The organism is Hydrogenophaga sp. FW305-3-2-15-A-LB1 (assembly GCF_058787875.1).
The window spans coordinates 1-54,693 of record NZ_JBYTAE010000019.1; the positions used below are offsets into that span (position 1 = coordinate 1).

The following is a 54,693-nucleotide window of genomic DNA, read 5'->3' on the forward strand; positions in this document are numbered from 1 at the left end:
GTTCTCCTCCTTTACTTCGCTGCGCCGGCCACCCCGATCGCCGAGGACCTCGTGGTACTCGGTCCGTGGGCGCGCCAGCATTGCTTCGGCTCAGGAGTGCCGGGCGTTCTGCGCAGCGGGGTAAAGGAGGAGGCGGCACCAGCCGCCGGGGGACACCCGCGGAGCAGAGCGCCCGGCGCTCCTGAGCCCGCGAGGTGTCTCACAACCAATCCCCACCCAAAAAGCTCAACCAAAAAAACCGTTTGACGCCCCAATTTGGTACCGGTACCATTCGCATCACCTCCATTTGGTACCGGTACCAAATCGGAGTCCCTTGCCGCAAGATTCCCAACGACAGGAGACAAGACACCATGAAGAAACTGCTGTGCGCGCTCGGCGCGTCCATGACCCTCACCGCGGCCATGGCCTGGCCGGAAAAACCCGTCACCATCATCGTGCCCTTCCCCCCCGGCGGCTCCACCGACCTCATCGCCCGCACCCTGCAACCCAAACTGCAGGAAAAATTCGGCGGCACCTTCGTGGTCGACAACAAGGCCGGCGCCACCGGCACCATCGGCGCCGCGCAGGTCGTGCGCTCCGCACCCGACGGCCACACCCTGCTCGTCGCCTCCCTCGGCCCCTACGTCATCGCGCCCCACCTCACCAAAGTCCCCTACGACGCCACCAAGGAGATGGACTACATCACCGTCGCCGTGCAGGCGCCCAACGTGCTCGTCGTGCCCGCCGCCTCGCCGCACAAGAGCATGGCCGACGTGCTCGCGTTCCAGAAAGCCAACCCCGGCAAGATGACCTTCGCCTCCTCTGGCAACGGCAGCAGCGACCACCTCACCGCCGAGCTCTACTGGCAGCAGACCAACACCACCGGCGTGCACGTGCCCTACAAGGGCGGCGGCCCCGTGATGACCGACCTGCTGGGCAACCAAGTGGACTCGTCCTTCATGAACATCAACACCGCCATGCCGCAGATCAAGGCCGGCAAGCTGCGCGCGCTCTCCATCACCAGCGCCCAGCGCTCGCCCCTGCTGCCCGACGTGCCCACGCTGCAGGAACTCGGCATCAAGGACGCCAACGTGTATTCCTGGCAGGCCGTCTCTGGCCCCAAAGGCATGCCGGCCGACCTGAAGAACAAGCTGCAGGCCGCCATCAAGGACGCGCTCAACGACCCCGCCATCAAGCCCAAGCTGCTCGAGCTGGGCTTCGAGATCGTGGCCAACACGCCCGAGCAGTTCACCGCCTTCCAGGCCAGCGAGTTCGCGCGCTGGAAAAAACTGATCGAAGCCCGCAATATCAAGGCAGATTGACCCGCTCATGCTGAACCCCGCCACCGTGTCCTCCACCCCCCGCGTCACCGAGCTGCGCGTCGTTCCCGTCGCGGGCCGCGACGGCATGCTGCTCAACCTGAGCGGCGCGCACGCGCCGTTCTTCACGCGCAACATCCTCATCCTCACCGACAGCGCCGGGCGCACCGGCGTGGGCGAGGTGCCCGGTGGCGAGAAGATCCGCCAGACGCTGGAGGACGCGCGCGAGCTGGTGGTGGGCCAGCCCCTGGGGGCGCACCAGAAGGTGCTGCAGCAGCTGCAGACCCGATTCGCCGACCGCGACGCGGGCGGGCGCGGGCTGCAGACCTTCGACCTGCGCACCACCATTCACGCCGTGACGGCGGTGGAATCGGCCCTGCTGGACCTGCTCGGCCAGCACCTGGAGGTGCCCGTGGCCGCGCTGCTCGGCGAAGGCCAGCAGCGCGACGCGGTGGAGATGCTGGGCTACCTGTTCTTCGTCGGCGACCGGAAAAAAACCAGCCTGCCATATGCCAGCGAGCCCGACGCCGACAACCCCTGGAGCCGCCTGCGGCACGAGACCGCGATGACGCCCGAGGCCGTGGTGCGCCTGGCCGAGGCCGCGCGCGAGCGCTACGGCTTCAACGACTTCAAGCTCAAGGGCGGTGTGCTGCGCGGCGAGCAGGAAGTGGAAGCCGTCACCGCGCTGCACGAGCGCTTTCCGCAGGCGCGCGTCACGCTCGACCCCAACGGCGGCTGGCTGCTCAAGGACGCGATCCGCCTCATGCGCGACATGCGCGGCGTGGTCGCCTACGCCGAAGACCCCTGCGGCGCGGAAGAGGGCTTCTCGGGCCGCGAGGTGATGGCCGAGTTCCGCCGCGCCACCGGCCTGCCCACGGCCACCAACATGATCGCCACCGACTGGCGCCAGCTCAGCCACGCGCTGGCGCTGCAGAGCGTGGACATCCCGCTGGCCGACCCACACTTCTGGACCATGGCCGGCAGCGTGCGCGTGGCGCAGACCTGCCGCGACTGGGGCCTGACCTGGGGCTCGCACTCCAACAACCATTTCGACGTCTCGCTCGCGATGTTCACCCACGTGGGCGCGGCCGCGCCCGGCAAGGTCACCGCGATCGACACGCACTGGATCTGGCAGGATGGCCAGCGCCTGACGAAGGAACCGCTGAAGATCGTGGACGGTCATGTGCAGGTGCCGAAGAAGCCCGGCCTGGGCGTCGAACTCGACATGGCCGAGGTGGAGAAGGCGCACCGGCTCTACATGGAACATGGCCTGGGCGCGCGCGACGACGCGATCGCCATGCAGTTCCTGATCCCGAACTGGACCTTCAACCCCAAGCGCCCGGCGCTGGACCGCTGACCATCCCCCGACCCACCTGCAAAGAAGAAGGAACCTGATGAGACCCAACCGTCTGCGTGAAATCTGGGCCCGTGGCGGCGCCGTGGCCAACGGCTGGCTGGCCATTCCCAACAGCTTTTCCGCCGAGACCATGGCGCACCAGGGCTGGGACTCGCTGACCATCGACCTGCAGCACGGCGTGGTGGACTACCAGGCCATGGTGGGCATGCTGCAAGCCATCTCCACCACCGACACCGTGCCCGTGGTGCGCGTGCCCTGGCTGGAGCCCGGCATCCTCATGAAGACCCTGGATGCGGGCGCCTACGCGGTGATCTGCCCGATGGTGAACAGCCGCGCGGACGCCGCGAAGCTGGTGGCGTACACACACTACGCGCCGCGCGGCACGCGCAGCTTCGGCCCGGTGCGCGCGCTGCTCTACGGCGGTGCCGATTACCCCAAGCACGCGAACGACACCATCGTCACCTTCGCCATGATCGAGACCGCGCAGGCGCTGGACAACCTGGAAGAGATTCTTTCCACGCCCGGGCTGGACGCGATCTACATCGGCCCGTCCGACCTCTCGCTCGCGCTCGGCTGCAACCCGACCTTCGACGACCTCGACCCCAAGGCCGCCGCCGCCGTGGAGCACATCCTGGCGCGCGCCAAGGCGCACGGCCTGGTGGCCGGCATCCACAACGGGTCGCCCGAAGCGGCCGCGCGCCGCATCGCCATGGGCTTCCAGTTCGTCACCATCAGTTCGGACGCGCGCCTCATGGCCGCCGGCTCGCAGCAGGTGCTGTCCACGCTGCGCGCCTCGCAACCCAAGGCCACGCCCGACGGTTACTGAGCGCCTCCCCCACCCCTCTTTTCAAGGAAGTTTCATGAAGATCGGATTCATCGGCCTGGGCATCATGGGCACGCCCATGGCCCTGCACCTCGTCAACGCCGGCCACTCGCTGTACGTGCACACGCGCAGCCAGGTGCCCGAAACCATCCAGGCCGCCGGTGGCGTGCGCTGCGAGAACGCCGCCGCCGTGGCGAAAGAGGCCGAGGTGATCTTCACCATGGTGCCCGACACGCCCGATGTGGAGGCCGTGCTGTTCGGCGAGAACGGCGTGGTGCAGGGCCTCAGCAAGGGCAAGGTGGTGGTCGACATGAGCTCGATCTCGCCCATGGCCACCAAGGAATTCGCGAAGAAGATCAACGCGCTGGGCTGCGACTACGTCGATGCGCCAGTGTCGGGCGGCGAGGTCGGCGCCAAGGCCGGCTCGCTCACCATCATGTGCGGTGGCGACGAGGCCGTGTTCGAGCGCGTGCGCCCCCTGCTGGAACTGATGGGCAAGAACATCACGCTGGTGGGCGGCAACGGCGACGGCCAGACCACCAAGGTGGCCAACCAGATCATCGTGGCGCTCAACATCGCGGCGGTGAGCGAGGCCCTGGTGTTCGCCAGCAAGGCCGGTGCCGACCCGGCCAAGGTGCGCCAGGCGCTGATGGGCGGTTTCGCGGCCAGCCGCATTCTCGAGGTGCACGGCGAGCGCATGATCAAGCGCACCTTCAACCCGGGCTTTCGCATCAAGCTGCACCAGAAGGACCTGAACCTCGCGCTGCAGGGCGCGAAGGAACTCGGCGTGGGCCTGCCGCAGACCGCCAGCGCCGCCCAGCTCATGGGCGCCTGCGCCGCGAACGGCCTGGCCGACCTGGATCACTCGGCGCTGGTGAAGGCGCTGGAGCTGATGGCCAACCACGAGGTGGCCAAGGGCTGACGCCGCCCCTGGTGGCTACGCCGACGTGAAGGCGTAGCCGTTGCCCTCGGCCTGGATGCGGCCGAACGCCGGGAAGGGGAAGTGGTACCCGCCCACGATGCCCTGGTCCGCTGCTGCGCGCGCCAATGCCGCGCGGCGCGAGGCGCGGGCCAGTTCAGGGTCCATGTCGAACTGCACCTGCCAGTCCGGGTTGCGGGTGAACAGCGCGGGGTAGTGCGCCGCGTCGGCCAGGTAGGTGAAGTTCGCGCTCGAGCCGCGCAGCGAGAACAGCGTGTGCCCCGGTGAATGGCCGTAGGCGGCGATGCTGTCCACCGCACCGAGCAACCGGTCTCCGGGTGTGAAGCGCTGCAGCTTGTCGGCCGGGTAGCCGTCCAGCACGCGGCGCGCGTTCACGAAGCCCGGCTTGGCGCCCGGCGCCGCCGCTTCCAGGCGCTTCGGGTCCATCCAGAAGTCGAACTCCGGCGTGGGCACCAGCACCGTGGCGTTCGGGAACACCAGGCCGCCGTCCTTGCGGCGCAGGCCGCTTACGTGGTCGCCGTGCAGGTGGCTCAGCAACACCGTGTCGATGTCCGCCGGGCCCAGGCCGGCGCCGCGCAGGTTCTCCAGCAGGCGCCCGGTGTTGGGCGGCCCGTTGTCGGCGAAACCCGTGTCGATGAGGCAGCGCTTGCCGTCCACGATCAGCAGGAAGGCGTTGTAGGGCACGTCGATGTACTCGGTGGGCAGTTGCTGCGAGGCCAGCACGGCTTTCACCTGCTCCAGCGGCGCGTTGCGCACGAACTCTTCGCCCAGCGGGCGGCGCACCACGCCGTCGTTGAGCGCGAGCACCTCGGCCGAACCGAGCGAGAACCGCCGCCAGCCCTGGGTGGGCAGGGGCGCCGTGCCCAGGTTGCCGCTGCCCTGCGACCAGGCCGAGCCGAAAGCGAGCGCGGTGGCACTCGCCGCACCCCAAAGAAGGAAATCTCGCCGGGTGGAGGTGGTCATGGTCAGTCGGCCTTCACGTTGCCGCGCTGGATCACCTTGGCCCAGCGGGGAATCTCGCGCGCGATCAGCTGCGCGAAAGCCTGCGGCGTGGTGGGCGTGGGCACGGCGCCTTCGATCGCCAGCGCGCGCGCCACCTCGGGCGAGGTCAGGGCCTTGTTGATCTCGCTGTTGTAGAGCGCGATCAGCGGCGCGGGCAGGCCGGCCGGGGCCACGATGCCGTACCACTGGTCGGCGTCGAAGCCGGGGTAGCCGCTCTCGGCGACCGTGGGCACGTCGGGCAGGGCCGGCATGCGCTGCGGGCTGGAGACCGCCAGCGGCCGCAGGCGCCCGCTGCGAATGTGGGCGATCAGGGCCGGCGAGCCGGTGAAGATCGCCTCCACCTGGCCGCCCAGCACATCGCTCACGGCCGGCGCCGCGCCCCGGTAGGGGATGTGCGGCATGAAGATGCCGGCTTCCTGCTTGAGGTACTCGAAAGTGATGTGGGCCGCGCTGCCATTGCCGCCCGACGAGTAGTTGAGCCGGCCCGGCTCGGCCTTGGCCTTGGCGATGAAGGCCTTGAAGTCGGTGGCGGGAAACTTCTCGTTGACCACCAGCACGTTGGGCACGCGGGCCACCAGCGCCAGCGGGGCGAAGCTCTTGACCGGGTCGTAGGGCAGCTTGGGGTAGATCGAGGGGTTGATCGCCAGCGTGCCGATGTGGCCCATCATGATCGTGGCGCCGTCCGGTGCCATGCGGGCCACCTCGCCCGCGCCCACCGAGCCGGCCGCGCCGCCCTTGTTCTCGATCACCACCGTGATGCCCAGTTGCGTGGCCAGCCGCGCGCCGATCGCGCGCCCCAGGATGTCGGTGGAGCCGCCGGGGGGGAAGGGCACCACCAGCTTGATGGTCTTGGGCAAGGAGGCCTGAGCCTGCGCGCGGCCGACGGCCAGGCCGGCGGCGGTGGCCAGCACCAGTTGGCGCCGGGTGATCCGGGGGACTGAAAAGGTCATGAGATTCTGTTTATAGGAGAACGGGTTGAAACGCCACCCAGTGTCGCGGCTGGCCGCCGGCGCCACAACTGCAATATGCTTGGCCCGAATTGCAATCTGCTTATGACAGCATGGACCCACACGACGACCCGCTGACCCGGTTGCGCGCGCTGCGCACCGTGGAAGCCACGCACGAAGGTGGCAGCGCGGCCGTGGCCGCGCAGACCCTGCACTGCTCCACCTCCACCGTCTCGCGCACCATCCAGCAGACCGAGCAGGCCTTGCGGGTGGCCCTGTTCGAGCGCGGCACCCGGGGCATGGTGTGCACGACCGCCGGGCTGGCGGTGGTGCGCGGCTGCGCGGCCATGCGCGCCGAGCTGGTGCTGAGCGCCTCGGAAAGCACCCCGCAGGATCCTCGGCCGGAGCCCCTGCGGCGCCAGGTGGAGAGCCTGTTCCGCGTGCTCACGGTGCCCATGCTGCGCTGCTTCGTGGCCTGCACCGAGCTGGCCAACGAAACGCTGGCCGCGCGCTCGCTCGGCCTGTCGCAGCCGGCGGTCAGCCAGCAGCTGCGGTCCCTGCACCAGGCCTATGGCCGCGCCTTGATGCAGCGCACCCAGCGGGGCCTGCGCCTGACACGCGACGGCGAGCGGGTGTTGGCGCCGCTCAAGCGCGTGCTCAACATCCTGCGCGTGCTCCAGGAACAGATGTCCGCCTACCGGGGCGAGGCCATGGGGCGCCTGCACCTGGGCGTGCTGCCCATGGCCAGCACCTCGCTGGCGCCGCGCGCCCTGGCCGGGCTGCTGCAGCGCATGCCCAAGGTGGTGGTGACCGTGAGCGACGGCACCTACGACGCCATGGCCCGGCAGCTCAAGACCGGTGACCTCGACATGATTCTTGGTCCCCTGCGCGGCGAGCTCGTGGCGCCCGAGCTGGAAGAGCGCGAGCTGTTCCGGGAATCGCTGATCGCGGTGGTGCGCCAGGGCCATGCGCTGGCCTCGGCGGGGCGGCTGCGCTCCCTGCGCCAGTTGCGCCACCAGGCCTGGATCGCGCCGCTGGAAAACACGCCGGCCCATGCCGCGTTCGAGCGTGCGTTCCGCGCCGCCGGCGCGCCCTTGCCCCAGGCCTCGTTCCACGCCAACAGCCCGCCGCTGGTGCGCGCGCTGCTGATGAAGAGCGACCACATCGCGCTGATGTCGCCATTGCAGGTGCAGGAAGATCTGGCAAGTGGCGCGCTGGTGCGGGTGCCGGTGACGTTGCACGAAGTGGACCGCCGCATCGGCATCACCGTGCGGCGGGCCTTCGCCTGGCCACCGTCCTGCGTCTACCTGTGGGAGCAGCTCAACGCGCTGACGCCGTTCGAGCGAACCCAGGTGGGCGACGCAGGCACTTAGGTCTGCGCTGTCTTTCGCGAGAGCTGGCCCAGCGCGGCGAGCGTTTCGGACAACTTGTCGGACGGCACGAACAGATGGTCGTGATAAAAGCCGGAGACCACGTTGCAGGGGATCGATGCCGCCGCCAGCACGCTGCAGACTCGCGCGAGAAAGCCCACGGCTGCCAGCGAGGAGTGCACGGACAAGGTGATCAAAACGGACTCGAATTGAAAGGCGATGCCCAGCGCCTGGGCCTGCTCCTTGGGCACGATGGCCGTCAGGCCTTCCGCTTCCTGCATGGTGCAAACCGGTTCGAGTCCGTCGAGTAGCGAGGCATCGCGGAGGGTGCACCGGTGCGAGACCGTTGACTGTACAGGCGAGGAGAGAGGTTGATGCTGAACAGAGAGCAATTGGAGACGTTTGCGTCGGTCGTCGAGCATGGGAGCTTTGATCGTGCTGCCGCGGTGCTCAACGTGACCAAGGGTGCAGTGTCACAGCGCATCAAGGCGCTGGAGGACTCGCTTTCTAACGTGCTCCTGGTGCGCGCCAAGCCCGTGGTTCCCACGTCGTCCGGGGAGACACTGATGCGCCGCGTCAAGATGCTTCGACTGATTGAGGAAGCCGTGTTGACCGATCTGGTGCCCACGAGCTGCGAGAAGAAGGCGGTCCCGGTCGCGATCGCCGTCAATGCCGATTCTTTGGCGACGTGGTTCTCTCAAGCGCTTTGGCGGATTCTTGAGACGAAACGCATCGCGCTGGAGTTGGTGATCGATGACCAGGATCACACCATGGAACGGCTCATCAAGGGGGAGGTGATCGGCTGCATCTCCACCAAGTCGGATGCCATGCCCGGGTTCGTTGCCGAGCCGCTGGGACACATGGAGTACCGGTGCTACGCCACGCCGCAGTTCTCGGCCCGACACTTTCCGAATGGGCTTGGCCTTCAGGCCGTGCTGGATGCACCCGCCGTCCTCTTCAACAGGAAGGACTCGCTGCACGACGACTTTCTGGAGAAGGTGTTCGGCTTTCAGGTTGCACGGTATGTGAAGCACTATCTTCCGGCTCCGAACACTTTGCGCGAAGCGATCCTGAGGGGGGTGGGCTATGGCCTCCTGCCGGCGGAGCAGGCGAAGGGTGATGTCGTGACGTCCACGTTGATCGAGCTGACCCCGGGTCAAGTCATGAAGGTCGTTCTCTATTGGCATCGATGGGAAGTCGAGCCGCCTGTCTTTCAGGAGATGACGCGCGTTGTTGTCAACGCCGCGCGTGCCACGCTGACGCAGGGGCCGTCGAAATAGAGGCGCTCAGGATGGCAGTTTCCTGAGCTTCCCCGCGATGGCGACAATGCAAAAAACGGAGGCGGATGCAACCAATCCAGCCAGCAGCGAAGCGAGATCCCCGTCCGTGAAACGAGCCCCCGCCCACGCCAACAGGTAGACACCAGCAGAAGCCACGAAGCCAGTCCCCATGATGAGGGAGGCTTGTGATGCGGTCAGCTTCCAGTTCGCAAGCAGAGCGACGAACACGATTGCGATGCTGCCGATGTAGATCACGTTCACTGAAACCATCGTTGCGACGATCCCTTGCCCGCGTGCGGCCAGCGCTGTTGCCATTCCCAGTGCGACAAGACTCGCCCGGATGCCGCTGACGAACTCGATGCCTTGAGTTGCCGAGTCCAACGCTTCGGTCATGGCTCGCGTGATGGCGGCCCCCGATCCCAGTGCGGCGGCAGACAAACCCAACAACAGCGTGCTGCCGATGGCCGCACCGAGATGGCCGACCTCTTGAGCCAAGATGAACGGGATGATCTGTTTCGCATCGGAGAGGTTCGTGAGATGGCCGCCTTCCTTGAACCCGAGCACGACCGACGCGGGAAGAAAGCTCACGGCGATCAGACACCCCGCAGCAATGAGGCAACCCCACACGGCGCCAGAGGCTCGCCTGGCCGCCAGAAGGAACTGGTGGTAGTCGGCGCCCGTGCACACCAGCGCGGCAACCGCGACCGAGATGGACACCATGGCGCCAACGCCCAACAAGGGCGCGTCAGCGATGAACCTCTGTGGGCTTTTCAGGTAGATGGCGCCACCGTTGCCATTGATCAATGCGAGGACGAGAACCACGCCACTTGCCAACAAGAAGACAGAGAGCACGGCAGAGGCGGTCCTCAAATTCAGCCGGGATGCAATCAGGATGCAAAGCAACACGAGCGCGTAGGCTGCGATCGCGCTCAATCCCAGCAGGTTGAGGATGGCAACGCCACCATGGATTTGTGCCGCCAGCACCCCGGCCATCCAGATCACCGACAAGAGGGCCACAGCCTGTCTGGAGCGCTCCCCAAAGGCTGCCCCAAAGAAGTCCCAGATGGACATGCCGGATCGCCACAACCGGGCCGCGAAAAAAGTGAGCAAGAGCATGCCGAAGGCGGTGGCCAGGCCGTAGATGCTGCCGCCCATGCCATAGGTCATCGCCATTTCGCCTGAGCCCAACAGGAATCCGATGCCGTAGCTCGCCGACACGAGCAATGCAGCGACTTGCAAAGCGCTCAATGTCCGGCGCACGCTGCAGCCTTGAAAAACCGATCCGCTCCTGCTTCGATGCAGACCCGATTTCGTGGGCCAATGCCAGGGTGGATGCCCCTCCTCATGCGCACGAGGGCCGGTACAGAGCTGTGCTCCGTTGCAGTTCTTCCAGAATGGCGCTTCTCTGAATCATGGGCTTCTCCGAGAGATCCCTTGGCCCTGGATGGGCCTTTCGGGGTGCGCGCATTCTCTTGGTGCCGGTGGTCTACGAGGCCTTTTTTCTCATCGGTTTAGAAAATTTGAGAAAGAGGCAAAAGAATTGAACACGCCTGCCTTCTCACGTTCAACCAAGGAAAGTGAGTCTCTTCCTAGGCCATCAACCCAGCCGCGCGCAGGAACGCATCGTTCTCTTCCACCGTGCCCACGGTCACGCGGAAGCAGCCCTGCAGGCCGTGCAGGCGGTCCTGCCGGCGCACCAGCACGCCGCCGGCGAGCAGTTGCGCATGCGCCTGGGCCGCGTCGGGTGTGCGCACGAGCAGGAAGTTGGCGTGCGAGGGCAGGGGCCGCCAGCTCGGGTGGCCTTGCAAGGCGGTGAACAGGCGCTCGCGTTCGCGCAGGGTTTGCGCCACGCGCTCTTTCACGTAGCCGGGGTGCTCCAGCGCCACTTGCGCGCACACCGTCTGCAGCACCGACACGCCAAACGGCGGCACCAGCTTGCGCAGCTGGCGCGCCACGCCGTCGGAGGCCAGCGCGTAGCCCATGCGCAGGCCGGCCAGGCCCCAGGCCTTGGAGAGCGTGCGCAGCAGCACCACGTGCGGGTGGCGGCGCGCGAGTTCGCGCGCATCGTGTTCGGTGAAATGGTGGTAGGCCTCGTCGATGACGAGCAGCCAGCCGTGGCCGCTGGCCTGCGCGAGCCGCTCCAGTTCGTCGAGTTCGCACAGCGAGCCGGTGGGCGCGTGCGGGCGGGGCAGGTAGATCACGCCCTGCGGCGCGGGGCCCGGTGAGGTGCCCAGGGCGGCGATCACGGCATCGATGTCGATCGAGGTGTCGTCGCGCAGCGGCACTTCGGTGAGGGTGGCGCCGAGCAGTTCCGCGTCCAGGCCGTAGAGCGCGAAGTTGGGTTTGACGGTGACGACGCGCCCGCCGCCCAGCGCGCTGAGCTGGATCAGCAGGGCGATCAGCACGTTGCTGCCGGTGGTGACCACGGTGCCTTCGGGCGACCAGCCTTCGTGCCGCGCCATCGCTTCGCACAGGGCTTCGGCGTTGAGGTCGGTGTAGCGGTGCCAGGGCAGCTGGCGCAGGCGCTCGAGCGCGAGGTCTTTCAGTTCGTCGGGGAAGTCGGCGAAGGATTCGTTCTGGTCGAGCTTGATGGGCGCCGTGATCGGGGAGAAGGGGTAGTCGGGGCTGGCGAGGACGGCGGGGCGGACAGGAGGCAGCGGGTTCATTCGGCGGTGGCGGGTTCGGTCAGGGTGAGCAGGATGTCGGCGTACCAGGCGCAGTTCAGGCCCAGCGACTCGTCGAGCACGAGGTCGCGGTTGCCCATGTCCATGCGCGAGGAGTGCACGCCCAGCAGCTTCCAGGGCAGGGCGGCGGTGGCGGATGTGGGTTGGGTGTCGCGCATGACCACGGCCGCGCCGCTGGTGCCCCGGTGGGTGCGCGCGTCGGTCAGGAAGAAGCCCTGGGCCTGAAAGCGGATGCCGAAGGGCGAGGCGATGGCCGCGTGGCGCAGCACCGGCAGGTGGTGCACCACGTCGTGGAAGCCGAGCGGAAAACCCACCACCATCAGCGAGGTGTCGGCGGGCACGGCGTCGAAGGCGGTCTGCAGGTGGGCCGGTGTGAAGGCGCGCACCACGGCCTCGGCGGGGAAGGCGCCGCGGTCGAGTTCGATCACCGCCACGTCGATCTCACCACCGCTGTCCTCGCCCTGGTGCCAGACGGCGAGGCCGTCCACGTACAAGGGCACCGAGAAGCCGGTGGAGACCGTGAGGTTGACCGCGTCCATGTGCAGGCCGATCTCGATGCGGTCGGGCCGGTGGTCGGTGGCCTCGTCGATCAGCACGTGGCGGCTGGTGACGAGGTACAGGCGCGCGTCGCGCTCGAAGAAGAAGCCGCTGGCGTTGGTCAGCGGCTGGGTGCCCACGAAGGTGGAGACCTGGGGCGCGGCCAGGAACAGCGGGTCCACCAGCACGGGGGCGGTGGCGGGGGCCGGGGCCTTGGCGACGGCCTTGGGCGCGTGGCGGGTGTGTTTGCTCATCGGTCCAGTGTGGCAGGTTTCGTGGGCGTTTCCGTGCCGGGCATCCGGCGGAACTGGCGCGAGACGAAGGCCCAGGCCATGCGCGAGGCATCGGGCCCCCGGGCGTCGCTGTAGGGCTGGCTGGCCGTGCCGCCGCTCCACGCATGGCCCAGCCGGGGCACCTCCACCAGGCTGACCAGGGCGCGGCCGCGCTGCTTGAAATCGGTCACCGTCATGGGGTGGCGCTGGCCACGCCGCAGTTCGCGGGGCGCGCCGGCGGTGGCGCCGAGTTGCCCGGCCCACAGCCGCGCCACGGCCGCGCCGTTGCTGGGCGAGACCACGGCGTCGCTGCCGCCCTGGATGACCAGCAGTGGTGGCCAGCGCTCGGCCGCGGGGGCGGCGGGCGCTTCGCCTGGCGGCGCTGGCAGGCGGCGCCCGCGCATGGCGGCGAGCGCGGTGGCGGTGGATTCGGCCACCCCGGGCGCCACGCCCGAGTGCATCACCACGGCCTGGAAGCGCGCGGGCTCGCGCGTGGCCAGCAGCGCCGCCATGCCAGCGCCGGCCGAGAGGCCGGCCAGCGCGATGCGCGCGGGGTCCACCGGGTAGAGCAGGGTGGCCTGGTCGATCATCGCGAGGATGAGCGAGGCCTCGGCCTGGGCGCGGCCGCTGCGCGTGTCGTACCAGTTCCAGCAGCGCTGGGGGTGGGCCAGGCGGTCCTGCTCGGGGTAGAGCACCAGAAAACCTTCGCGGCGCGCCAGGGCGTTCATGCGCGTGCTGGCCGCGAAGCCCGCACTGTCCTGGCCGCAGCCGTGCAGCATCACCAGCAGCGGCACCTTCCCTTGGGCAGGCAGGTCGGGCGGGCGGTAGAGCCGGTAGCGCCGCGCGCCGCCGGGGCCCAGGGCCAGGCCGGGCAGCCAGTCGCCCGGGCCGGTGGCCACGCCGCGCGTCGCCTTGGCCCGCGCCACCCGGGGGGCGCGCGGCAGTTGTCGGGCCGCGCGCGCCATCGCGCGCAGGTTGCGGTTGAAGGCCTTGACCCAGGTGGACGTGGCGCGCCGGCGTGCCACGGCGTCAGCCCCTGCGGCGCGGCAGCGGCGCCGGGCTCAGGCGCATCTGGGCGCCCAGGCAACGGACAGGTTCACCGGGCGCAGCACGTCGATGCGCGCGGGCCCCAGGAGGTCGTGCAGGGACAGGCCGTGGAGGTCGATCATGCGCAGTGGGGGTGGCAAAGCGGGCAAAAGTTCAGTTTTACGGCCTGTCGTGGCCAAGGGATGGTCCGAAACCGCCCTTGATGGTGACAGAATGTTTTGATGGCAGATGGGATGCGGGGCAATTCGGGACTCGAAGGGAGGCTCGCTGGACAGGGTGCTGTCCTCGGGTGGTGGCTGCGCGCCCGCGCGGCCTTGGGCTGGCTGACCTGTGTGGGCGCGCTGGCGGGTCTGATGGCCTGCAGCGAGCCGCCCCAGCCACCGCTGGTGGTCGGTCTCAACACCTGGGTCGGCTACGACCCGCTGGTGCTCGCGCGCGACCGGGGCCTGGCCGATGCGAAGCAGGTGAAGGTGGTGGAGCTCATCTCCAGCGCGGAGGCCCTGCGCCATCTGCGCAACGGTTTGCTGGACGCGGCGGGCCTCACCATGGACGAGGCCCTGCGCCTGGTCGACGGCGGCTTCGACGTGCGCATCGTCGCGCTGCTCGACACCTCGGCCGGTGCCGACGTGGTGGTGGCCGCGCCGCGCATCACGAGTCTGCAGAAACTGCGCGGTGAACACATCGCGGTGGAAGACGCCACCGTGGGCACGCTGATGCTCGAACGCCTGCTGCGCAAGGCGAACCTGCGGCGCGAGGACGTGACCGTGTTGCGCATGGACGCCACGCAGCACAAGACGGCGCTGCTGAGCGACCGCGTGGCCGCGGCGGTGAGCTACGCGCCGATCGACGGGCCGATCCAGGCCCTGGGCTACCGCGCCATCTTCGACAGCCGCCAGATGCCGGGCGAGATCGTCGACGTGCTGGTGGTGCGGGGCGAGGTGTTGCGCCAGCGCCCCGAGGCGGTGGACGCGCTGATGGCGGCCTGGGCCGCCGGCCTCAACGTGATGCGGCTGGACCCGGGTGGCGCGGCCACCTCGCTGGCGCCCGGCGCCGACCTGACACCCGCGCAATACCAGGCGGTGCAGCGGGGGCTGCGCTTCTATTCACCCGAAGAATCGCTGGCCATGCTCACCGGCAACCCACCCCCGCTGGCGCAGCAGGGCGAGGGCGTGGCCCGCCTGCTGGTGGAACTCGGGGTGCTGCGCTCGGCCCCCAACTGGGCAGCGCTGATCGACACCACGCCGGCGCTGCGCGCGCCGACCGCGGGGCCCTTGCCATGAAGCCGGTGACCCGCCTGCTCTCCCTTCCCGCGCGCTGGCTCGCGCCTTTTCTGCTGGCCGCCTTCGCCCTCACGACCACGGGCGTCAACCTGGCGATGCAGTGGCGCGAGGTCGATCAGCAGGTGACCGACAGCGAGACCCGGCGCCTGCGCGAACGCCTGGGCGTGGAGCAGAGCCGGCTGAGCGCCGAGACCGGCAACGCCAACACGCTGCTGGTGCGCCGGCTCGTGGGCGGGCTGGGCCTGTACAGCGGCATGCAGCACGCCTACCTGATCGATGCGCGCGGCGTGGTGCTGGCGTCGCTGATGCGCACCGACATCGGCCTGCCGTTCGCCGATCTGCAGGGTCTCTACCCCGAGCTCGAGGGCGTGAAACCCCTGTTGGCCGAGCCCATGGCCGGCGCCACCCTGCAGGTGGGGCGCGCGGCGGGTTCATCCCTCCTGTTTGGCCGGGCGGCGCTGGAGCCGGGACACGAGTTGCTCACCGTCGTCGACCTGAGCCAGCCCATGGCCGTGCGCTTCGTGGGCATGCGCTCGCAGGTGCTGCGCGAGAGCCTGGTGCTGCTCGTGCTGGTGGCCTTGCTCGCGCTGCTCCTGCACTGGGTCTGGTTCCGGCGCGCCGAGCAGCTGGCCCGTGCCCTGACCTCCATGGGCGAAGGCCAGTTGCAGGCGCGCACCGGGCTGCAGGGGCGCGACGAACTCGCGCTGATCGGCGCCGCCGCCGACCGCATGGCCGAGCGCCTGCAGGCCAGCCACGCGCAGCTGCAGCGCATGAACGACGTGGTGGACCGCTCGCCGCTGGTGGTGATCGAGTGGGACAACGTGATCGGCTGCCCGATCCGCTACGTGAGTCCCTCGATCGCCCAGTGGGGCTACGCGCCCGAGCCGCTGCTGCAGGGCCGCATGACCTACGACGACCTGATCCACCCCGACGACGTGGGCCAGGTCAACGCCGAGATCGACGGCTACCTGAAGCGCGGGCCGGACACCTACCGCCAGGAATACCGCCTGCGCTGCGCCGATGGCCGCTGGATCTGGATCGACGACCGCAGCGCGCTCACCCGCAACGCCGAAGGCCAGGTCACGGCCATCAGTGGCGTGCTGCTGGACATCACGGTGCAGAAGGAAGCGCAGATCGCGCAGCGCGAGCAGGCCGAGTTCCAGCGCCTGTTCTACGAGCTGCCCCTGATCGGCATGGCGATTTCCTCGCCCCACAGCACCAGCTGGCTGCAGGTCAACGACCGGCTGTGCCAGATCCTGGGCTATCCGCGCGAGGAGCTGCTGCAGCGGACCTGGTCCGAGATGACCCCGGCGCCCGATCTGGAGCGCAACCTCGCGCTGCTCGACCGCATGAAGGCCGGCCTGACCGACAGCTACCAGATGCACAAGCGCTTCGTGCGCCGGGACGGCAGCTTCGTGCACACCGAGATCCATGTGCGCGCGGTGCGCGAGCCCGACGGCGCGCTCAAGCACCTGTTCTCCATCGTGCAGGACATCACCGAGCGGCTGCAGACCAGCCAGGCCCTGAGCGACCAGAAAGGCCTGCTGGAGCAGGCCGAGGCCATGGCCGGCCTGGGCAGCTGGCTGTACGACTCGCACACCAAACACATCTGGTGGTCGCGCCAGATGTACCGCAACATCGGCCGCGACATCGCGCAGGGCCCGCCGCCCACCCTCAAGGACTACCTCGACTGCCTGCACCCGGACGACCGCGAGCGCGTGGCGCGTTTCATGCGCGCCCTGCCGAGCAACCGGGGCCGCCTGCACGCCGAGTTCCGCCGCCACCCCTCGCTCGGGCCCGAGCGCTGGTTCCGGGGCGGCGTCGAATGCCGCGCGCTGGCGGAAAACGCCGGCCACCACTACAGCGGCACCCTGCTCGACATCACGCAGATCAAGCAGGCGCAGATGAACCTGGAGCGCATCAACGCCCGGCTGGAGCAGCGCGTGGCCGAGCGCACCGAGCAGCTCAGCGCGGCCAACCGCGAACTCGAAGCCTTCTCGTACACCGTCTCGCACGACCTCAAGGCGCCGCTGCGTGGCATCGACGGCTACAGCCAGCTGCTGCAGGAAGAGCACAGCGAGCGGCTGGACGACGAAGGCCGGCAGTTCATTGGCCGCATCCGGCGCGGCGTGCAGCAGATGGGCGCCCTGATCTCGGACCTGCTGGACTACTCTCGCATGGAGCGCCGCACCATGGAACACCAGGCGGTGGAATTGCGCCCGCTGCTGGACCTCGTGCTCGAAGGCCACGCGGCCGACATCGCGGCCGCCCGCACCGAGCTGCGCCTGCAGCTCGAGCCCATGACCCTGCAGCTGGACCGCGAGGGGCTCGCGGTGGTGCTGCGCAACCTGGTCGGCAACGCCATCAAGTTCAGCCAGGGGCGCCAGCCGCCCCGGGTGGAGATCGGCTCGCGCAGCGAAGCGGGGCGGCGCATCCTCTGGGTGCGCGACAACGGCGTGGGCTTCGACATGAAGTACCACGACCGCATCTTCGGCATCTTCCAGCGCCTGCAGCGCGCCGAGGACTACGCCGGCACCGGCGTGGGCCTGGCGCTGGTGGCCAAGGCGGTGCAGCGCATGGGCGGCCGCGTGTGGGCCGAGAGCGCACCGGACCAGGGCGCCACGTTCTATCTGGAGTTCCCGTCATGAGCGCCGCCAAACCGCTGCCGTCCATCCTGCTGGTGGAGGACAACCCGATGGACATGGACCTCACCCTGCGGGCTTTCAACAAGAAGAAGTTCTCCAACACCATCCATGTCGCGCGCGACGGCGAGGAGGCGCTGGCCTGGTTGCCCCGCTGGGAAGCCGGCGAGGCCCTGCCCGCCGTGATCCTGCTCGACCTCAACCTGCCGCGCGTCAACGGCCTGGAGGTGTTGCAGCAGCTCAAGGCCCATCCGCGCTTTCGCAGCATCCCCGTGGTGATATTGACATCGTCGCGGGAGGACAGCGACCTCAAGTCCGCCTACGATCTGGGGGTGAGCTCTTACATCGAGAAACCGGTGAGCTTCAGCAAGTTCATCGAGGTGGCCGAGCGCATCGAGCTGTACTGGTGCGTGCTCAACGAGCGGCCCTACTGACCCACAAGACAAGGAATGGAAAGACCATGCTGAAAATCCTCATCCCCGTCGATGGTTCCTCGCACGCCCTGCTGGCCGTGCACCACGCGCTGCGGCTCGTGGGCGCCGGTCTGAAGGCGCGCTTCGTGGTGGCCAACGTGCAGGAGTCGGCCAACCTCTACGAGCTCGTGGTGGCGCACGACCCGGCGGTCCTGCAGCAGGTGAGCGAGGCCGCCGGGCGCGACCTCGTGCGCCCGGCCGTCGCCTTGCTCAGCGCCGCGGGCCTGCAGGTCGAGTCGGCCGTGGCCAGCGGCGACCCGGCCCACCGGCTGGCCGAGATCCTGGAAGGCCATGCCTGCGACGCCGTCATCATGAGCACGCGCGGCGGCGGCCTGCGCTCGGCCGTGCTGGGCTCGGTGTCGCAGGACATGGTGCAGCGCTCGCCCGTGCCCGTGACCCTGGTGAAGGTGCCCGAAGACGCGGCACCCGACTGACGCCGGCGGCACCGCCGCACCGAGGAGCCGGCCCAGGCCGGCTCTTCGCTCGTTCACCGATCCCCCTTCGGCTTTACTTCCCATTCCACACCCCTGCCCGTGACCCTGCTCTTTGCCGCCCCCGATGCCTCCGGCGCGCTTCGCTTCATCGGCGAAGTCGAGCGCGGGGCCGACTGCGGCTGCCGGTGCCCGGTGTGTGGCAGCGCCCTGGTGGCGCGCCAGGGGGCCGCCAACGAATGGCATTTCGCGCACGAGGCCTCGCAGGAGCGGCCCGAATGCGCGGCGGCGGCGGCCAGCATGCTGCGCCGCTTCATGCTCGAACACCTGCAGGCCCGGGGCGAGGCCGGCGCGCTCTCGCTTCCGCCGTACCAGCAGCGGGTGGCGATCGTGCGCGCCCTGATCAACGTGCACGAAGACGTGCAATGGGGCGCCCAGGCGATGGGCGCGCTGCAATGGCTGTCCGAGGCGGCGCTGCACGAACCGGTGGCGCGCGCGCGGCTCGACACCGGCGCGGACCTGCACCTGTTCGTGACGGTCGGCGAGGCCGAACCGCCACCCCCCGACACGGGCTGCGCGCAGCTGGTGTTTCGCTGCCGCCTGCCGCCGGCCTCGGTGCTGCGCGATCGCCACGCCGCCGAGCAACACCTGGCGCAGCACGGGGAACTGGCCTGGGTCCACCACCCGGACACGCTGGGCCTGGTCGCGGCCGCGCAGGCGCGGCTGGAAGCGCGCGGCCGCCAGATCTATGCAAACTGGCTGGCCATGGCCGACGCCGCCGGTGGCCCGGCCACCGTCGTCGACACCCGCCCGCCGCCGCTGTTCTATGGGCCCAGCACACGCACCGAACCCAAGGAGGCGCCGCGGTACGCCTGCGCGCCCGCGCACGCGCCGAACGTGAGCTTCACGCTCTACCGCTTGTCGCCCACCGAAGCCTGGTTGCTCTACCTGCTCGAACGCGTGGGCCCGCTCGACTGGCGCACCGCCACGGAGAAGTTCTACGCGCTGGCGCCGTACCCGGGCCCTTTCGAAGGCTGGGCCCAGGCCTTGCCGCTCAGCGTGGGCGTGGCCGACCTGGATGTGGGCATCGTGCGCTGCACGGGTTTTCTGGACGCGGTCACCTACCTCTCGCGCCGCTCGCAACTCACGCGCAGCGGCCGCGACCCGATGGCTTTCCAGGGCGTGTGAGGCCCATCAGGCCGCGCGGCCGGCCGCCTGCTCCAGCCGGGGCAGCAGTTCGCGCTGCCCCTTGGGCGTGAGGTCCAGCACCCGACCGCCGCCGCGCCGCAGCCAGCCTTGGGTGGTGAGGTGCTGGAGGATGTCGTCGGCCAGCTGGCCGGCCAGGTGGTCGCGCCGTTCCGACCAATCCAGACAGGGGTAGGCAAAGCGCCGGCTGGCGCGGGGTGGCGCGGGCTGCAGGTCCAGGTGGTCGGACAGCCACGTGTGCCCGGCCTCGGTGAGGGCGTAGCCGCCGGCCTGGGCCGCCAGCGCGCCCCGGGTCTGCAGGGCGTCGTGCAGCAGGATGCCCAGGCGCCCCGCCATGTGGCCGTAGCAGCAGCGGGCGTAGCGCAGGCGTTGGCGCTCGAGATGGGCCCAGGCCTGGTCGTGCACGTCGCGTTCGGCCACCAGGGCCAGCGCTTCGAGCGCGTGCGCCACGTCGGCGTCGGCCAGCCGGTAGTAGCGGTGCCGCCCGCGTGGCTCGCAGACCACGAAACGTGCGTCCAGCAGCTGGGCGAGGTGGCCGCTGGCGGTGGCGGGGGTCACCGAGGCCGCCTTGGCCAGCTCGCCCGCGCTGGCGAACTCGCCGCTCATGAGGTAGGACAGCATGCGCGAGCGCGCCGGGTCGGCCACCATGGCGGCCACGCGGGCGAGGCGGGGTTCGTGAGCGGCTTTCATGGGGTCAGCGTAACGCAGTCAGGGCGCCATGTGACACGCCTTGTTTCGGTGGGGGCCAAAGCGTTGCACCGGTCATCGGCGCCCAGGGGGAGCGGCTCCGCGAATGTCCCCCGACCCGGCTTCGCCGGGTCTCCTCCTTCACTTCGCTGCGCCGCTCCCCCTGGGCACCGACGACCTCATTGGCACACGGCGAATGGGCGATCCAGCATCCCTTCTGGCGCATGGGCCTTTGGCGTTCTGCGCAGCGGGGTAAAGGAGGAGGCGGCACCAGCCGCCGGGGGACACCCGCGGAGCAGAGCGCCAAAGGCCCATGCGCCCGCGATGCAGTCGAATGAAGCGGCTAGGAAGTCACAGACGACGAGGCCGGCGGTTGCCAGCGAAAGAACATCGGATACACCCGCTCCACCACCGGTCCATTGAAATCCCAGCCCACGCACTGGCCCAGGTGCGCGGGTGGGCGGCCATCGCCCTTGGGCGCGAACGCACCCGCGCCCGCGCAGGTCTGGAAGGCCGCCGTGGCGAGGTTGAACAACAACTCCCGCAAGTGGGTGCAGCCCTGCACGTCGCCCAGGTGGCGCTGGATGGTCTGGCGCCAGCCGCGCCCCAACACCTCGCCCACCATGCGCTGCAGGTTGGGCATGGCCTCGGGACACGGACCGTGCGGAAAAGCGTCCATCGCGACCTCGACCGCGCGGATCACCATGCCCTCGTCGAAGGTGACGCGCAGGCGCATGTGGTGGATGGGCTCGCCCGCCAGCCAACGGCCTTCGTCGTGGATCTCGATGTCGTGCGGCTTGCTGTCGTGCAGTTCGCCTTCCACCTCCCACAGGCCGTCGTCGCGCCGGAAGCCCTGGTAGGTGACGCGCCGGGTGTGCATGGGCGTGCGGGGAGCGGGGGTGGGCAAGGGCAAGGCAGTTTCTCCGGACAACGTGGGGTCGAACCCCGCATTTTCCCGCCATGCGCCCTTGCGCGCAGACTGGCACACTCAAGACCCGCGATTCGGAGACACCCGCCATGGCCCACGAGCACCATCCCCACGCGCCCCATGACCCCGATCACCCTGCCGACCCGGACTGGAAACACGACGGCGTGCGCGTGATCCCGGGCAACCAGCTCGACGGCAACGTGCCCTCCACCCCGGGCATGGACCGCAAGGCCGCGATCAACTTCGCGCGCGTGGGCGCACAGAAACTCTGGGCCGGCACCGTCACCATCCACCCCGATGCCAAGACCGGCGCCCACCACCACGGCCCGCTGGAGAGCGTGATCTACGTGGTGCGCGGCCGGGCGCGCATGCGCTGGGGCGAACAGCTGGAGTTCACCGCCGAGGCGGGCCCGGGCGACTTCATCTACGTGCCGCCCTACGTGCCGCACCAGGAAATCAACGCCAGCCCCACCGAGGCGCTGGAGTGCGTGCTCTGCCGCAGCGATGGGCAGGCGGTGGCGGTCAACCTGGACATCGAACCGGTGGAAAAACCCGAGCAGGTGCTCTGGGTGGACCCGACGCACCCGACCGGCGGCGTCTGAGGCGGCCGCCCATCGGCCCGTCCGTCTGTCGGCCCCGCGCGCCGGGAGGCGAAGAAAGTTCTCAAGTTCGTGTGTTCCCGGCCGAAAACCCGGCAAGAACACCGGGCTTGTCTCGCCCGGTGGCCGCCGTGAGGGGAAGCCCATGCTGAACATTTCGAGCACCACTGCCGTGTCCTGGCCGACGCCGGTGTCCACCGCCGTCGCGCCGGTGTCGCCGGTCGCCGCCGTGCAGCCCGTGCAGGCGGGCGGCAACGACGGCAAGGCCCAGACCGGTTTTGGCCGCGAAGGCCGCACCGCCACGCCGTCGCAGGCCGCTGCCGCCGCCCGCGCGGCCGTGGACGGGCGCGCCGCGGCGACCGACGATGACGCCGCCGCGCTGCCGGCTTCGCGCAGCGCGTCCGGTGTGCCAGCGGCGCCGCAGGACGTGGCCGCCCAGCGGCAGGCCCAGCAGGAAGCCGCCCAGGTGGCCGAACAGCGCCAGGCCAAGGACAAGAAGGCGGTGGAGCACCTGCAGAACGTGCTCTCCCGCATGTGGGAGGCCAGCGCCGCCGTGGTGGACCGCGCGCTGGGCATCGAGCCCGCGAAGGGCAGCGAACTGCCCGGCAACCAGAGCGATACCGCGCCCGACCTGTCGGCGGTGACGGCCTCGATGATCCCGCGCAAGCCCCTGACAGCGGACCGCCCGGACCGGCCGGCGATGGAGCAACTGCCCTGGCCGGTGATGCCCGAAGGCGGCGAGGTCGCCGAGGCGGTGGAACTGGACGTGGTCGGTGATGGCGTGGGCCCCGAGGCCATGGCCGAGCTGGTGGCCTACGACGAACACGGCCACGGCAGCGCCGCGCCGGTGGAAGCCGGCACGCTTCTCAGCGAGCGGGTCTGAACGATCAAATCCGGTGCCGCACGCCCGAGGGCGAGCTGGCCAGCCGGTTCAACACCGCATTGGCGATCTGGTTGAGCGGCAGCACCTCGTGCGCCGCGCCGTGCTGGATGGCCATGCGCGGCATGCCGAACACCACGCAGCTGGCCTCGTCCTGCACGTAGTTGTAGCTGCCGGCGTCCTTCATCTCGCGCATCGCGGCGGCGCCGTCGCCCCCCATGCCGGTGAGCATGATGCCCAGGGCGTTGGGGCCGAGCACGCGCGCGGCCGACTTGAACAGCACCTCCACCGAAGGGCGGTGGCGGTTCACGGGTTCGGTGTCTTCCAGCACGGCCACGTAGTTGGAGCCGCTGCGGTCGATGCGCAGGTGGCGGCCACCCGGGGCGATGTAGGCGTGGCCGGGCAGGATGCGCTCGCCGTCGCGCGCTTCGGCCACGCGGATGCGGCACAGCGTGTTGAGGCGGTTGGCAAAACTGGTGGTGAAACCCGGCGGCATGTGCTGGGTGATCACGATGCCCGGTGCGTCGGCCGGCATGGGCACCAGCACCTCGCGGATGGCCTCGGTGCCGCCGGTGGACGAACCGATGCAGATGATCTTTTCGGTGGACAGGCGCGGCAGCGGCGCGCGCGGCGGCTCGGCGGCGTGGCCGGCAGCGGTGGGCGTGGCCTGGGCGGTTCCCGGGGCGGCGGCCAGGCGCTTCACATGGGCCTTGGCGGCCACGCGGATCTTGTCGACGATGTCGCCGGCCAGTTCGTTCAGGCCGCTGCTCACGCCGATGCGCGGCTTGGCCACGAAATCGACCGCGCCCATCTCCAGCGCGCGCAGCGTGATCTCGGCTCCCTGCTCGGTCAGGGTGGAGACCATCACCACCGGCATCGGGCGCAGGCGCATCAGCCGCGAGAGGAACTCCAGGCCGTCCATGCGCGGCATTTCCACGTCGAGCGTGATCACGTCGGGGTTGAGTTCGCGGATCATCTCGCGCGCCACCAGCGGGTCGCTGGCCGCGCCGATGCAGGCCATGTCGGGCTGGCGGTTGATGATTTCGGTGAGCAGGCTGCGCACCAGGGCCGAGTCGTCGACCACGATGACCTTGATTTTTGCCATGTTGTTTTCTCCCTTAGAACAGATCCACCGAGCCGCCGGCCGTGGCCTTGGCCACGACGGCCGCGCTGCCCTTGCGTTCCTGGGTCTCGATGGTTTCGGGGTGCGAGTGCGCCAGGCGCTTGACCATGGCCTTGCCCGTGGCCGGGAAGTAACACACCTTGCGCGGGTAGATGTCGAGCACGTCCTTGGAGACCACGGCGATGCGCTCGGTCTGCAGGTAGTCGAGCACGAAGGCGGTGTTGCGCTCACCCACGTTCATGGTGGTGAAGGTGTGCATCACCTGCCCGCCGCCGAATACCTTGGCCTGCATGCTCTCGCGCCGGGCGCCGAGCTTGATCATCTCGTTGATCAGCAGTTCCATCGCGTAGGAGCCGTAGCGCCCGCTCGAATCGTTGCCGCCGTCGGGCAGCATGAAGTGGTTCATGCCGCCCACGCGCACGCGCGGGTCCCAGATGCAGGCGGCGATGCAGGAGCCCAGCACCGTCATCACCACCAGGTCGTCGGCGGTCACGTAGTACTCGCCCGGCAGGACCTTCACCGCGTCGTGCTTGAAGTGGTGGTCCTGGTAGAAGAAGCTGGCCTCGCCCGGCTTGGTGGGGCGCCCTCTGAGGGCGTCCAGCCGGGATGTCGTGCCCGCGGACGGGCGCGTGGCCACGGCGTCAAATGCGCTCATACACGGTCTTTCCGCGCAGGGCGAAGAGGTTGCGGGCGTCGCTGAAGTTCTCCGCGTGGCCCACGAACAGCATGCCGCCGGGCTTCATCACGCGGTGGATGCGCTCGAGCACGGCGCGCTGCGTGGCGGCGTCGAAGTAGATCATCACGTTGCGGCAGAACACCACGTCGAAGGGTTCGCGGAACGGCAGGTTCTCGATCAGGTTGACGCTCAGGAATTCCATGTGCTTCTGCAGCTCGGGCTTCACGCGCATCAGGCCGGCGTTGCCCGCCTTGCCGCGCATGAAGAAGCGCTGCAGGCGCTCGGGGCTCAGGCCCTTGACGCCGTCGGCCTTGTAGATGCCGCGCTGCGCGGTGGCCAGCACCTTGGTGTCGATGTCGCTGTTGACGATCTGGAATGAGCCTGAAGCCCCCAGCGCCTCGGTGGCCGTCATGGCGATGGAGTAGGGCTCCTCGCCGGTGGAGGCGGCCGAGCACCAGATGCGCCAGGCCTGCGTGCGTTTGGCGGCCAGCAGGTCGTTCAGGATGCCGAAGTGGTGCGATTCGCGAAAGAACGCGGTGAGGTTGGTGGTCAGCGCGTTGATGAACTCCTGCCACTCGGCGCCGTCGTGCTGCTCCAGCCAGTCAAGGTAGGTCTTGAAACTGTCGTGACCGGTCTCGCGCAGGCGGCGCGAGACGCGGCTGTAGACCATGGCGTGTTTGCCGTCGTGCAGGCTGATGCCGGCCTTCTTGTAGATCAGGGCCTTGATGCGCGTGAAGTCGTCGTTGGACCAGACGAATTCTCGGCCTTCGGTCAGGGGGCCGTCTTCGGGTGCGGGCGCGCTCGCCCGGCCCGTGGGCAAGGGGGAGCGCTTCGGGGGCGTGGTCTGCAGCAGCATGGGGTCCTGACTGAGGAAAAGCGGGGGGCGCCAGGCAGCGGGGCGAAAGGACTCAGGTCAGTGGCGTGAGCGGCGCACCAGGCCGGAGGTGTCCAGGATCAGCGCGACCTTGCCGTCGCCCAGGATGGTGGCGCCCGAGACGTTGGGCACCTTGCGGTAGTTGGACTCCAGGTTCTTGATCACCACCTGTTGCTGGCCCAGCAGTTCGTCGACCATCAGCGCCACGCGCGAGCCTTCGGCCTCCACCACCACCATGATGGGGCTGGTGCCGTTGAACTCGAAACGCGGCACCTGGAACACGCGCTCGAGTTCGACCACGGGCATGTATTCGTCGCGCACCTTCACCACCTGGGCGCCCTGCGCCATGGTGTTGATGTCGCTCGGCTTGATCTGGAACGACTCGATCACGTTGGACAGCGGCAGGATGTACACCTCGTCGCTCACGCGCACCGACATGCCGTCCATGATGGCCAGCGTGAGCGGCAGGCGCACCGAGACGCGCATGCCGAAGCCTTCGGCCGAATCGATCTCCACCGTGCCGTTGAGCGCGGCGATGTTCTTCTTGACCACGTCCATCCCCACACCTCGGCCGGACACGTCGGTCACTTCCTCGGCGGTGGAGAAACCGGGCGCGAAGATCAGGTTCCAGACCTCGGTGTCGGTCAGCGTGTCGGGCGCGTCGATGCCCTTCTCGCGCGCCTTGCGCAGCAGCTTCTCGCGCGAGAGGCCCTTGCCGTCGTCGCGCACCTCGATCAGGATCGAGCCGCCTTCGTGCGTGGCCGACAGCGTGATCGTGCCGTTTTCGCTCTTGCCCTTGGCGCGGCGCTCCTCCGGCATCTCGATGCCGTGGTCGCAGCTGTTGCGGATCAGGTGGGTCAGCGGGTCGGTGATCTTCTCCACCAGGCCCTTGTCGAGTTCGGTCGATTCGCCCTGCGTGACCAGCTCGACCTTCTTGCCCAGCTTGGTGGCGAGGTCGCGCAGCATGCGGGGGAAGCGGTTGAACACCACGGACATGGGGATCATGCGGATCGACATCACCGCTTCCTGCAGGTCGCGGGTGTTGCGGTCCAGGTCGGCCAGGCCGGCCAGCAGGGGCTGGTTGTCCTTGTCGTCGAGTTCGCGGCTCTTCTGCGCGAGCATGGCCTGGGTGATGACGAGTTCGCCCACCAGGTTGATGAGCTGGTCCACCTTGCTCACCGAGACGCGCAGCGTGCTCGATTCGAGGCCGGCACCGGCGGCGGCGCGGGCCTCCACCTTGGGGGCGGCCTTCGGGGCGGCACCCTCGGCGGCGGTGGCGGTGGCGGCGGCGCGCACCGGCACGCCGGGAGCGCCTTCGAAGAAGCCGTAGTCGCGGCCTTCGGTGGTCGGGTTCGGGTGGCCGGTGCCCATGGGCTCGCCGTCTTCGCCGATGGTGATGTTCGGTGCGGCCGGTTGGGCCTGTTGCTCGACGATGCGGATGTCGTCCTTGCCCACGTGGAAGGTGAACAGGTCCATCAGGTCGCTGTCGCTGGCCGAGGTGCGGGCGCGCCAGACGCGGCGCGTGCTCAGGTCGCAGGGCAGGGCCTCGACCGTGCCCAGGCCCGGAATGTCGCGGAACAGCTCGGCGATGCCGTCGGCCGAGGCCGGGTTCTCCAGCGGGCCGATGTGGATTTCCAGCTCGCGCTCGACCTTGGCGGCCTTGCGTGCGGGGGGTGGCGCCGGGGCGGCCACGGGAGCGGGCGCCGCGACCACCACGGGGGCTGGCGCGGGGGCTTCTTCTTCGACTTCGGCGTCCTCGCCGTGGGCCAGCACGCTGATGCGCGCGACCAGGTCGGCCGTGGCGGGGGGCTCGACGCCCCGGCCCTGGTGGGCGCCCAGCAGGCCGCGCAGCGCGTCGGAGGATTCCAGCAGCACGTCCACCATGGCGGCCGTGGGCGTCAGTTCATGGCGGCGCAGCTTGTCCAGCAGCGACTCCATCTGGTGCGTGAGTTCGGCCACGTCGGCAAAGCCGAAGGTGGCGGCACCGCCCTTGATCGAGTGCGCGCAGCGGAAGATGGCGTTGAGCTCCTCGTCGTCGGCCTTCTCCAGGTCGAGCGCGAGCAGCATCTGCTCCATCTGGTCGAGGTTCTCGCCGGCTTCTTCGAAAAAGATCGAATAGAACTGGCTCAGATCGATGTCGTTACCGAGGTTCTGGCCTTCGTTCATCATTTCACCCATGGTGAAACTCCTTGCGTGCGGTGGAGGCGTGGCGTGCCTTTTCGAGGGGCACCGAGGAACCGGCTTTGCCGGGCCTGTGGTGCCGCCCCCTTGAGGGGGTAGCGCGAAGCGCTGCGGGGGTGTTTTCCATGACTAACGGATGACTTTTTGAATGACTTCGATCAGGCGGCCCGGATCGAAAGGCTTGACCAACCACCCGGTGGCACCGGCCGCGCGGCCGAGCTGCTTCATCTGGTCGCTGGACTCGGTGGTCAGGATCAGGATGGGCACCGACTTGAACTTGGGGTGCTCGCGCAGCTTGCGCGTGAGGCCCAGCCCGTCCATGTTGGGCATGTTCTGGTCGGTCAGCACCAGGTCGATGCTGTGCGTCTGGGCTTTTTCCCAGGCGTCCTGACCGTCCACGGCCTCGACCACGTGGTAGCCCGCCCCGGTGAGGGTGAAGGACACCATTTTTCGCATGGACGCCGAGTCGTCTACGGCAAGAATCGATCGCATGGCTTACTCCGTTTGGAATCAAATATCGGCAATTGGGGCAAAGGCTTGAATCGGCCTGTGCTCAGAACAAGTCGATGGACCCGGCGTCCATCTCGCTTTGGGTCACCGGGCTGGGGCGCTCGGGCATGGGGTCGATGTCCATCGGCACCTCGCCTTCCTCGGGCTCCATGGTCTGGTCGGCCAGGCGCCAGGCGCAGCTCTGCAGCACCTTGCCGGTGTGCACGATCAGCTGGGTGGCCATGTCGTGGAACTGCAATTCGGTCACGGCCTGGTGCAGGCTCTGGCGGATCGGGCCGAACTCCTCGCCCCGTTCGGCGCTGAGGTGGCCCAGGGCCTGGTTGGCCGAACCGAAACGCTCCAGCAGGTTGCTGGTGGCGTGGTCGAGCAGGCCTTCGAGCCGCTGCAGGTCCGTCATGGCCATGAGCAGCGAATCCTGGAGGTCGGCCACCAGATTCACGGGCAGGGAGACAGACGGCGGGGTCTGCTGCATCGTCGGTAGTTCCATGGTGGGTGGTGGGGCGCTCGGCTACTGGGGTGGGTATTACAATTTTCGACAGCTGTCCGACCCTGTATCGACAGATAACGGGCCGAATTCAGCACCAATTTCCGCGTTGCCGGCCCAGCCCTGGGTGCAAAGTGGCATTCATCCCCCCGAGAACACCAGAATGAGCGGACCGTCTCCAACCCCGGACAAGCGCTTTGTCCGCATCCTTCACCTGGAGGATTCGCGGGTGGACCACGCGCTCGTGAAATTCGCCCTGCAGCGCAGCCAGCTCGCCAGCGAGGTGGTGCTGGTGGACACGCTGGAGGACTTCCGCCGCGAGCTGCAGAGCGCCCACTACGACATCGTGCTGGCCGACTACCACCTGCCCGGCTTCACCGGCATGGACGCCTGGGACGAGGTGCGGGCGATGAAGCTGGAGATCCCGTTCGTCATCCTCTCCGGTGCCATTGGTGAAACGGCGGCGGTCGACGTGATGCACCGGGGCGTGAGCGATTACCTGCTCAAGGACAGCATGCACCGCCTGTCGCACGTGATCGAGCGCGCCATCGAGATCAGCGAAACCCGCCGCGCCAAGGCCGCGGCCGACGCCGAACTGGCCGAATCGCGCCGCCGCCTGGCCGAACTGGCCGAGCACCTGCAGACCAGCATCGAACAGGAACGCGCCGACATCGCGCGCGAGATCCACGACGACATCGGCGGCGCGCTCGCCGCCGTCAAGCTCGACCTGGCCTGGGTCGGCCGGCACGTGGAGCAGGGCGACGTGCAGCGCCACCTGGGCTCGGCCATGGAGATGCTGCAGCACGCCCTGGGCGCGAGCCAGCGCATCATGATGAACCTGCGCCCGCCCATCCTCGACCAGGGCTTGGTCGCCGCCGTGCTCTGGCTGGCCTCGGGCTTCGAGCGGCGCACCGGCCTGCGGGTGGTGGTGCGGCGCTCGTCCGAGACGCTGGACGTGCCGCGCGAATTCCAGCTGGTGGCCTACCGCACCGCGCAGGAGGCCATGACCAACGTGCAGAAGCACGCCGAGGCCAGCTCGGTCGACATCGACCTGAGCGACCGCGAAGGCGTGCTCACCCTCGAAGTGACCGACAACGGCAAGGGCCTGGACGCCCAGGCCCTGCGCAAGGCCAAGTCCTTCGGCCTGCTGGGCCTGCGCGAGCGTGCCGTCAAGGTGGGCGGCTGGCTCGACGTGAGTTCCTCGCCCCGCGGCACGTCGGTCATTCTGTCGATACCCTTGCAGACTTCCAGCAACCCGGACAATGCGGCACAGGCCGACGAGGAACCCCATGATCAAGGTGATTTTGTGTGACGACCACGCCATGGTGCGGCGCGGCATCCGCGACACCATTTCGGAAGCCACCGACATCCAGGTGGTCGGCGAGGCCGGCAGCTACCCCGAACTGCGCGACCTGATGCGCAAGGTCGAGTGCGACGTGCTCGTGCTCGATCTGAACATGCCCGGGCGCGGGGGCTTGGAGGTGCTGGGCACGCTCAAGGAAGAGGGCTCCACCGTCAAGACCCTGGTGGTCTCCATGTACCCGGAAGACCAGTACGCCATCCGCTGCCTGCGCGCGGGCGCGCGCGGCTACCTGAACAAGGCCGGCGAGCCGGCCGAGCTGGTGGCCGCCATCCGCACCGTGATGCAGGGCCGCAAGTACGTGACGCCCGACGTGGCGCAGATGCTGGTGGACACGCTCAACGCCCCCGAAAGCGAGGAGCTGCACGCCAGCCTGTCCGAGCGCGAACTGCAGACCCTGCAGAAGATCGCCTCGGGCAAGAAGCTCTCGGACATCGCCGAAGAACTCATGCTCAGCCCCAAGACCGTGAGCGTCTACCGCGCGCGCGTGCTGGAAAAGCTGCACCTGGCGAACAACGCCGAACTCACCGTCTACGCGATCCGCAACGGCATCGTGTAGCCCGCCCGCCATGTCCGCCCCAGCCTATCGACTGCCCTCGACCCTGCCGGGCTGGCGGTGGCTGGCGGGCCTGGGGCTGCTCGTGGCCTTGCTGGGCGGCGCGGCCCCGGCACGCGCGGAATCGTTGCGCTGCGCCGGCGGCATCGCGGCCGAAGGCGATTCGAAACTCTCGCTGATGGCCAAGTGCGGCCAACCCGTGCTGACCGACACCTACTGCGCGCCGCTCTACCAGAACCCCCACTACTACCCGGTGCCCGAACCCTACGCCAGCCGCATCCTGCCCTGCCAGGTCACCGAGGAATGGCTGTACGACCGGGGCCCCGGCAACCTGTTCGCCACGGTGCGCCTGCGCTCGGGCGTGGTGCTCTCCATCACCTACGGCCACACGCCGCGCTGAGGCTTGGGGCGCGCTCCCGCGTACCCCAGGGGGTGTGCGGAATAATGGGCCATGTCCACATCCATCTGGAGCCCGCTTCGCCAACCCGCTTTCCGGGGGCTCTGGATCTGCGGCGCGGTGTTCTTCATCGGCAGTGGCATGCAGACCATGGCCGCCGCCTGGCTCATGGTCGAGCTGACCGGCTCCTCCTTTCTGGCCGCCCTGGTGCAGACGGCGGTGTTCCTGCCCATGTTCCTGCTGGCGTTGCCCGCCGGGGTGTTGGCCGACACCACCGATCGCCGCCGCCTGATCTCGGGCGCGCTGATCGCCCAGGTGGGCGCGAGCGTGCTGCTGGCCGCTCTGGTGCTGGCGGGCTGGGGTGGGCCGGCCTCGGTGCTGTTCCTGGTCTTCGTCTGCGGCTGCTGCACGGCGGTGCTCACGCCGGCGTGGAATTCCTCGGTGGTCGACCCGGTGCCGCGCCCCGAGTGGCCGCAGGCCATCACCGCCATCGGCATCGCCTACAACGCCGCGCGCGCCATCGGCCCCACGCTGGCCGGCCTGCTGTTCGCGCGCCTGGGCGCGGGCTGGGTGTTCGTGGTCACGGTGTTCACCACGGTGGTGATGTGGGAGTCGATCCGCCGCTGGCCGCCGCGCGCGCACCCGCCGTCCAGCCTGCCGGCCGAGCGCCTGTGGGGTGGCACGCTCAGTGGCCTGCGTTTCGCCTGGCACTCGCGCATCATCCTGGCGCAGCTGGTGCGGGTGATGGCGTTCAGCGCGGCCGGTTCGGCGCTCTGGGCCCTGCTGCCCGTGATCGCGCAGCGCCAGCTGGGCACCGGCGCCGAAGGCTTCGGCCTGCTCATGGGCTGCCTGGGCACCGGGGCGGTGGCTTCGGGCCTGGTCATCGGCCGGCTGCGCGCGCGTTTCTCGCTCGACGCCATCGTGGCCGTGGCCTGCGTGGTGTTCGCCGCCGTGATGCTGGTGGCTGCCTGGGTGCGTGTGCCGGCGGTGGTGTACGTGGCCATGGCGTTCGGCGGCGCGGCCTGGATGGCCACCATGTCCACCTTCAACACCGCCACCCAGGCCAGCGCGCCGCCCTGGGTGCGCTCGCGCGCGGTGGCGCTGCACATCGTCTCCGCGCTCGGTGCGTTCGCCATCGGTTCGGCCTTCTGGGGCGCGGTGTCCGACATCGCGGGCCTCACCGCCGCGCTCGCCGCGGCCGGCGTGCTCATGGCCGCGGGCCTGCTGCTGGCGCGCCCCTTCCCCTTGCGCGTGGGCGCGGACCACGAAGTGACCCAGGGCACGCCGTGGGACGAGCTCTTCGTGGAGGCCGAGCCCAGCCCCGAGTCCGGACCGATCGCGGTGGAGGTGGGCTACCGCATCCGCCCCGGTGTGGACGAGGCCTTTCTCGACACCATCGCCCAGATGAAGGCGCCGCGCCGCCGCGACGGCGCCACGTTCTGGCGCGTCTACAAGGACCTGGGTGAACCCTCGCGTTATGTGGAGCGCTTCATCGTCACCTCCTGGGCCGATTACCTGCACCAGCGCGCGCGCGCCACCGTGGCCGACCGCGCGATCGAGACCGAGGTGCGCGCCTTTCTCGCCGAGGGCGAGAGCGCGCGCATGTCGCACTACATCGCCGAACGTTGATCCGGCACCCCACCGAAAGGCACACCATGAAGTTCGCACACCTCGCCTGCATGGCCGCGATCGCCGTCGCCCTGGCCGCCTGCCAGGACCGCACCCCCGAAGCCGCGCCAGCGGCGGCCGGCGCGAGTGCCCCGGCCGCGCCGGCACCTGCGCCCACACCTGCTGCGCCCGCTCCGGCCACCGATGCCTGGCTGGGCCAATGGAACGGACCTGAAGGCACCTACCTCCAGCTCTCGGGCAGCGGTGGCCAGTACGAGGTGACCATCCGCAACCTCGACGGCCCCCGCACGTTCCCGGGCAAGGCGGCGGGTGATGCGCGCATCGAGTTCGAGCGCGACGGCGTGAAGGAATCCCTGCGCGCCACCAACGGCGCCGAGACCGGGATGAAGTGGCTCAGCGAGAAGAAGAACTGCCTGACGGTTCGAGCGGGCGAGGGCTACTGCCGGGATTCCTGAGCCGCTGCGTGAAGAAGGCCAGGATCTCGTCGCGCGCCGCGAGGGTGGGCTGGCCGGCCTCATCGATCAGGTGCGCCGTCACCACGCTGTGCGGGCTGTTCACCACCTGCTCGAAGAACGGGGGCAGGGCCGTCCGGTTGGCGGCGCTGTCGGGCAGCACCCGCGCCACGAAGCGCGGGCCCAGCGCGGCTTCGTAGGCCTTGAAGCGCTCGGCCTTGCAGAACTTGTCGCCCGCGAAGCGGTAGGCCATCACCGTGAGGTCCTCGCGCTCCAGGCGCGAGCGCACCTCGGCCAGGTCCTCGGGCCCGATCTCCAGGCCGGCCGGGTCGTCCAGCGGCAGCGAGGGCTGCGACAGCACGGGCGCCAGCATCGACGGCTCCAGCATCATCGTGAGCGCGAAATTGCCGGTGAAGCACATGCCGATGGCGCCCACGCCAGGGCCGCCGCAAGCCCCGTGCGCGTGCCGGGCCAGCAGCCTCAGCCAGCGCGTCACCGGGCTGGCCTGGTTGGGCCCCTTGCGGTTGGCGAACGCGCGGAACTCCGCGCTCACACAGGCGCGCTGCATCACGGCCATGCCCGCTTCGGCCTCGGGCACCGCGCCGTCCACCCCGAACAGCGACGGCATGTAAACCGTGAAACCCGCGTCGCGCACCCAGCGCGCGAAGCGGGCCACGTGCGGGCTGATGCCCGGCATCTCGGTCATGACGATCACCGCCGGCCCATGGCCGGCGACGTGCACGCGCTTGGTGGCGCCGTCGAGCGTGATCTCGCGCGCCTCGAAATCGTCGAGGGCGTCGTGTTCGGTCAGATTCGGTTCGGGCATGTCCTGGGCTCTCTAGAGATGGAGGGGCCTTGATTGCACCAAGGCCGGCGCTACACTGCCAGTGTCTGTTTCGACATCTTTCAAGCCATTCCTGCCATGCGTGATTTCACCGTTCTCGTGCTGCCCGGGGCCTGGGGGAGTGGGGTGGCCGTCACGCTGGACGTGTTGAGCGCGGCGGCGGCCATCGCGCCCCGGCTCGCCTTGCCGCAGCCCACCTGGCGCGTGTGCTCGCCCGACGGTGGCCCGGTGGCGCTCGGCCACGGCCTGCAATTGCAGACGCACGCCCTGCCGGCCCGAGCGGGTCGCGACAGCTCGACCTGGATCGTGCCTGGCCTGGGGGTGGACCAGGCCTCGGCGCTGGCCGACCGCCTGGCGCGCGACGACGCGCGGGCCGCCAGCGAGGGCCTGCGGCGGCACGCGGCGCGGGGCGGCGAGGTGGCCGCGTCCTGTTCCGCTGTGTTCCTGCTGCAGGCGGCGGGTCTGCTGGATGGCCGGCGGGCCACCACCTCGTGGTGGCTGGCGCCGCGCCTGCAAGGCCTGGCACCCCTGTGCCGTGTGGACGCGGACCGCATGGTCTGCGCCGACGGCCCCGTCACCACGGCCGGTGCCGCGCTGGCGCAGACCGACCTCATGCTCCACCTGCTGCGCACCCGCTTCGGCCCGGCGCTGGCGGACGCGGTGAGCCGCGTGCTGCTCATCGACGGCCGCCAGGCGCAGGCGCCCTTCGTGCTGCCTGCCATGCAGTCCAACGGCAACGAGCTGATCGGCCGCCTGACGCAACACATCGAATCCGCCTTGCCCCACCCGCCTGACGTGGCGGCGCTGGCCGAGGCCTTCGCCATGTCGCCGCGCACCCTGGCGCGGCACGTCAAAGCCGCCACCGGCCGGGGCGCGCTGGCGCTCGTGCAGAGCGTGCGGCTCAACCGCGCGCGCATGCTGATCGAGCGCAGCCGCCTGACGATCGAGCAGGTGGCGGCCCAGGTGGGCTACGAAGACGCGACCGCCCTGCGGCGCCTCATGCGAAAGTCGGCCGGGGCCTCGCCCAGCCGCTTCCGTTCGGGCCCGCATTGAACTCCCCCACACCCCCAACGCCACCTCACATCACGCATGCACATCCGCCGCCTCACCCCCCAAGACGCGAGCCCGTTTCGCGCGTTGCGCCTGTCCGCCTTGCAGGAGGAACCCACCGCGTTTGGTTCCAGCCATGAGGAAGAGGTGGTTTTCCCTCCCGAAACGACGGCGGCCCGCCTCGCGGTGCATCCCGACCAGGGCGCGTTCGGCGCCTTCGAGGGAGACCGGTTGATCGGCATCGTGACGCTGCGGCGCGAAGACAAGCGCAAGCTGCGGCACAAGGGGATGATCTATGGCCTGTACGTGGCGCCCGAGGCGCGGGGCAAGGGCGTGGGCCGTGGATTGCTCGTGCAGGCGCTCGCGCTGGCCGGGTCGGTGCCCGACCTGCTTCAGGTGAACCTGAGCGTCAATGCCGGCAACATGGCCGCCATCGCCTTGTACGAATCCCTGGGCTTCCAGACCTTCGGCCGTGAACCCGCCGCCCTGCGGATCGACGGCGTGTTGCACGACGAACTGCACATGTTCTGGCGTCCCGCCCACTGAGAGGGCGGCAGGGGTTTCATGCCGGGGAGGCCGGTGGCGCGTTGGCCATCACCAGCAGCACCATGGCCGGCCGGTTGCTCTCGTTGATGAGCTGGCGCGCCTCGCCCGGGGCGAAGCGGCAGGAGTCGAGGGCGCGCAGCGTGGCGCGCTGCGGCACGCCGTCCACCGCGCCCACCAGGGTGACCTCGCCTTCGACGACGAAGTAGAGCTTTTCGATCGGCGACGGGTCCAGCGTGGTGTGGCCGTCGGGCAGCAGCTGGCTCATGCCCATCCACATCTGGGTGGACGGGCCCGCCTCCTTGCCCTGCAGGCGCAGGCAGCGCATGTCGAAGTGGTTGGGCGCCTCGTAGGTGGGCGCCTCGTCGAAGCGGGTGACGTGCATGGCGGCGGCTCCTCGCGGGTGGGCGTTCAGGGGCGCAGCACGACCCGGTCCGTGCTGCCACCGAGCACGGCGCGGTAGGCCTCGGCCGCATCGGCCAGGTCGTAGGCGCGGGCGATGGGGAAGGGCTTGAGCGTGCCGCGTTCGAAGCCTTCGCGCATGGCGTCGAGCTGGGCGGTGGAGGTGGCGCAGTCCATGGCGAGCGAGTCGATGCCCACGTAGGTGTGCATGCCCCGGTAGAACGCGAAGATGTCGAAGGGCACGGCGCGGTCGTGCGTGGCGATGAAGATCTGCGTCGCGCCCTTGGCCATGGCCTTGTTGGCGGCGTCGAAGTAGGCACTGCCCACGGTGTTGAACACGGTGTCGGCGCCGCGTCCCTGGGTGAGGTCGCGGGCGGTGGCGGCCACGTCGACCGCTGTGGCGTCGATCACGTCCACCGGTGCGCAGCTGAAGCCGGCGAACGGGCCGGGGCCACGCTGCACGGCGATCACGCGCGCGCCGGCCTGCGTGGCCAGCTGCACCGCGGCCTGGCCGACCTTGCCGTTGGCGCCCATCACCATCACGGTCTGGCCGGCGCGGGGCATGCCGCTGCGGCGAAAGCCCTCGTAGGCGGTGACGAAGGGCACGCCGACCGCGCCGGCCTCTTCCATCGAGAGGTTGGCCGGCATGGCGCGCAGCGCGGCCAGCGGCAGTTCGAGGTAACGCGCGTGCGAGCCGTCGCGCGTGATGCCGACATCGCCGCCCGAGCCATAGACCTGGCGGCCGATCCATTCGGTGGGGCCTTCGACCACGGTGCCCGCGAAGTCGCGGCCCGGGGTGCGCGGCCACACGGCCTGCGGCATGATGCCCAGGCTGGCCTTGGCGTCGCTGGGGTTGACGGCCGCCGCGCCCACGCGCACCAGCGCGTGGCCCGGCGCGGGCACGCGCTGGGGACTGTCCACCAGCATCAGGCGCAGGGTGTCGATGCTGTCGGCCTTCTGCAGCAGGCGCAGGGCCTGGCCGGTGCCGGTGGATGGGCGTGGTGGCGCGATGCCGGTGTCTTCGTGGATGCGTGCGGTCAAGAGCGTTCTCCCTTTCCTTATCGTGGGGGCAGGCCGAGCATCGCGCGCGCCTCGCGCGCGCTGGCCATGCTGCCGCCCATGCTTTGAATGATGTCCCGCGCGCGGGCGACGAGCTGGGCGTTGCTCTCGGCGAGCACGCCCTTGTCGAGGTAGATGTTGTCTTCCATGCCCACGCGCACGTGCCCGCCCGCGAGCCAGGCCTGGGCGACGAAGGGGAACTCCATGCGGCCGATGCCGAAGGCTGTCCAGACCGCGCCGGGCGGCAGCATGTCGCGCGCGTAGAGCACGGTGGCGGGCGAGGGCGCGAAGCCGTACTTCACGCCGAGCACGAAGGTCCACATGCCGGGGCCTTCCAGGCTGCCGTCGGCGATCAGGTCGAGCGCGAGGTGGATGTCGCCCGAATCGAAGATCTCCAGCTCGGGCTTGACGCCGGCGGCGCGGATGGTGGCGGCCATGCGGCGCACGTTGCGCGGCGTGTTGATGACCACGTCCGGCCCCGAGTTCATGGTGTTGAAGTCGAGCGAGCACACGTCGGGCTTGATCAGCGCGATGTGCTCCACCCGCTGGTCCGGCGGCAGCAGCGTGGTGCCGGGCGCGAACACCTTGGGGTCGTCCTCGCTCGGCACGAAGCGCCCGCCCGGGCCGGTGGTGAGGTTGATGATGAGTTCGCGGTTCTCGCGCCGGATGCGGTCCACCACCTCGCGGTAGAGCTCCACCTCCATCGACGGCTTGCCGGTGTGGGGGTCGCGCACGTGAATGTGCACCTGGCCGGCACCGGCCTCGGCGGCGGCCAGGCATTCGCGGGCGATCTGCTCGGGCGTGACGGGCAGGTGCGGCGTCTGCTCGGGTTTGACCAGGTTGCCCGTGACGGCGCAGGTGATCAGGGTCTTCTGGGACAGCGGGTTGAAGAGGCTCATGGGCGCGGGATTCAGAGGTGGCGGCCGCCATCGACCACGATGCGCGTGCCGGTGACGAAGCGCAGGGTGGTGGCGAGGGCCTCGATGGTCGCGGCCACGTCGTCCGGCTGGCCGACGCGGCCCAGCGGCGTGGTGGCGGCGGTCTTGGTGTTGAACTCCGCGCCCCGGCCCGGCACGAAGGTGGACTCCACCGCGCCGGGCGAGACGGAGACCACGCGCACCGCGGGCGCCAGCGCCTTGGCCAGCGCGTCGCCCACCACGTCCAGGCCGGCCTTGGCCGCCACATAGGCGAGGTTGCTGCCCACGCCGGTGAAGCCCGCGATGGACGAGACGTTGACGATCAGGCCGTCGCCGCTGGCCTTGAGCAGCGGCGCGAAGGCGCGGATGGTGGCGAACACGCCGCGGAAGTTGGCCTGCATCAGCCGGTCGATCAGCTCGTCGTCGAGCGCGTCGAGGTCGGCGGCGGGCACGGGCTTGGTGAAGCCGGCGCTGTTGACGAGGATGTCGCAGCGCTGCCATTGCCGCGCCACCTGCTCGGCGGCGGCCTGGAGCGAGGCGCTGTCGACGATGTCGGCGCGCACCGCGCCATGCGCCTGCGCGCCGGGCAGGCTGGCGGCCCGCTCGGCGGCGGCCGCGCCGTCGCCCCGGTGCAGCAGCACGCAGGCGGCACCGAGCGCGGCCAGGCGGCGCGCCGTGGCCAGGCCGATGGCGCCGGTGCCGCCGGCAATGACGGCCACCTTGCCGTCGAGTCGTGTCTGGGGTTCAAAAGCCATGGGTACTTGGAGGGAAGGTCAGGGAATCGGGGCCTTGGGGAACACGGTCTCGCCGGGCTCCAGCGTGAAGTCCTGCTGCAGCCGGGCCTGGGCGCCATCGGCATCGAGCTCGAAGCGGCCCACCAGGGAGCGCGTGACGCCGAACACCGGGTCGCTGTCGAGGTTCTCGTCGGTGTCGGCGAACACCTGGGACACGCGCACCTTGAAGCCCGGCTGGCTGATCATGAAGTGCAGGTGGGCCGGGCGGTTGGGGTGGCGCCGCTGGGCGCGCAGCAGTTCGCCGCAGGGGCCGTCGGTGGGCACCGGGTAGCCCGCGGGCACCACGCTGCGCAGGAAGTAGGCACCCTGTGCGTCGGTGGTGAAGCGCCCGCGCAGGTTCATGTCGGGCTGGCTGTCGTCCTGGTTTTCGTACAGGCCCACGGGCGAGGCCTGCCACACGTCCACCACCGCGCCGGCCACCGGCCGGCCCTGCGGGTCGCGCACCGTGCCACGCACCTCCAGCGGCACGCCGGGGGTGCCGGCGCGCGCGATGGATTCACCGGGCTCGCACAGCGGCGCGCGCTCACGCCAGAAGGGGCCGAGCAGCGCGGCGGGCGATTCGCCGCCGGCACTGCCCGGGTTGTTGAGCAGGGCCACCAGGGTGGACACGCCCAGCAGGTCGGCCGCCAGCACCACCTCGTTCTTCTTCGGGCCGGTGGCCTGGCCGATGCCGACCAGGAAACCGATCGCGCGCTCGAATTCGGCTTCGGTCAGGCGCACTTCTTGCGCGAAGGCATGCAGGTGGCGCGTCAACGCGGCCATCACTTCGCGCAGGCGGGGGTCGGGCGTGCGCTCCATGGCGGTCAGCGCCACGGCCAGCACGGACTCGGGGGTGGAGATCAGGTTCACGGCGGTTTCTCGGAAAGCGGGAAAGGCGAGTTTTCTTGCAAACGTTTGCTTATTGTCGCTCCCCAAGGTGGGGCGAGGCATAGGGTTTGCACCAAATTATCTCTGTTGAGGTTTTGAAAGAATCCCGCCAGAATGATGGCAAACGTTTGCATGAAAATCTTCAAAGTGACCGAAACCCCCCGTTCCCCCTCCGCCACGGAGCCCGCTGGCCCCGTCACCATCCGCGACGTCGCCCGGGTCGCCGGCGTGCACCTGTCCACCGTCTCGCGCGCGCTCGATCCGCGCCGGCGCGCCGCCGTCAGCGCCGAGGTGCTCGAGGCCGTCGAGCAGGCCGCGCGCCGCCTGGGCTACCGGCCCAACCGCGCGGCCTCGGCCCTGCGCACCGGCCGCACCCACACCATCGGCGTGCTGGTGCCCGACATCACCAACCCGGTGTTCCCGCCCATCCTGCAGGGCATCGAAGCCTGCGCGGCCGCGCGCGGCTGGTTCGTGATGGTGGCCAACGTGGCCGCCAGCGCGCTGGCCCGGCCCACGGTCGAGCGCATGCTGGCCCAGCAGGTCGACGGCATCGTGCTCGCCATCGCCTCGCGCGAAGACCCGCTGGTGGACTTCATCGTCGGCGCCGGCCTGCACGCCGTCATGGTCAACCGCGCCGACGAGTCCGGGCGCCTGCCCTCGGTGGTGAGCGACGACCGGCTGGCCATGAAGCTCGCGGTGGACCACGTGGTGCGCACCGGTTGCGAGCGCATCGCCCACCTGGCCGGCCCGCAGAGCCTGCCCACCGGCCTGGGCCGTCTGCAGGGCTTCGAGCAGGCGCTGCGCGACCGCGGCCTGCGCAGCGCGGGCGTGGTGGCCTGCGAGTCCTACAGCCGCGAGGCCGGCCGCCTGGCCATGACCCAGCTGCTCGCGCAGAGCGCGAAGCCGCCCGAGGCCGTGGTCTGCTCGAACGACCTGGTGGCGCTGGGCGCCTACGACGCGCTGCAGGCCGCCGGCCTGCGCGTGCCGACCGACGTGGCCGTCACCGGCCACAACGACATGCCGCTGGTCGACATGGTCAACCCCTCGCTCACCACCATCCGGCTGCCGCACCGCGAACTTGGCTGGCGCGCCGCGCAGCTGCTGTTCGACGGGCTGGACGGGCGGCAGATGTCGCCCGCCACCGTCGTGCTGCGGCCCGAGCTGGTCGTGCGCAACTCCACCCGCCCCGTCCCGCCGACGGATTCCCCGGCCTGATGTCCTTTCTCACCCCACGAACCCCATGACCCGCCTCCTCATCAAGAACACCTGCATCCTTTCCATGGACCCCGCCGTGGGCGACTTCGACGACGCCGACATCCTGATCGAGAACGACAGGATCGTGGCCGTCGGCCCGAACCTGCAGGTCGATGGCGCCGAAGTCGTCGACGGCAAGGGCCGCATCGTCACGCCCGGCATGGTCAACGCGCACATCCACACCTGGGAATTCCAGCTGCGCGGCATCGGCTCCGATTGGGTCGGCAGCCGCGACTACCACGCCAACATGCACCAGAACCTCGCCACCAAATACGGTGTGCGCGACGTCTACCTGGGCAACCTGCTGGGCTCGCTGAACCAGCTGCGCAACGGCACCACCACCATCGTCGACTGGTGCCACATCCTGCGCGACGCGGAGATGACCGACGTGGCCATCGACGCGCTGGAAGAGTCCGGCATCCGCGCCGTGTTCGCGCGCGGCACGGTGAAACCGCCCGAGCGCCCGGGCGAGGTGCCGTACCACAAGAAGCCTTTCCCGCGCGAAGAGATCCACCGCCTGCGCACCGGGCGCCTCTCGAGCGACGACCGCCTGGTCACCCTGGCCATGGCCATCCTCGGGCCCGACTGGGGCGAGTACGACGTGGCCGCGCACGACATCCGCCTGGCGCGCGAGTACGGCCTCATCAACTCCGCCCACACGTACGGCCGCAAAGGCAAGCGCGTGGTGGAAGACGGTTACCCGCGCCTGGCCAAAGAAGGCCTGCTCGGGCCCGACCACAACATCGGGCACGGCAACTGCTTCGACGACGAGGAACTCAAGATCGTGCTCGACGCGGGCTGCACCATCACCGCCACCAACCTCACCGAGATGCTGAACTACGAGCAGCCCGCGATGCTCGGGCGCCTCGTCAAGCACGGCGCCATGCCCTCGATCGGCACCGACTGCGACCCCTACTTCAACAGCTCCATGCTCGCGGTGATGCGCCACGCCTTCCTGCACCAGCGCGAGCTGGACAACCGCAGCCTGTGGCACGAAGGCAAGTGGCCCGCGAAGACGCAGCACTCCACGCTCACGCGCGACGCCCTCTACTGGGCCACCATGGGTGGCGCCAAGGCCTTCGGCCTGGACAAGAAGACCGGATCCATCACGCCGGGCAAGCAGGCCGATCTCATCATGTTCGATGCGCGCGGCATGAACATCTTCCCCGCGCTGCCCGGTGGCAACCCGGCGCACATCGTGGTGATGTACGCGGAAACCTCGGACATCGAGAACGTTCTGGTGGCAGGCCAATTCGCCAAGCGCGGCGGCAAGCTCACCTTCGACGAAGCGAAGCTGCAGAAGCTCAACGAAGAGCTCATGGCCTCGCGCATGCGCATGTTCGGGGAGGGCAACTACCAATCACGGCCCGTCGAGCGCGGACCCCAACCGGAGAGGTTCTTCTTATGAAACGCCACACCTTCACCGCCGCACTGCTCACCTGGGCAACGCTGGGCCTCTTCGGCGCCGCGGCGCACGCCCAGGGCAACGCGCCCGCCTGGCCCACCAAGCCGGTGCGCATCATCCACGGCTTCACCTCGGGTGGGCCGGTGGACAACCTCGCGCGCCTGATCGCCGCGCAGTTCGCCGAGAAATTCGGCCAGCAGGCCGTGGTGGAAGGCAAGCCCGGCGCCGGGGGCACCATCGGCGCCAACTACGTGGCCAAGGCCGAGCCCGATGGCTACACGCTGTTCCTCATGGCCTCGGGCCACTCCGCCGCGCCGGGGCTCTACAAATCGCTGCCGTTCGACCCGGTGAACGACTTCACCATGGTCTCCATGGTGGCGCGCAGCCCGTTCGCCATCATCGCCAACCCCAACGCCTCGTTCAAGACGGTGCAGGAACTGGTGCAGCAGGCCAAGGCCCAGCCCGGCAAGATCGACTACGGCACCGGCGGGCAGGGCAGCGGTATGCACCTGGCGGCCGTGCTCTTCCAGTCGCGCGCGGACGTGAAGCTCACCCACGTGCCCTACAAGGGCGGCAGCGCGCCGGCGCTGGCCGTGATCGCGGGCGAAGTGCCGTTGCTTTTCACCTCGCTGGCGGGCATGGCGGCCCACATCGAGAACGGCAAGGTCAAGCCGCTCGCGGTCACCTCGAAGAACCGCTTCGCGCTGTTCCCCAACATCCCCAGCGTGGCCGAGACCCTGCTGCCCGACTTCGACGTGAGCGCCTGGTACGCGCTGGCTGGCCCCAAGGGCCTGCCACCGGCCATCGTCGCGCAGCTCAACGAAATGGTGCAGAGCACGCTGGCGCGCCCCAACATCGTTGAAACCCTCCGCCTCCAGGCCTCCGACGCCTGGGCCACCTCGCCCCGCGAGGCGCAGGCCTTCCTGGCCACCGACGTGGCGCGCTGGACCAAGGTCATCAAGGACGAAAAGATCGAAGTGCAGAACTGAACCCCACCCGCCGCAAGCCTCCGCGAGTGAGGCAACGGCGTCCCACCCCTGGAGACAACCGCATGAAATCCCCCCGCCTCGGCCGCCGTGGCCTGCTCGCCGCCCTCTGCTCGGGCCTGCTCGCCACCTTCTCCACCGGCATCGCGCACGCGCAGGCGGCCGACTGGCCGCGCCAGCCGATCAAGCTGCTGCTCGGCTTCACGCCCGGTGGCGGCGTGGACGCCACCGCCCGGCTCGTGGCCCAGCAGCTGGCCGAAGCACTGGGCAGCCCGGTGGTGGTGGAAAACCGGCCCGGCGCGGGCGGCACCCTGGCGGCCAACGCCGTGGCCAAGGCCGAACCCGACGGCCACACGCTGTTCCTCATGGCCTCGGGGCACAGCATCTCGCCCGCGCTCTATAAGTCGCTGCCCTACGACTCGGTGAACGACTTCACCATGGTCACCATGACCACGCGCTTTCCCTTCGGCGTGGCCGTGGGCGCGAGCTCGCCCATCCGCAACATGGGCGAACTCATGAAACAGGCCAAGGACAAACCCGGCACCCTCTCGATGGGCCATGCCGGCGTGGGCACCGGCATGCACCTGGCCAGCGTGCTGCTGCAAAGCCGCGAGCACGTGAAGTTCATCGACGTGGCCTACAAGGGCGGCAACCTCGCGCCCACCGCCGTGGCCGGCGGTGAGATCCAGGCCGTGCTCGACAACCTCGCCAGCATGGAGCCGCTCGTCAACGGCAACCGCCTGCGCCTGCTCGCCGTCACCGGCACGCAGCGCTGGCCCACCTACCCCGACGTGCCCACCCTGGCCGAAACCGTCTCGCCCGGCTTCGACGTGACCGGCTGGACCGCGCTGGCCGGGCCGAGGAACCTGCCCGCGCCGGTGGTGGCACGCCTCTCGCGCGAGATGACCAGGATCATGGCCAAGCCCGAGGTCATCGAGCGCCTGCGCAAGCTCGGCCTGGGCGCCACCAGCACCGAGCCGGCCGAAGCGCAGAAGGTGCTGGCCACCGAAGTGGCGCGCTGGCAGAAGCTCGTGCAAGACGAGAAGATCGAAACCCAGAACTGAAGACCCAAGGCCCTGCCGCCCCGGCGGTGCGGCCATGGCAAGATCGAAGGGGGCCCACCCGGTGGTGGGCCCCCCTTCTTTTTTGAGGAGATGGGAACGTGACGACCCCAGAAATCGCCCTGCTCGTGCTGGGCGCGGCCGTGGCCGGCTTCGTGCAAGGCCTCTCGGGCTTTGCCTTCGGCATGGTCGCCATGTCCTTCTGGGTCTGGGGCATCGATCCGCGCGTGGCCGCCGTCATGGCCGTGTTCGGCTCGCTCACCGGCCAGATCGTGGCCGCGGTCACCAGCCGGCGCGCCTTCCGGCTGCAGGTGCTCGCCCCGTTCCTCGCCGGTGGCGTGCTCGGCATTCCCATGGGCATCGCCGTGCTGCCGCACCTCAACCCCGACCTGTTCCGCCTGGTGCTCGGCGGCGTGCTCGTGATCTGGTGCCCCATCATGCTGATGTCATCGCACCTGCCCAAGGTCTCGCGCGGCGGGCGCGTGGCCGATGGCGTGGCCGGCCTCGCGGGCGGCTTCATGGGCGGCATCGGCGGCTTCACCGGCGTGGTGCCCACGCTGTGGTGCACGCTGCGCGGCATGGAGAAAGACACGCAGCGCGCCATCATCCAGAACTTCAACCTCGCGGCCCTGGCCTTCACCATGCTCGGCTACGTGATCGCGGGCGCCGTCACGCGCGACATGTGGCCTCTGCTGCCCATCGTCGCGGTGGCGCTGCTCGTGCCCGTGCTGCTGGGCTCGCGCCTGTACGTGGGCTTGAGCGAGGCCGCGTTCCGCAAGCTCGTGCTGTCCTTGCTCAGTCTGTCGGGTGTGGCCATGCTCGTGGCCGCCGTGCCGCGCCTGCTGGCCTGAACCTGAAACCCGGCCCGCCATGATCTCGTCCCAGTTCCTGCAGCGCATGAGCCTGCGCCGAGACACCGTCGACAGCTTCGAGCGCTATCCCTTCAACCTGCCCGCCGTGCGCACGCTCGACCGGTTGGACTTCCACCCCAAGGTCACCTTCTTCATCGGCGAGAACGGCTCCGGCAAATCCACCCTGCTCGAAGCCATCGCCGTCGCCCTCGGCTTCAACGCCGAGGGCGGCAGCAAGAACTTCCGATTCAGCACGCGCCGCTCGCACTCGGTGCTGCACGAGCACCTGCGCATCGCCAAGGGATTCAAGCGGCCGCGCACCGGCTTCTTCCTGAGGGCAGAGAGCTTCTTCAACGTGGCCACCGAGATCGAGCAACTCGACGCCGAGCCCGGCCTGGGTGCGCCGGTCATTCAGTCCTATGGCGGACATTCGCTGCACGAGCAGTCGCACGGCGAATCGTTTCTGACGCTGCTGATGGAGCGCTTCCACGGCCAGGGCCTGTACATCCTCGACGAACCCGAGGCCGCGCTCTCGCCGCAGCGGCAACTGGCCGTGCTCGCGCGCATTCACGACCTGGTGAACGAAGGCTCGCAATTCGTCATCGCCACACACTCGCCGCTGCTCATGGCCTACCCGGACGCCTGCATCTACCAGTGCGGCGCCGACGGCGTGGCGCCGGTGGCCTACGGCGACACGGAACACGTGCGCGTCACGCGGGACTTTCTGGCCGATCCGCAACGCATGTTGCGCGGGTTGCTGGAGCGGTAGGCGAATCGCATCGGTTCACCAGCGTCAGGGCATCTTGCTGGCTGGCGGTGGACTTCCGGGGCGGGTTGTTTGCGTCGGCGAACGCGGCTCGACGTGTTCAAAAAGAGTCTTGGAAATGACAGATTTTGGGGATGGAGGAGGGGCCTGTTGTCGTGGTAGAGCGCGCGCCTTCAACCGAGCGATGGAAGGTGCGAACTTAACGCGACACCCCCTCACTTAATGCCCACCTTCGGCGAGTACGAAGAGCGGGAAGAACGCCATCAACCTCCTCATTGAGTCTCCTAAATGAATTCATTCCCCATACCGCATGAACAACATCAGCTGCTTGCACTCGCGAACATTCTTGTTCAGCTCCCCCAGCAAGACGCTCCAGTCTTCGGGGCCGATGGTCTCAAAGAATTGATCCAGCAAAAAAAACTGGCTGAGCTGGCGGAGTTTCAAACTTTCGCATACGAGCACGTGTCGGAACTTTGTCTCGAGATGGTCGAACAGCACCCCGATGAAGTGACCGTGTTGCTCTGGGACAAGGAGCTGGCCGAGGAGTGCAAGGAGTTGCTGTGCGACGCGGCACTGTACGGAATTGTCATGACAGACACCCAGGCGGAAGCACTGGCACGAGCCATCCTCAACGCCGGTCACGAGTTGGATGTGAACAACGCGGAATGGCCCCCTTGTGTGCACAAGCTGCTGCAAGAGCGGGCAGCGTCCTTCAGCCTCTATTGGGATTCCAAACGCGAGAAGTTCAAGGATGCCCCATCCAAGGGGGGGCTGACGGTTTTCCCCTCATCGGGCAGACCTTTTCTGTCGTTGAGCGACAAAAAGTCCACCGAGAACTTGACCGGGCAACTCGGCGAAAACGGAAAAAAGTTGGAGGGTCGGCATCTCGCGGAAGCGATCAAGGATGGTCGCACGGTCATCCTGGACCAGATCAACCAGCGCGTCGCGCCGCTTGATCACGCCACGTTGGAAAACCGTTGCCAGATGGCCAGGCGCGTGCGCAATGAGCAGGCCGTGCAGTGCGCGCCGGATCAATTGGGTGCATTGCTTGCACAGCTGGCCAGTTTGGTGGCACCCGGAAAGAACCGCTCCTTTGCGTTGAGTTTCAGCCCCGAGGGCGCATTCAACGATGTCCACCACATGACGGTTTTTCTGGAGAAGAGCTTGGAAAAGGGCGTTATGGCCCTCAAGGTGTCCCTCTATGACCCTGAGTTGTCGGGCGACACCTCCCACCTCCGAGTGCTGCCGGAACACTTGGTCCAGCTGTCGTTCCACGACTTCGATCTCCGACACGCCTTCCACCCTGGAACGGTGGATATCCTGAACTTGATGCTGGACGATGCCCGATTGGCCAGGAGCCTGACGGAAAAATTTCAGTTCGTTCCGGAGAATTCAAAAGTGCTGGTCAGCAGCGTTCTGAACGCCCTGGCCTACGGCAATCAGTATGGTTTGGACATCGCGGCCAACCGACTTGCGATGCAGCATCCACTCAACACACCAATCAAAGACCTGAATGACCGCTCAAAGGAACTGGGGCAGGCATTGCGCATGGGGGTAGCCGCATTGTCCATCGAGGGCACGCCTTCTACTGGCAATCTGTCTTGTGATGGCTCCCCTGCCATGCGTTCATCGAGGTTCCTTCTCCGGTGAATCTCTTTCACCATGCTTGAGCGGTTCATCGTGCTTGGGAGGTTCTCAGAGTTCCGCCTTTTTTTCTCCTGGACCACGACAGGCTTGAATCGGATTTCGACTGCAGCGTCCCTCTCTTCCTCGTCGCGTTTGAGCAAAGCGAGTGTGTGGGACGGAATGACCATTGAACGTCTGCGCTCTTTGGGGAGTGGTTCGGTGTATTTTGAGTCGTTGTGATCTATGTCGGAGGTGTTCGCCTCATCATCGTGTGTGGACTGGTCTTCCAGATGGTCGCTGACGGAGGCCGGGTTTTTCTCATGTGCCTTCGCGAACTGAACCAATGTGTCAATGAATTCGGTTGAATTTCTGGTCTGCGCCAGCTGCTGAATTCGGGCCTTCGCCAGCTGTTGAAAGGTTCTCATGTCGTCGATTGTCTTGAGGCGATTCGACAGTGCCCAGGTGAGGGCAACCCGGAGAAAGAGAAGCGGACCCTCGCCCTGGTTCCTCGGGTGGGCCATGGCCGCTGGGGTGTGCTGCCTGACCATCTTTTCAAGATATTCGAGAGAAGGCTTGGCGCCGCGGCGCCAGGCAGCGAGCATGCGGGCGGCTTTTTTCATTTCCGCCACAGTGGCATTGCGCGGAGCCACGCCGCCCGTCAACGCCCTGAAATCTGCTCTCCAGTCTTGTTCTGATCGCCATGTCACTACGGTCCTCGGCCAGAGCAAGGACAAGGGCTGATGCCAGCGGTTCAGACCGATGCTCAATTGTTCCTGAAGTGCTTCAAGGCAGTTGGGGCCGAAATGTCGAGACCTGTCGCTCAATTTCTTTCTGACGTTCTTGTTCATCAACCAGTCGGGCGCGTCGGAGAGGCGGCATTTGCCGGCAATCACATCCTGGGCGTACAGGTCCCACCGTTCTGGGCGCTCGGTGGTCTTGACGAAAATCATTGAGGACGAAGCGCCCGATAGTTCGGCGGCGCCGGGGTGGTCCAGATTGATCAGGCCCAGAATGTGACCTCTCAAAGTTCCGTGCTGGATTTCCGCATGCAGTTTCTGGCCCAATGCGATGGCCAGGGCGTTGCCGATGTCTTCGTTCGAGGCTTCCGATTCGAAATTCAGGATGGCCTGGCGAATCAGGACAGCCTGCTCTGGCGAGCTCCCGGAGAGCATCAACGCGGTTTCAAGGGTGGCCTTGATCTGGTCGTCGAGGCCCCCTTTCCTCATTTTCTGGACGACCGCCATCAGCTTCTTGCCGTTGCTGGTTTCCATGGCCCTGACGAAAGCCTTGAGGTGTGGCCGAGTGGCGGTTTCTCGCACCTTCTTGATGTGTCGGGTCAAGTGGGCATGTTCGTCCGTCTCTTCCTTGAATCGGCAACTGGCAATCGTGCTGGCGTTGTTGTCAGTCATGACGGCCACCAGCGTCCTGGCGCTCAGCGCGGTGACGTCCTTCTTGTTTTCAAGTGCTGCTTCAATATCTTTTGCCTTAGCCGATAGCTTCCATGGTTTGCTATTCCACAAGAACTTGATCGGGTTGTTCCTGACCAGTTCTTTGTTGGCATGCAGGTCCTCGATCAAGGAAATCAATTTCTTGACGTTCTCGCTTTTGCCGTAGCGCATCTCAAGAAATGACCTGGCAGTGGCTTTGATCTCCTCCTTGTTGGCCTTACTGAAGAAGTTGTAGAAAAAGCCCCCGGGAATGGTGCCGGAGACTTCCGCAATGGCCTTTTCGATTGTGTTGCGAAGCAACTTCTCCTCCAGCGTGTTCCCCGGAGGCCGCGCTGCGGGCGCTTGTGTCGTTTTTGGCGCCGTTTCCTGAGTGGGGCTGGATGCTGATGCTTTTGCGCGGCCTGAGGTGGTCTCATCGCTCGGCTTCTCGGTGTTGCCCCACGCAACCGTTTTGGCTCCTGCCGCTTTTTTCCTGGCCTCAACCTTGTCTTTCAGGCAGTGCCCTTCGATCTGCTCTCGCACGTCGCTGCTGTTGATCAAGTGCCTGCAGAATTCTTCATCGGTGGCAGAAAGGCACGCCTCGATCAGCGAGTGCAGCAGGGACAGCTGTTTCTCCCGATGGCCATCCGCTTTTGTGAAGTCGCTCTCGAATGCCTCCAGCAGCTCGGGACGACCCATGGCATTCACGAGCTCTCGGATGCTATCCAGATCGGCCACCAGGGCTTCGATGTCCTGTGAGATCGTTGGGTTGATGGCACGAGCGGCATCTTCCGCCGACGCATGTTGTGCAATCTTGAATGAATTGCTGACCACCATCTCCCACTGCCTGGCCACGCGGTTGTAATGCGCTTGCGCAAACGCCTTGCCGGCATAGATGATCAGGACGACCGCGGTGATGCCCCCGGTGACGGCCCCTGTGGCAACGCCTGTGGCGAGGCCGATGGACTTGATCACGATGCCGCTGACCGCATTGGCGCCCCGGGTGAACCCTCCGAACAGGGCGGCTGTATTGGACTTGATCTTGTTGCGAAACGCCTCTAGGAGGTTGACCAGAATTTCCTTACCTGGCTTGCCCTGCAAGGTTTGCACGGCTTGCTCCAACTTGGCCTTGACCGTTTTGAGGGATGCCCGTGTTTCGAAAAAGCGCCACAGTTCGAGGGGTGCACGGATGAGGCTGGCCACATTGGTCACCAGACCCAGGCCCAGACCGGCGTCCGTCAAGCTCTGCTGTGCGGCGAAGTTGGCCTCCTGCTTGCTGAACACGTCGTGAAGCTCTGCCCTGGTGGCCTCATCCAGTTGGAGTTGGGGTGTCTTGGCCAAGAATGCGTTCAAATCATCCAGGCTGTGGATCCCCACCGCTTCAACGCCAGCAGGATTGGCGCCCAACAAATCGGCCGCCAATTTGCCCATGACGCGGATCTCGACCGCATTGACCAGCTTGGCGATGGTCGTGGCCGCTCCTTGGAGCGATTGGACCGCATCGGCCTGGATCTGGGTGATGACCTCCTTCAGTTCGGGCTGGCCGAGGGCATCTCTGATTTTCAATCCACATTCGGCCTTGAGCTGCTCCAGCTTCCAGGGGTCCATGTGGCGGTCGGTCAATGCGTTCGCCAGCTTTTCCAAGCTGGCCGTAAAGGTATCTCGCCCCCATACCAACCGCTGGATGCCAGCGCTGGCGGTCACGCCGTCAATCAGTGCAAGAAAGGCCACACCGGTCGAAAACGTGGTGGTTGCACACTCCTTGGCGATGGCATCTTCGATGCCGGTAGAGCCCGTGTTCAAGGCCACGCCTCCCGCCCATACCGCGAGATAGTGGGGGCTCGATATCAAGGTGTTGACGGCTGCGGGATATGCGTTCCTGCGTTGCCATCTCTGGAGCAGGAACAGGGCCCCCTCGTCGAGGCCTTCTTCGACACACACCTCCGCGAGCTCATGGGCGTCCCGTTGCGACTCCGACTCCTTCTTCTCGTCATCCAGCCAAGACACGTCCGACGCCACAAAACTGGAATTGATCGCAAAACTGCTCACCGGATCACCTCGTGGGGTTTGTGGAGGAAGCTGTCTGGTGAGTGACCCGGTTCATGGCCCGGTTCGCCTTCCTAGGGCAAGCCCTAATGCCGGCGCCCGACGGTGGTGACACTTGCTCTGCTGCAACTGGTTCGCCATTCCCGTCGAAACCGGTTGCCTCCCTGTCGTTTGGTGGCTTGCGGCGCACAAGGCCTTGAGCAGACGCTAACGTCGCTGCCCAGTTTTGGAGGGGCCATCAGCAATGATCGACATGGAAAGCGCGCAGGGCACGCTGCGCGAGGCGGCGTGCACGCGGCCGATGCAGGCCGCGACAGCCGGCCTGGACATCCGGCCTCTCATGCGCACTCACGCCGGGCGCTGGTTTGCCGCTGTCGATCGATCCAGGGCGGACATTCTGCGGTGGGAGGAATGGCCCGACGCGATCCGGTCCGAAGAGGACGCCCATGTGCTTCTTCAAAAACTGGAGTCGGAATGGACATCCGGCCGCACTTTTTCCTGCGGAATCTTCACTGAGGAAGGCGCGGTGATCGGCGGTGTGACCGTGTCCAACATCCTGTGGGACTGTCGGTGCGCCGATCTGGGCTATTGGGTGGAGCCCCGTTATCGCGGCAAGGGTGTTTCGGCGTGGGCCGCGCGCTACCTGATCGATTTTTGCTTCCGCGTCCTGCGGCTGCAGCGGCTGGCGCTGGTCATCCGGGTGGACAACGTCGCGAGCCAGCGGGTGGCGGAGAAGCTCGGCGCGCAGTTCGAGGGTGTGGCCAGAAAGCGCATCGTTCACGACCAGCGGGCGCTCGACGCCAAGGTCTACGCGATCACCCAGAACGGTGACCCGTCCGCAGGGTCTGTTTCCACTGGTTACGCCGGTTGTTAAAAATCTCGACCAAGCGGTCGGGTTCGCGGTTCGAGGGAGGCTTCAAGCGCCTTGATCGTGGTTCTTCCCTGTCCGTTCCTTCCATTCCTTGAGCGTCGGGTCGCGTCCTAAAGTGCAGCGAAGTTTGTAGCAACGCCCCGAGAGGAGAGACCGTGGAAGTCAATCGAGCAGAGGAAGGCGACGGCACCTTTTCGGACTTGCACGCCCAGTTGGCCACGCTGGCATTGCGCACCGATGGCAAGCTCAGAAGCTTCCTGCGGCGGTTTGAACGCGATCCCCAACTGGTCGACGATCTGGTCCAGGACGTGTATGTGGAAGTGTTGAAATCGCTGCGGAACTTCGGCGGGCGATCGTGTCTGGAGTCCTGGATCTTTGGCGTCGCGCAGAATGTCGGCCGACAACACGTGGCCAAGGCCGTCGCTCATCGCGCGCGCTTCGTGGACATGGAAGACGGGCCCGCCGACACGCGCGGCGCCCCCGATGTCCTTCACATCGTTTCCCTGCAGCAGCGGCTGCGGCTTGTCGATCAGAAGATGCGCGCCATGCCCGAGGCCCTGTCGTCGACGTTCGAGGCCTACATCGAAGAGGGCCTGACCTACGAGCAGGCGGCCAAGTCGCTCAGCATCCCGATCGGCACGGTCCGCTCCCGCATCTTCCGTGTGCGGGAACTGGTGCAGGACTGCTGAGCGCCCGAAAGACCGTGGCGGTGGTCACGCCGCGAGCGGCATGCCCAGGCGCGGATCGCGGTTGAGTTTGAAGACGGCAACGGCTTGCACCAGCTGCAGGGCCTGATGTTTCAGGCTGTCTGCGGCGGCGGCGCTTTCTTCCACCAGCGCGGCGTTCTGCTGCGTCACGCGGTCCATCTGGCTGATGGTTTCGCCCACCTGGCCCACGCCCGCGCTCTGTTCGCTGGTGGCGCTGCTGATCTCGCCCACCAGGTCGGAGACGCGGCGGATCGCCTCGACCACGCCTTGCATGGTGACGCCGGCCTGGTCGGCCAGCAGCGTGCCGCTGGCCACGCGTTCCACGCTGGCGTCGATCAGGCCCTTGATCTCCTTGGCCGCCTGGGCGCTGCGCTGCGCGAGGTTGCGCACTTCACCGGCCACCACCGCAAAGCCACGGCCCTGTTCCCCGGCCCGCGCGGCTTCCACCGCCGCGTTCAGCGCCAGGATGTTGGTCTGGAACGCGATGCCGTCGATCACACCGATGATGTCCGCGATGCGCCTGGAGCTGTCGTTGATGCCTCGCATGGTTTCCACGACCTTGCCCACCACGTCGCCGCCTTCGGCCGCGACCTGAGAGGCGGTTTTCGCCAGTTCGTTGGCCTTGCCGGCGTGGTCGGCGGTCTGGCGCACGGTGGTGCCCAGTTCTTCCATCGACGCAGCGGTTTCTTCCAGCGCGGCGGCCTGCTCTTCGGTGCGGGTGGAGAGGTCGGTGTTGCCCTGGGCGATCTGCACGCTCGCATCCGACACCAGCGCGGCGTTGTCCTGCACGTGGCTCACGGTGTCGCTGATGCGTTTCTGCATGGTGCGCATGGCGCCCAGCAGCTGGCGGGTGTCGTCGTTGCCCACCAGCGCGATCGGGCGGGTGAGGTCGCCTTCGGCCAGGTGGCCGGCGGCGGCCACGGCCTGGTCCATGGCAATGGCCATGAGGCGGGCGACCCAGAGCGCGCCCAGCACCAGCAGCACGGTGGCCACCAGCACCGCGATGGCGATGGTCCAGAGCGATTGCGCGACGCTGGCGGCCGCGGCCTCGGAAATCGTGGCACCGTCCTCCTCGATCATCCCGGAGAGTTTCTCCAGCTGGTCTTCGAGTTGGGCGAAGGCCTGGTTCAGCGCCGGCAACTGGGCTTCGGCCTGGGCCACGCCCTGGGCGGCGCCGCCGATGACGGCCTGCGCGGCCTGGGTGTATTGCCGCACCACGGGCAGGGTGGCGTCCAGCGCCTTGCGGGCCTCGGGGTCGATGCCGGAGGCGGCGATTTTCTTCAGGGCCTCGTCCAGCGTGGCCACGTGGTCGTCGAGATCCTTGCGCGCGGCGGTCACGGTGGCCGTGTCGTTCTTCATCACCGCCAGCAGCGCGCGCTGCGCGTCGCCACGCAGGGCGTCGTGCATCATGTCCGCGCTCAGGGAGGCCTGCAGGGCCTGGCTGGAGAGTGCGGAGGCCTCGACCTTGGCGGCCATGGATGAGACGGCGAGCAGGCCGATGCCGCCCGCGGCAGACACCAAAGCGGCGCCAGCCAGGCCAAGACAGAGGATCTGGGTGCGAAGTTTCATGAAGTCTCCGGAAGAGATGCGGATGGCGCGGCGAAGGTGCCGCTGATCCCTGAGGCCTGTTTCGACGCGCCCCCGCGCTTGTGTAGCGCGGCCGGACAGGCGGTTGGCGTGGTGGAACCAAGCACCGCCGCCGCCTCAACCGCCGGTGAAGATTTCGGTGGCCAGCTTCATGAGCGCGGCCACCGGCGTGTCCAGCATGGGCAGGGTGAAGGCGATGCCCACCAGGCCGGCCGAGAGGGTGAGCGGGAAACCGATGGCGAAGGCGTTCATCTGCGGCGCGATGCGCGAGATGAAGCCGAGCACGATGTTGATGAACAGCAGCATGCCGATCATGGGCAGGGCGATCCACAGGCCGTAGCGGAACACCACCGAACCCAGCTCGTGCAACTGCATGCGGTTGATCGATTCGAAGGCGCTGCCGCTGAGCGGAAAGGTGTTGAAGCTGGCCACGACGGCCTGCAGCAGCATGAGGTGGCCGCCCATCACCACAAACAGCAGCATGGTGGTGTTGCCGAAGAAGCGGCCCACGGCGCTGGACTGCGAGTTGGTGGATGGATCGAAGAAACCGGCGAAGTTCAGGCCCATCTGCAGGCCGATGAGTTCACCGGCGAGCTCGACGGAGGCGAACACGATGCGCACCGCCAGACCGATGGCGATGCCCACGATCACCTGCTGCATCACGACGGCGAAGGCGCCCGCGTCGGTGAGGCCGATCACGGGTTG

At 68.1% G+C, this 54,693-nt stretch carries 53 protein-coding genes (1 of these 53 only partly in view); 28 read left to right on the forward strand and 25 right to left on the reverse strand.

Annotation, left to right across the window (positions count from 1 at the left end):
- The first annotated feature begins 350 nt into the window (after window positions 1–350).
- The 4 genes from AC3WPZ_RS07815 to glxR are packed head-to-tail and all read left to right on the forward strand — an operon-like array spanning window position 351 to window position 4,400.
- Complete coding sequence (locus tag AC3WPZ_RS07815) at window positions 351–1,301, forward strand: Bug family tripartite tricarboxylate transporter substrate binding protein (RefSeq protein WP_382323194.1); 951 nt, start codon at window positions 351–353, stop codon at window positions 1,299–1,301.
- A 7-nt stretch (window positions 1,302–1,308) separates the two neighbouring features.
- Window positions 1,309–2,655: a glucarate dehydratase gene (gene gudD / locus AC3WPZ_RS07820; RefSeq protein ID WP_492439040.1), complete on the forward strand. Its 1,347-nt coding sequence runs from the start codon at window positions 1,309–1,311 to the stop codon at window positions 2,653–2,655.
- Window positions 2,656–2,692: 37 nt separating this feature from the next.
- Complete coding sequence (locus AC3WPZ_RS07825) at window positions 2,693–3,481, forward strand: HpcH/HpaI aldolase family protein (protein ID WP_492439042.1); 789 nt, start codon at window positions 2,693–2,695, stop codon at window positions 3,479–3,481.
- A gap of 34 nt (window positions 3,482–3,515) precedes the next feature.
- A complete protein-coding gene (glxR, locus tag AC3WPZ_RS07830; protein WP_492439044.1) occupies window positions 3,516–4,400 on the forward strand; it encodes a 2-hydroxy-3-oxopropionate reductase in 885 nt (294 codons plus the stop codon).
- Between the two features lie 15 nt (window positions 4,401–4,415).
- On the opposite strand, the gene AC3WPZ_RS07835 is transcribed toward glxR, so the two are convergent.
- Complete coding sequence (locus AC3WPZ_RS07835; protein WP_492439045.1) at window positions 4,416–5,381, reverse strand: MBL fold metallo-hydrolase; 966 nt, start codon at window positions 5,379–5,381, stop codon at window positions 4,416–4,418.
- A gap of 2 nt (window positions 5,382–5,383) precedes the next feature.
- Complete coding sequence (locus AC3WPZ_RS07840; protein ID WP_492439047.1) at window positions 5,384–6,370, reverse strand: Bug family tripartite tricarboxylate transporter substrate binding protein; 987 nt, start codon at window positions 6,368–6,370, stop codon at window positions 5,384–5,386.
- A gap of 110 nt (window positions 6,371–6,480) precedes the next feature.
- On the opposite strand from AC3WPZ_RS07840, the gene AC3WPZ_RS07845 reads away from it, so the two are divergent.
- Window positions 6,481–7,740, forward strand: coding sequence for a LysR family transcriptional regulator (locus AC3WPZ_RS07845; protein ID WP_492439049.1), 1,260 nt, complete (start codon window positions 6,481–6,483; stop codon window positions 7,738–7,740).
- Here the strand turns inward: AC3WPZ_RS07845 and AC3WPZ_RS07850 are convergent.
- Window positions 7,737–8,159 (reverse strand): ACT domain-containing protein, encoded by a 423-nt coding sequence (locus AC3WPZ_RS07850; RefSeq protein ID WP_382323200.1) that lies wholly within the window; start codon window positions 8,157–8,159, stop codon window positions 7,737–7,739. The genes AC3WPZ_RS07845 and AC3WPZ_RS07850 overlap by 4 nt on opposite strands.
- Between AC3WPZ_RS07850 and argP the strand changes: the two genes are divergently transcribed.
- Window positions 8,112–9,017 carry an HTH-type transcriptional regulator ArgP gene (gene argP / locus AC3WPZ_RS07855; RefSeq protein WP_492439051.1) on the forward strand — a complete coding sequence of 302 codons (906 nt, stop codon included), beginning with the start codon at window positions 8,112–8,114 and terminating at the stop codon, window positions 9,015–9,017. The two genes, AC3WPZ_RS07850 and argP, sit on opposite strands and share 48 nt — an antisense overlap.
- Window positions 9,018–9,023: 6 nt before the next feature.
- Here argP and AC3WPZ_RS07860 read toward each other — a convergent pair whose 3' ends face one another.
- The 4 genes from AC3WPZ_RS07860 to AC3WPZ_RS07875 all read right to left on the reverse strand — a co-directional run bounded on the left by AC3WPZ_RS07860 (window position 9,024) and on the right by AC3WPZ_RS07875 (window position 13,535).
- Window positions 9,024–10,256, reverse strand: a complete 1,233-nt coding sequence (locus tag AC3WPZ_RS07860; protein WP_492439053.1) for an SLC5/6 family protein — start codon at window positions 10,254–10,256, stop codon at window positions 9,024–9,026.
- A gap of 350 nt (window positions 10,257–10,606) precedes the next feature.
- Window positions 10,607–11,683 (reverse strand): pyridoxal phosphate-dependent aminotransferase, encoded by a 1,077-nt coding sequence (locus tag AC3WPZ_RS07865; protein WP_444688512.1) that lies wholly within the window; start codon window positions 11,681–11,683, stop codon window positions 10,607–10,609.
- Entirely contained in the window at window positions 11,680–12,492 is an 813-nt protein-coding gene (locus tag AC3WPZ_RS07870) for a trypsin-like peptidase domain-containing protein (RefSeq protein WP_444688511.1), read from the reverse strand. The genes AC3WPZ_RS07865 and AC3WPZ_RS07870 overlap by 4 nt, the downstream gene beginning before the upstream one ends.
- The gene (locus AC3WPZ_RS07875) at window positions 12,489–13,535 is read right to left on the reverse strand and encodes an extracellular catalytic domain type 1 short-chain-length polyhydroxyalkanoate depolymerase (RefSeq protein ID WP_492432805.1); all 1,047 of its coding nucleotides are present in this window, start codon (window positions 13,533–13,535) and stop codon (window positions 12,489–12,491) included. The genes AC3WPZ_RS07870 and AC3WPZ_RS07875 overlap by 4 nt, the downstream gene beginning before the upstream one ends.
- 336 nt (window positions 13,536–13,871) lie before the next feature.
- Between AC3WPZ_RS07875 and AC3WPZ_RS07880 the strand changes: the two genes are divergently transcribed.
- The 5 genes from AC3WPZ_RS07880 (at window position 13,872) to AC3WPZ_RS07900 (ending at window position 19,571) form a co-directional block, all read left to right on the forward strand.
- Window positions 13,872–14,837: an ABC transporter substrate-binding protein gene (locus AC3WPZ_RS07880; RefSeq protein ID WP_492439056.1), complete on the forward strand. Its 966-nt coding sequence runs from the start codon at window positions 13,872–13,874 to the stop codon at window positions 14,835–14,837.
- Window positions 14,834–17,485 carry a PAS domain S-box protein gene (locus AC3WPZ_RS07885; protein WP_382323207.1) on the forward strand — a complete coding sequence of 884 codons (2,652 nt, stop codon included), beginning with the start codon at window positions 14,834–14,836 and terminating at the stop codon, window positions 17,483–17,485. Before AC3WPZ_RS07880 ends, AC3WPZ_RS07885 begins: the two co-directional genes overlap by 4 nt.
- Complete coding sequence (locus AC3WPZ_RS07890) at window positions 17,482–17,913, forward strand: response regulator (RefSeq protein ID WP_382161916.1); 432 nt, start codon at window positions 17,482–17,484, stop codon at window positions 17,911–17,913. The genes AC3WPZ_RS07885 and AC3WPZ_RS07890 overlap by 4 nt, the downstream gene beginning before the upstream one ends.
- A gap of 26 nt (window positions 17,914–17,939) precedes the next feature.
- Entirely contained in the window at window positions 17,940–18,386 is a 447-nt protein-coding gene (locus AC3WPZ_RS07895; protein WP_291118152.1) for a universal stress protein, read from the forward strand.
- Window positions 18,387–18,485: 99 nt separating this feature from the next.
- Window positions 18,486–19,571: a hypothetical protein gene (locus tag AC3WPZ_RS07900; protein ID WP_492439059.1), complete on the forward strand. Its 1,086-nt coding sequence runs from the start codon at window positions 18,486–18,488 to the stop codon at window positions 19,569–19,571.
- Between the two features lie 6 nt (window positions 19,572–19,577).
- Here AC3WPZ_RS07900 and AC3WPZ_RS07905 read toward each other — a convergent pair whose 3' ends face one another.
- A complete protein-coding gene (locus AC3WPZ_RS07905; RefSeq protein WP_492439061.1) occupies window positions 19,578–20,279 on the reverse strand; it encodes an ArsR/SmtB family transcription factor in 702 nt (233 codons plus the stop codon).
- 340 nt (window positions 20,280–20,619) lie between these two features.
- Complete coding sequence (locus AC3WPZ_RS07910) at window positions 20,620–21,189, reverse strand: DUF2889 domain-containing protein (RefSeq protein WP_382161907.1); 570 nt, start codon at window positions 21,187–21,189, stop codon at window positions 20,620–20,622.
- A 104-nt stretch (window positions 21,190–21,293) separates the two neighbouring features.
- On the opposite strand from AC3WPZ_RS07910, the gene AC3WPZ_RS07915 reads away from it, so the two are divergent.
- Complete coding sequence (locus AC3WPZ_RS07915) at window positions 21,294–21,806, forward strand: cupin domain-containing protein (protein ID WP_382323211.1); 513 nt, start codon at window positions 21,294–21,296, stop codon at window positions 21,804–21,806.
- A gap of 142 nt (window positions 21,807–21,948) precedes the next feature.
- The gene (locus tag AC3WPZ_RS07920) at window positions 21,949–22,686 is read left to right on the forward strand and encodes a hypothetical protein (protein ID WP_382323212.1); all 738 of its coding nucleotides are present in this window, start codon (window positions 21,949–21,951) and stop codon (window positions 22,684–22,686) included.
- A gap of 4 nt (window positions 22,687–22,690) precedes the next feature.
- Here AC3WPZ_RS07920 and AC3WPZ_RS07925 read toward each other — a convergent pair whose 3' ends face one another.
- The 6 genes from AC3WPZ_RS07925 to AC3WPZ_RS07950 form a co-directional block, all read right to left on the reverse strand.
- Window positions 22,691–23,788 (reverse strand): protein-glutamate methylesterase/protein-glutamine glutaminase, encoded by a 1,098-nt coding sequence (locus tag AC3WPZ_RS07925; RefSeq protein WP_444688508.1) that lies wholly within the window; start codon window positions 23,786–23,788, stop codon window positions 22,691–22,693.
- Window positions 23,789–23,801: 13 nt separating this feature from the next.
- The gene (gene cheD / locus AC3WPZ_RS07930) at window positions 23,802–24,461 is read right to left on the reverse strand and encodes a chemoreceptor glutamine deamidase CheD (protein ID WP_382161895.1); all 660 of its coding nucleotides are present in this window, start codon (window positions 24,459–24,461) and stop codon (window positions 23,802–23,804) included.
- Window positions 24,448–25,338 (reverse strand): CheR family methyltransferase, encoded by an 891-nt coding sequence (locus tag AC3WPZ_RS07935; protein ID WP_382323213.1) that lies wholly within the window; start codon window positions 25,336–25,338, stop codon window positions 24,448–24,450. Before AC3WPZ_RS07935 ends, cheD begins: the two co-directional genes overlap by 14 nt.
- 57 nt (window positions 25,339–25,395) lie before the next feature.
- Complete coding sequence (locus tag AC3WPZ_RS07940; protein ID WP_492439063.1) at window positions 25,396–27,534, reverse strand: chemotaxis protein CheA; 2,139 nt, start codon at window positions 27,532–27,534, stop codon at window positions 25,396–25,398.
- A 132-nt stretch (window positions 27,535–27,666) separates the two neighbouring features.
- Window positions 27,667–28,029 (reverse strand): response regulator, encoded by a 363-nt coding sequence (locus tag AC3WPZ_RS07945; protein WP_291113599.1) that lies wholly within the window; start codon window positions 28,027–28,029, stop codon window positions 27,667–27,669.
- Window positions 28,030–28,090: 61 nt separating this feature from the next.
- Window positions 28,091–28,519, reverse strand: coding sequence for a hypothetical protein (locus AC3WPZ_RS07950; RefSeq protein WP_382161886.1), 429 nt, complete (start codon window positions 28,517–28,519; stop codon window positions 28,091–28,093).
- A 175-nt stretch (window positions 28,520–28,694) separates the two neighbouring features.
- Here AC3WPZ_RS07950 and AC3WPZ_RS07955 point away from each other — a divergent pair, with 175 nt between their 5' ends.
- The 5 genes from AC3WPZ_RS07955 to AC3WPZ_RS07975 are packed head-to-tail and all read left to right on the forward strand — an operon-like array spanning window position 28,695 to window position 32,928.
- Window positions 28,695–29,843 carry a hybrid sensor histidine kinase/response regulator gene (locus AC3WPZ_RS07955; RefSeq protein WP_382161883.1) on the forward strand — a complete coding sequence of 383 codons (1,149 nt, stop codon included), beginning with the start codon at window positions 28,695–28,697 and terminating at the stop codon, window positions 29,841–29,843.
- Window positions 29,821–30,450, forward strand: a complete 630-nt coding sequence (locus AC3WPZ_RS07960) for a response regulator (RefSeq protein ID WP_382161880.1) — start codon at window positions 29,821–29,823, stop codon at window positions 30,448–30,450. The genes AC3WPZ_RS07955 and AC3WPZ_RS07960 overlap by 23 nt, the downstream gene beginning before the upstream one ends.
- 10 nt (window positions 30,451–30,460) lie before the next feature.
- Window positions 30,461–30,847, forward strand: a complete 387-nt coding sequence (locus AC3WPZ_RS07965) for a DUF2845 domain-containing protein (protein ID WP_382161877.1) — start codon at window positions 30,461–30,463, stop codon at window positions 30,845–30,847.
- 51 nt (window positions 30,848–30,898) lie between these two features.
- Window positions 30,899–32,473 carry an MFS transporter gene (locus tag AC3WPZ_RS07970; protein ID WP_382161866.1) on the forward strand — a complete coding sequence of 525 codons (1,575 nt, stop codon included), beginning with the start codon at window positions 30,899–30,901 and terminating at the stop codon, window positions 32,471–32,473.
- Between the two features lie 26 nt (window positions 32,474–32,499).
- Window positions 32,500–32,928: a hypothetical protein gene (locus AC3WPZ_RS07975; RefSeq protein ID WP_492439066.1), complete on the forward strand. Its 429-nt coding sequence runs from the start codon at window positions 32,500–32,502 to the stop codon at window positions 32,926–32,928.
- On the opposite strand, the gene AC3WPZ_RS07980 is transcribed toward AC3WPZ_RS07975, so the two are convergent.
- Window positions 32,867–33,751 (reverse strand): dienelactone hydrolase family protein, encoded by an 885-nt coding sequence (locus tag AC3WPZ_RS07980; RefSeq protein WP_492439068.1) that lies wholly within the window; start codon window positions 33,749–33,751, stop codon window positions 32,867–32,869. The genes AC3WPZ_RS07975 and AC3WPZ_RS07980 overlap by 62 nt on opposite strands.
- 96 nt (window positions 33,752–33,847) lie before the next feature.
- Here AC3WPZ_RS07980 and AC3WPZ_RS07985 point away from each other — a divergent pair, with 96 nt between their 5' ends.
- Together AC3WPZ_RS07985 and AC3WPZ_RS07990 are read left to right on the forward strand one after the other, a co-directional pair.
- Window positions 33,848–34,822 carry a GlxA family transcriptional regulator gene (locus AC3WPZ_RS07985; RefSeq protein ID WP_492439070.1) on the forward strand — a complete coding sequence of 325 codons (975 nt, stop codon included), beginning with the start codon at window positions 33,848–33,850 and terminating at the stop codon, window positions 34,820–34,822.
- Window positions 34,823–34,858: 36 nt separating this feature from the next.
- Window positions 34,859–35,365: a GNAT family N-acetyltransferase gene (locus tag AC3WPZ_RS07990; protein ID WP_492439072.1), complete on the forward strand. Its 507-nt coding sequence runs from the start codon at window positions 34,859–34,861 to the stop codon at window positions 35,363–35,365.
- 16 nt (window positions 35,366–35,381) lie between these two features.
- Here the strand turns inward: AC3WPZ_RS07990 and AC3WPZ_RS07995 are convergent, their stop codons facing one another.
- From AC3WPZ_RS07995 to AC3WPZ_RS08020, 6 genes are all read right to left on the reverse strand, one after another.
- Entirely contained in the window at window positions 35,382–35,747 is a 366-nt protein-coding gene (locus AC3WPZ_RS07995) for a cupin domain-containing protein (RefSeq protein ID WP_492439074.1), read from the reverse strand.
- Between the two features lie 26 nt (window positions 35,748–35,773).
- On the reverse strand, window positions 35,774–36,691 hold the full coding sequence (locus AC3WPZ_RS08000) for a quinone oxidoreductase family protein (RefSeq protein ID WP_382163754.1): 918 nt from the start codon (window positions 36,689–36,691) through the stop codon (window positions 35,774–35,776).
- Window positions 36,692–36,822: 131 nt separating this feature from the next.
- A complete protein-coding gene (locus AC3WPZ_RS08005; RefSeq protein WP_492439076.1) occupies window positions 36,823–37,722 on the reverse strand; it encodes a beta-keto acid cleavage family enzyme in 900 nt (299 codons plus the stop codon).
- Window positions 37,723–37,733: 11 nt separating this feature from the next.
- Window positions 37,734–38,495, reverse strand: coding sequence for an SDR family NAD(P)-dependent oxidoreductase (locus AC3WPZ_RS08010; protein WP_492439078.1), 762 nt, complete (start codon window positions 38,493–38,495; stop codon window positions 37,734–37,736).
- An 18-nt stretch (window positions 38,496–38,513) separates the two neighbouring features.
- Window positions 38,514–39,332: a dioxygenase family protein gene (locus AC3WPZ_RS08015; protein WP_382325875.1), complete on the reverse strand. Its 819-nt coding sequence runs from the start codon at window positions 39,330–39,332 to the stop codon at window positions 38,514–38,516.
- A 47-nt stretch (window positions 39,333–39,379) separates the two neighbouring features.
- On the reverse strand, window positions 39,380–39,535 hold the full coding sequence (locus AC3WPZ_RS08020; RefSeq protein ID WP_492439080.1) for a hypothetical protein: 156 nt from the start codon (window positions 39,533–39,535) through the stop codon (window positions 39,380–39,382).
- Here AC3WPZ_RS08020 and AC3WPZ_RS08025 point away from each other — a divergent pair.
- The 6 genes from AC3WPZ_RS08025 (at window position 39,534) to AC3WPZ_RS08050 (ending at window position 45,727) form a co-directional block, all read left to right on the forward strand.
- Window positions 39,534–40,616 carry a LacI family DNA-binding transcriptional regulator gene (locus AC3WPZ_RS08025; protein ID WP_492439082.1) on the forward strand — a complete coding sequence of 361 codons (1,083 nt, stop codon included), beginning with the start codon at window positions 39,534–39,536 and terminating at the stop codon, window positions 40,614–40,616. The genes AC3WPZ_RS08020 and AC3WPZ_RS08025 overlap by 2 nt on opposite strands.
- Before the next feature lie 25 nt (window positions 40,617–40,641).
- A complete protein-coding gene (locus tag AC3WPZ_RS08030) occupies window positions 40,642–42,063 on the forward strand; it encodes an amidohydrolase family protein (protein WP_492439084.1) in 1,422 nt (473 codons plus the stop codon).
- Window positions 42,060–43,049 carry a tripartite tricarboxylate transporter substrate binding protein gene (locus tag AC3WPZ_RS08035; RefSeq protein WP_492432827.1) on the forward strand — a complete coding sequence of 330 codons (990 nt, stop codon included), beginning with the start codon at window positions 42,060–42,062 and terminating at the stop codon, window positions 43,047–43,049. Before AC3WPZ_RS08030 ends, AC3WPZ_RS08035 begins: the two co-directional genes overlap by 4 nt.
- Before the next feature lie 62 nt (window positions 43,050–43,111).
- The gene (locus AC3WPZ_RS08040; protein WP_444688498.1) at window positions 43,112–44,110 is read left to right on the forward strand and encodes a Bug family tripartite tricarboxylate transporter substrate binding protein; all 999 of its coding nucleotides are present in this window, start codon (window positions 43,112–43,114) and stop codon (window positions 44,108–44,110) included.
- Between the two features lie 98 nt (window positions 44,111–44,208).
- Window positions 44,209–44,958, forward strand: coding sequence for a sulfite exporter TauE/SafE family protein (locus AC3WPZ_RS08045; protein WP_382161834.1), 750 nt, complete (start codon window positions 44,209–44,211; stop codon window positions 44,956–44,958).
- 19 nt (window positions 44,959–44,977) lie between these two features.
- Window positions 44,978–45,727 carry an AAA family ATPase gene (locus AC3WPZ_RS08050; RefSeq protein WP_444688497.1) on the forward strand — a complete coding sequence of 250 codons (750 nt, stop codon included), beginning with the start codon at window positions 44,978–44,980 and terminating at the stop codon, window positions 45,725–45,727.
- 1,436 nt (window positions 45,728–47,163) lie between these two features.
- Here the strand turns inward: AC3WPZ_RS08050 and AC3WPZ_RS08055 are convergent.
- The gene (locus AC3WPZ_RS08055; protein WP_492439086.1) at window positions 47,164–50,826 is read right to left on the reverse strand and encodes a hypothetical protein; all 3,663 of its coding nucleotides are present in this window, start codon (window positions 50,824–50,826) and stop codon (window positions 47,164–47,166) included.
- Window positions 50,827–51,067: 241 nt separating this feature from the next.
- On the opposite strand from AC3WPZ_RS08055, the gene AC3WPZ_RS08060 reads away from it, so the two are divergent.
- Both AC3WPZ_RS08060 and AC3WPZ_RS08065 read left to right on the forward strand, forming a co-directional pair.
- Window positions 51,068–51,697, forward strand: a complete 630-nt coding sequence (locus tag AC3WPZ_RS08060) for a GNAT family N-acetyltransferase (protein WP_382323232.1) — start codon at window positions 51,068–51,070, stop codon at window positions 51,695–51,697.
- A 152-nt stretch (window positions 51,698–51,849) separates the two neighbouring features.
- Window positions 51,850–52,383 carry an RNA polymerase sigma factor gene (locus AC3WPZ_RS08065; protein WP_382327411.1) on the forward strand — a complete coding sequence of 178 codons (534 nt, stop codon included), beginning with the start codon at window positions 51,850–51,852 and terminating at the stop codon, window positions 52,381–52,383.
- A 24-nt stretch (window positions 52,384–52,407) separates the two neighbouring features.
- Here the strand turns inward: AC3WPZ_RS08065 and AC3WPZ_RS08070 are convergent, their stop codons facing one another.
- Window positions 52,408–53,970 carry a methyl-accepting chemotaxis protein gene (locus AC3WPZ_RS08070; protein WP_492439088.1) on the reverse strand — a complete coding sequence of 521 codons (1,563 nt, stop codon included), beginning with the start codon at window positions 53,968–53,970 and terminating at the stop codon, window positions 52,408–52,410.
- 135 nt (window positions 53,971–54,105) lie between these two features.
- Window positions 54,106–54,693, reverse strand: partial view of a flagellar biosynthetic protein FliR gene (gene fliR / locus AC3WPZ_RS08075; RefSeq protein WP_291113517.1) — the 3' portion only. Its footprint extends 180 nt past the window's final position; only the last 588 of its 768 coding nucleotides appear in the window; its start codon lies off the right edge, out of view — the gene reads right to left on this strand; the stop codon is at window positions 54,106–54,108.

Bases quoted from the DNA above. Each gene is read 5' to 3' on its own strand.
- AC3WPZ_RS07950 (WP_382161886.1), bottom strand. From the start codon at position 28,519: ATGCAGCAGACCCCGCCGTCTGTCTCCCTGCCCGTGAATCTGGTGGCC.
- AC3WPZ_RS07835 (WP_492439045.1), bottom strand. From the start codon at position 5,381: ATGACCACCTCCACCCGGCGAGATTTCCTTCTTTGGGGTGCGGCGAGT.
- AC3WPZ_RS08050 (WP_444688497.1), top strand. From the start codon at position 44,978: ATGATCTCGTCCCAGTTCCTGCAGCGCATGAGCCTGCGCCGAGACACC.
- gudD (WP_492439040.1), top strand. From the start codon at position 1,309: ATGCTGAACCCCGCCACCGTGTCCTCCACCCCCCGCGTCACCGAGCTG.
- AC3WPZ_RS07995 (WP_492439074.1), bottom strand. From the start codon at position 35,747: ATGCACGTCACCCGCTTCGACGAGGCGCCCACCTACGAGGCGCCCAAC.
- AC3WPZ_RS07960 (WP_382161880.1), top strand. From the start codon at position 29,821: ATGATCAAGGTGATTTTGTGTGACGACCACGCCATGGTGCGGCGCGGC.
- AC3WPZ_RS07940 (WP_492439063.1), bottom strand. From the start codon at position 27,534: ATGGGTGAAATGATGAACGAAGGCCAGAACCTCGGTAACGACATCGAT.
- AC3WPZ_RS07815 (WP_382323194.1), top strand. From the start codon at position 351: ATGAAGAAACTGCTGTGCGCGCTCGGCGCGTCCATGACCCTCACCGCG.
- AC3WPZ_RS08040 (WP_444688498.1), top strand. From the start codon at position 43,112: ATGAAATCCCCCCGCCTCGGCCGCCGTGGCCTGCTCGCCGCCCTCTGC.
- AC3WPZ_RS07825 (WP_492439042.1), top strand. From the start codon at position 2,693: ATGAGACCCAACCGTCTGCGTGAAATCTGGGCCCGTGGCGGCGCCGTG.
- AC3WPZ_RS08010 (WP_492439078.1), bottom strand. From the start codon at position 38,495: ATGGCTTTTGAACCCCAGACACGACTCGACGGCAAGGTGGCCGTCATT.
- cheD (WP_382161895.1), bottom strand. From the start codon at position 24,461: ATGAGCGCATTTGACGCCGTGGCCACGCGCCCGTCCGCGGGCACGACA.
- AC3WPZ_RS07865 (WP_444688512.1), bottom strand. From the start codon at position 11,683: ATGAACCCGCTGCCTCCTGTCCGCCCCGCCGTCCTCGCCAGCCCCGAC.
- AC3WPZ_RS07870 (WP_444688511.1), bottom strand. From the start codon at position 12,492: ATGAGCAAACACACCCGCCACGCGCCCAAGGCCGTCGCCAAGGCCCCG.
- AC3WPZ_RS07975 (WP_492439066.1), top strand. From the start codon at position 32,500: ATGAAGTTCGCACACCTCGCCTGCATGGCCGCGATCGCCGTCGCCCTG.
- AC3WPZ_RS08005 (WP_492439076.1), bottom strand. From the start codon at position 37,722: ATGAGCCTCTTCAACCCGCTGTCCCAGAAGACCCTGATCACCTGCGCC.
- AC3WPZ_RS07905 (WP_492439061.1), bottom strand. From the start codon at position 20,279: ATGAAAGCCGCTCACGAACCCCGCCTCGCCCGCGTGGCCGCCATGGTG.
- AC3WPZ_RS07970 (WP_382161866.1), top strand. From the start codon at position 30,899: ATGTCCACATCCATCTGGAGCCCGCTTCGCCAACCCGCTTTCCGGGGG.
- AC3WPZ_RS08025 (WP_492439082.1), top strand. From the start codon at position 39,534: ATGAAAATCTTCAAAGTGACCGAAACCCCCCGTTCCCCCTCCGCCACG.
- AC3WPZ_RS07915 (WP_382323211.1), top strand. From the start codon at position 21,294: ATGGCCCACGAGCACCATCCCCACGCGCCCCATGACCCCGATCACCCT.
- AC3WPZ_RS08070 (WP_492439088.1), bottom strand. From the start codon at position 53,970: ATGAAACTTCGCACCCAGATCCTCTGTCTTGGCCTGGCTGGCGCCGCT.
- AC3WPZ_RS07850 (WP_382323200.1), bottom strand. From the start codon at position 8,159: ATGCTCGACGACCGACGCAAACGTCTCCAATTGCTCTCTGTTCAGCAT.
- AC3WPZ_RS07965 (WP_382161877.1), top strand. From the start codon at position 30,461: ATGTCCGCCCCAGCCTATCGACTGCCCTCGACCCTGCCGGGCTGGCGG.
- AC3WPZ_RS08030 (WP_492439084.1), top strand. From the start codon at position 40,642: ATGACCCGCCTCCTCATCAAGAACACCTGCATCCTTTCCATGGACCCC.
- AC3WPZ_RS08015 (WP_382325875.1), bottom strand. From the start codon at position 39,332: ATGGAGCGCACGCCCGACCCCCGCCTGCGCGAAGTGATGGCCGCGTTG.
- AC3WPZ_RS07935 (WP_382323213.1), bottom strand. From the start codon at position 25,338: ATGCTGCTGCAGACCACGCCCCCGAAGCGCTCCCCCTTGCCCACGGGC.
- AC3WPZ_RS07845 (WP_492439049.1), top strand. From the start codon at position 6,481: ATGGACCCACACGACGACCCGCTGACCCGGTTGCGCGCGCTGCGCACC.
- AC3WPZ_RS07955 (WP_382161883.1), top strand. From the start codon at position 28,695: ATGAGCGGACCGTCTCCAACCCCGGACAAGCGCTTTGTCCGCATCCTT.
- AC3WPZ_RS07980 (WP_492439068.1), bottom strand. From the start codon at position 33,751: ATGCCCGAACCGAATCTGACCGAACACGACGCCCTCGACGATTTCGAG.
- AC3WPZ_RS07890 (WP_382161916.1), top strand. From the start codon at position 17,482: ATGAGCGCCGCCAAACCGCTGCCGTCCATCCTGCTGGTGGAGGACAAC.
- AC3WPZ_RS07990 (WP_492439072.1), top strand. From the start codon at position 34,859: ATGCACATCCGCCGCCTCACCCCCCAAGACGCGAGCCCGTTTCGCGCG.
- AC3WPZ_RS08020 (WP_492439080.1), bottom strand. From the start codon at position 39,535: ATGCAAACGTTTGCCATCATTCTGGCGGGATTCTTTCAAAACCTCAAC.
- AC3WPZ_RS07985 (WP_492439070.1), top strand. From the start codon at position 33,848: ATGCGTGATTTCACCGTTCTCGTGCTGCCCGGGGCCTGGGGGAGTGGG.
- AC3WPZ_RS07895 (WP_291118152.1), top strand. From the start codon at position 17,940: ATGCTGAAAATCCTCATCCCCGTCGATGGTTCCTCGCACGCCCTGCTG.
- AC3WPZ_RS07945 (WP_291113599.1), bottom strand. From the start codon at position 28,029: ATGCGATCGATTCTTGCCGTAGACGACTCGGCGTCCATGCGAAAAATG.
- AC3WPZ_RS07920 (WP_382323212.1), top strand. From the start codon at position 21,949: ATGCTGAACATTTCGAGCACCACTGCCGTGTCCTGGCCGACGCCGGTG.
- AC3WPZ_RS07925 (WP_444688508.1), bottom strand. From the start codon at position 23,788: ATGGCAAAAATCAAGGTCATCGTGGTCGACGACTCGGCCCTGGTGCGC.
- AC3WPZ_RS08035 (WP_492432827.1), top strand. From the start codon at position 42,060: ATGAAACGCCACACCTTCACCGCCGCACTGCTCACCTGGGCAACGCTG.
- AC3WPZ_RS08000 (WP_382163754.1), bottom strand. From the start codon at position 36,691: ATGCTGGTGGACAGTCCCCAGCGCGTGCCCGCGCCGGGCCACGCGCTG.
- argP (WP_492439051.1), top strand. From the start codon at position 8,112: ATGCTGAACAGAGAGCAATTGGAGACGTTTGCGTCGGTCGTCGAGCAT.
- glxR (WP_492439044.1), top strand. From the start codon at position 3,516: ATGAAGATCGGATTCATCGGCCTGGGCATCATGGGCACGCCCATGGCC.
- AC3WPZ_RS08060 (WP_382323232.1), top strand. From the start codon at position 51,068: ATGATCGACATGGAAAGCGCGCAGGGCACGCTGCGCGAGGCGGCGTGC.
- AC3WPZ_RS07885 (WP_382323207.1), top strand. From the start codon at position 14,834: ATGAAGCCGGTGACCCGCCTGCTCTCCCTTCCCGCGCGCTGGCTCGCG.
- AC3WPZ_RS07840 (WP_492439047.1), bottom strand. From the start codon at position 6,370: ATGACCTTTTCAGTCCCCCGGATCACCCGGCGCCAACTGGTGCTGGCC.